This is a genomic window from Candidatus Dormiibacterota bacterium (assembly GCA_035532035.1).
In the GTDB taxonomy this organism is placed as follows: domain Bacteria; phylum Vulcanimicrobiota; class Vulcanimicrobiia; order Vulcanimicrobiales; family Vulcanimicrobiaceae; genus Tyrphobacter.
The window spans coordinates 1-57,671 of sequence record DATKRS010000016.1; the positions used below are offsets into that span (position 1 = coordinate 1).

Here is a 57,671-nt window from a genome sequence, read left to right on the forward strand (position 1 = left end):
TGGCCGACGCTGCCCAAAGTCTTCATCGACGGGACGTTCTACGGCGATACCGACGTGCTCGGACCGATGGCCGAAAGCGGCGAGCTGCACGCCTTGCTCGAGAAGAGCTTCGGCACTGCGCCGCAACCCAAAACAACGATCAACCTGCGGTAGATGGCGGCAACCACGATCGTCTCGCCGGAGACGCTTCGCGAACGCCTAGACGATCCGCAGTGGATCGTCGTCGACTGCCGCTTCAACCTCCAGGATATCGCGGCGGGGCGGCGGGCGTACGAGGCCGGCCACATTCCCGGTGCGTTCTTCGCCGATCTGGAGCACGACCTCGCCGGCGAAAAGACCGGAACGAACGGCCGCCACCCGCTTCCCGATCCCGAGCGCTTCGCGGAGTCTCTCCGCTCGCTCGGCGCGCGAGACGAGACGCAGCTCGTCGCCTATGACGAAGGCGCCGACATGTACGCCGCGCGCTTGTGGTTTCTCTGCCGCTGGATCGGCCACGATGCCGTCGCGGTTCTCGACGGCGGCATCGCGGGCTGGCGCGCGCTCGGCCTCCCGATCTCGACGCAGGCTCCACGCACACGCGCCCGCGGAACGCTTCGCGTCGTACTGCGACCCGAGCTGATCGTCGATACGCGCGCCGTGTTCGCGAACCTGCGCGAGCCGGGGATGCACGTGCTCGACGCGCGCGCTGCCGAGCGCTTTCGCGGGGACGTCGAGCCGCTCGATCGGGTAGCCGGGCATATTCCGGGAGCGCGCAATCGCTGGTTCAAGGCAAACTTCGACGAGCGCGGCCGCTTCAAGACGCCGAAACGGCTACGCGACGAGTTCGCCCCCTACGGTCCGCCCCACGAGATCGTGCACCAGTGTGGATCGGGCGTCTCTTCCGCGGTCAACGCGCTCGCGATGGAGCTCGCCGGATTGCACGACTGGCGGCTCTATCCCGGTTCGTGGAGCGAATGGTCTTCCGACCCGGAGCGCCCGATCGAAACGGGCGACGAACGCTAGTCGCTCCTCACGTTCGCTTCGGCGGCATGGGAACGGCAAATGGTTTCGCGACGGCGCCGGCCGGCGAGTTGCTCAGGCGTGCGAGGTCTTCTTCGGAAGGCTCTTGCGCAAAATCGCGACACGCATCGACGATGCAATAAAAGCCAAACGGCTCATTCCCGCGATTGACGAGCTGATGGATCTCGAGCGGTGCGACATACACGACGTCGTTTGCGCCGACGGGCGAGACGGAGTCGCCGACGATCGCGTATCCTTCGCCGCGGCGAATCACGACGTAGTGCTCGTGCTCGTGCTTCTCTAGGCGCGAGACGGCGCCCGGTTGCAGCTCGAAGTAACGCAGCTCCATGCGCGGGCCGGGTTGCGACGGATCGCCCTTGCGGCCGCCGAGGATCGTATGGCGCTCGACGCCCACGGCCGCCCCGGGCCGATAGCCCTCGACCTCGACGCCGTCCCAGCCGTCATGCGTTGCGTGGACGACGCGCCGTTGACGCAACTCTTCCATAGCCCCCTTAGGATAGCACACCGCCAGGGAGCGTCACCGCGCCCGGCGGCGACCGCCGAGGCGCACGATGATGAGAACCAGGCTCGCGGCAACCACGATGCCGAGTAGCCCTGCAACGATGGGCAGGACGAAGAGCCGCCGGCGTAGTCCGGCACACCGCACGAACGCATCTCCCGCGTGCGTCTGCGCGCACCACGGCGTGCGCCAGGTCGCGGCCGTCACTTCGGCGTGCGGCGATCCGGCGACGAGTGCGCTCGACCAGCGAGCCCTGGCGACAGGATCGTTCGCGATGCGCGCGTGCGCGGCGTGCATCGCCGCCGCATCGACGCTCCGAGCGCCGTACGCGGCGTCAAAATCGAACTCCGAACCCCACGCCGCCCGCTGCGGATCGTACGCATAGAGCGTATAATCATGCAGCGTGCCGTCGAGCGCGACGCGCAACCGCAGGAACGCGGGGTCGTTGTCGTAGATCGGGGAGATCGACGGCGCGATGACGGTCGGCGCGCCCAGGGTGCGAAAGTCGCTCCGATGCACGTGCCCGGCGATACCAAAAGCGATACGCTTGCCATAGTACGCAAGATCGCGAACGTACGCGCGCTCGTCCGTTCCCTGGAGGAATGGGACGACGAGCAGCCGGTGCGTGAAGAGCGTGCTCGCGGCGTCGACGCCTGCGGGAATGTGCGCGATCACGACCGCGTGCGTTCCCTTCGGCATCTCCGCGAGCGTGCGACCGAGCCACGCGAGCGCGGCCGCACCCGGATCTCCGGCGGTTCCACCACACGCGCGGTAGAGCACCGACCAATAGACGTCGTCCAAGACGACCGCGCGCAGCGAGCGCACCGGTAGCTGCGCCGTGTAGGGTCCACCTGCGGCAAACGCGCGCGCGAAGCCCGGTGCGGCCCCGTTGCGATCGACGAGCGGCGCCCAGATGCGCGCGAGCGCTTTGAGGTATGGCGTATTCGCAGCGGTGCGGTAATCGCCGCACGGGTCGTCGTTGTTCCCGAGTGCGATTGCGAACTGCGCGCGCGGAAACGCCGCCGCGAGGCCGGCGGCGACGCGGCGCATCGTCTCCTCTGCCGCGGCACCGGCCGACGCGTGGTGCGCACGCGCGAGCTCGGAAAAATGATGCGCGAGGAGATCGCCGGCGACGATCACCACCTCGGGATCGGGATCCGCTCGCTGCATGGCAGTCAGCGCGCTGCGCCAAAGCGCCCAGTTCGTGTCGGAGCCGTACGCGCTAGGCGCGGAGCCGCCGGCATAAGGATCGAGGTGAATATCGCTCACGACGAGCCACGCCTGATCGGCACGGGCCTGGGCCGGCACCAAGAAAAGCGCCAGCAACACGACGAAGAGGCATCGCATGCACTACTGGTTGTTCAAGAGCGAGCCTCACGCCTACGGCTTCGAGCAACTGCGCGCCGACGGCACCACGTCGTGGAGCGGCGTACGTAACTGGCAAGCGCGCGGTAACATGCAGGCGATGTCCGCGGGCGACCTCGGCTTCTTCTACCATTCTTCGATTCCGCAGCCGGCCGCCGTCGGCGTCTGCCGCGTCGTCAAAGCGGCCTATCCCGACTTCACCCAGTTCGATCCGAGCAGCGAGTATTACGATGCCACCTCGCGCCCGGAGCGCCCGAAATGGTACATGGTGGACGTCGAGTACGTCGAACCGTTGCCGCGCCCCGTGACGCTCGCGCAGATGCGCGCGGAGCCGCGTCTCGAGGGAATGATCCTCTTGCGGCGCGGGCGGCTCTCGGTTCAGCCCGTGACGCCGCGCGAGTGGGAGATCGTGCTCGAGCTCGCGCGCGCGTAAAGCGTCGCGGGCCCCGCCGAAGCGGGGCCCGCAGTATTCGTGTCGTTTCTCGCGGTTACGGTCCGCCGAACGTCTTCGTCAGCTCGACGTGCCAGACTGCCGGACCGAGCTGGTTCTCGATCGAGGCCGCTTGCTGGCCGTTCGCCAAGCCGTAGTTCACGCCCGTACCGACGTACTCGTAGTAGCCCGGCAGCGCGTTGAAGATGTTGTCGCCGGATACCTGGAGCGACAACGCGTGGTTCAACGGCACGCGCAGCGACGCGTACGTGATCCAGAACGGCGGGGCGTTGAACGAGTTGTTCTTCCCGAGGAACGTGCTGCCGAGCACGGCTCGCCACCCGCTGGGAGCCGACCAGTTGAGCTCTGCATGTCCCGTCAAGAACGGGATATTCGTGTTCGAGAAGCCGTTCGGGCTGTCGCTGCAGTTGAACGGAAATGCCAGGTTATGGTAGTGCGGTGCCTGGTACGTACCGCAATAGTAGGATCCCGCAAAACTCGCGTTGCCTTCGAACTGTCCGCCGGCGATGATGTTGAGGTTCGTGTTGTAGTTCGCCGGAACGCAGGGTGCCGTCGGATGGCCGGGCACCGGAGCGCAGTAGAAGTTCGGCGCGAGATTGTAGGCGTACGCGTGCTCGAGCGATGCGGCGAGGTCGAAGCCGAAGCCTTTGGACGGCACGTGCTTCAAACCGACCTCCACGCCTTCAAAGCGTGAGTTCGATACGTTTTGGTTCTGACTGTAGTAGATCGGAACCGGCGTGACGCCGCAGTTGGACCCCGGATAGCTCGTATTCGTGCAGGTCAACCCGCTGCCGAATACCGACGTGATGAAGTGATTGAACAGATTCGTCACGTACAGGTCGACCGACGCGACCGTGTCGCCGTCCGCGAGCCGGTAGTCGGAGCCCAAATCGTAGCCCCACGACGTCTCCGGGTGCAGGTTCGCGTTCGGGATGTTCACGGTCACCGCACCGTTGCAGCCGAAGAAGCCGCATGACGGATAGCCCAATGGTCTCGTGAGCTCGGCCAGATACTCCGGCGCGATGCTCGAACCGGCCGAGAGCCGAACGGCGAGGTTCGGATCTGGGCGCCACTCGAGTGCCGTGCGTTCGTCGAAGTGCGATTGATTCGTCGTCGTCCAAAGGACGTTGTTTCCGTACGGCGAGCACGACGCACCGGGGCCATTGAGATTCGTGATGGTTTGGCCGTACCAGCCCGACGTGAACAGGCATTCGCCCGCAAACGTGTTGTGATACGTGTTGTCGTAGAGCGAAACGATCCACTGCAGCTTCGGATTGATGTTGAGGATGTTGCGGAGCATGTACGTGTTCATGATCTGGCTCGATCCGCCCGGAACCGTGGTCGACGGCGCGCCGAGACCCGGATAAGGATCCAGCCCCGGGCACGCGAGTCCCGTGAACTGTCCGAGAGCATTCGAGCCGGGCGCACACCCCGAGAGGCTCCCGACGCCGTTCGTCTGATAGTTGGTCGACTCGGCGCTGAGCGTGAACTCGTTGCCTTCGCCGTACGGATGCGTGAACTCGAAAGAGTAGCCGTTGAGTTTATCGAGCTCGAACTGGCGGTAGTACGAGAAGAACGCCGTCGGCTCGCTCACGCCGTTGTACGTCGTGTAGTTTGACGACTCGTGGTTCACGCCGTAGTACGTGTAGTCTTGTACGACCGGAACGTACGGGCTGTCCGATCCGCCGTTGATGAGGCGGTTGACGTTGGCGTGGTAGTATCGCGCGAGAATCGTGTTGTCGCCGATCGTCGACTGGATCTCCGCCTGAACGACCGGCTCGGAGTTCACCTCGCCTTCGGTCCCACCGGTCGAACCGGGATACGGGCCTCCCGACGGTCCCCAGAAATGCGTTCCCGGTGCGAGTGGGCCCGAATACCCGTGACCGGAAGCGGGAAGGAAGACGTTCGGCTGCAGCGTGCTTGCCGTGTTGGCGTTTTGGTCGGCGTAGGATTCGGTGACGAAATAGGTCACCGTCGCACGCGTGTAGTCGGAGAGATGGTACTGGGCCTTCAACAGCTCCGCGTACTGATTGAAGTATCCATTGTACGTGTAGCAGCACGCCACGAGGCCTTGGGACGAGAACGGCGCCGTTTCAGTGTTGCCGAGATACTGGCGGCTGTCGTTGTAGTTCGCGACGTTGCCCGTCGTGCCGTTCCAACCGATGACGCCGTTCGGGCCGGGGCCGACGTTGAAGTACGTCCGCTGATTGTGCATCAAACCCGGATCGTTGACGCCGGCGACCTCGACGACGAAGCCCAAGCGGCCGTTGAGCACGGTGTCCGAGAGCCCGAAGTGATAGTACGTGCCGCCATCGCTGATGTATCCAAAGCCGTAATCGGGCGTAAACGCCAGCGTCGGGTCTTTGGTACGGAAGTTGAGCGTGCCGCCGATGGCGTAGTTCGTCTGCGGCGACATGGCGCCCGGTCCTTTGATGACGTCGACGTTCGAGAAGAGATAGCTGTTCAAGAACGTCGTCACGTAGTCGCCGTAGTCGACGACGGCCAGCGGATGGCCGTCGATGAGCGTTGCCGTCTCGTACGAAAGGCCGCCGCGAATGTTCGGAACGACGATCGAGCCCGCCGAAGCGCCGTTCGCGCTCGATGTCGGATAGCTGATCTGCAAGCCGGGGATTTGGTCGAGCGTATGGTTGACCGAGTACTGCCCCTGCTCTTCGAACTGCTGCGACGTCAGCGTGTTGACGGAGGCAGTCGACGTGTTGAAGACGCCGTGTCCGCGCACGGCGACGCGCGCGATCGTGCGCAGCGTCGTGAACGTTGCGACCGGCATGGAGACCGAGACGATCTCGGGAGCGCCCGCGACAATGGCGACATCGTTTTCGGCCGTTTGATATCCCGGCTTCTCGACCGTCAAACGGTAGATTCCCGGGACGACGTTAGCAATGGTGAACGCGCCGTTCGCGTCCGTTGTTGCCGTGTAGGTCTGCGGCCCGACGAGGGAGACCGACGCATCCGAAATGGGTGCGCCCTCCGACGAGGTTGCCGTGCCCTGGACCGAGCCTGTTGCCTGTGCCACGACGTTCGCGCCATGCAGCACCGTCGCCGCGCTTACGGGTCCGACGGTGAGCGTCGCAAACAACAACGCGGCCAGGATCCGAGTGAGAGTACTCACGTATCCTCCAGCACTAAAGTAAAGAGAGAGATGTCGAGTATGGGGCTCGACGATTAAGCGCCCGTTAGTGACGATTAAGCGCCCGTTAGGATGGGTGCGTGGTCGCTCGACCGTAATAGCCACAGTGCCCCTTCGAATGGCTCAAGAGAAAGGTTTGCCTACCCGTGCCGTCCGCCTTCGCCGCCGGGCGCTAGGCCCCTACGTTTTATGAGATTTCGCTAAGAAAATCCGCTGGGCGTCGTAGGCCGGGTGGCGTTCCCCCGGCATGAGGCGCCGGTACGTCCCGTCCGGCAGGAGCTCCCTACTCTTGACGTTGTCCCGCAGCAGCGCTCCCAGAATCCGGCGGTCGACTGTCTCGGCAATCGCCGCATCCTGTACCGGCACCGCCAGCTCGACTCGCCGGTCGAGGCTGCGCCCCATCCAATCGGCGCTCGAAAGGAAGACCTCTCGTTCGCCGCCGTTCTCGAAGACGTATATCCGCGAATGCTCGAGGAACCGCCCGACGATCGAGCAGACGCGGATGCGTTCGGAGAGCCCGGGGACGCCCGGCCGCAGCACGCACATGCCCCGTACGACGAGCTGGATGTCGACGCCGCCTTGGCTCCCGCGATAGAGGGCGCGCACGATCTCGAGATCGGTGAGGGCGTTCAACTTCGCACGAATTCCCGCCGGCCGCCCCGCGCGGGCGTGCTCGATCTCGCGCTCGATGCGCGAGAGGATCTCGCGGCGCATCGTAACCGGCGAGACGAAGAGATCGTCGAAGTCGGTGACCTTCGCGAAGCCGGTGAGCGCGTTGAAGAGCGCGACCGTATCGCTCCCAAGGCGTGGGCGGCACGTGAAGAGGCCGAGATCGGTATAGATGCGCGCGGACTTTTCGTTGTAGTTTCCGGTGCCGAAATGGATGTAGCGCCGCAGACCGTCGTCGTCCTCGCGAATCACCATCAGCGCTTTCGCATGGACTTTGAGGCCTGGGAAGCCGTACACGACGTGAACGCCCGCACGCTCCAGCCTGCGCGCCCATTCGATGTTGTTCTGTTCGTCGAAGCGTGCCTTGAGCTCGATGACGACGGCGACTTGCTTGCCGTTTTCCGCCGCTTCCAGCAGCGCGCTCACGATCGGCGAGTTCGAGCCCGACGTTCGATAGAGCGTCGCCTTGATCGCCAGCACCCGCTCGTCGCTCGCCGCCTGACGCAAGAATTGCAATACCGGATCGAACGAGTCGTAGGGATGGTGCAGCAGCACGTCACCTTCGCGAATCAACGCAAAGAGGTCGGTGACGCCGCGCAGGCGCTTGGGAATCGCAGGTAAGAACGGCGGATAGCGCAGCTCCTCGTAGCCGGGCAGGTCGATCAGCTGCCGCAGATCGCCGAGCGCCATCGGGCCCACCACTTCGTAGCAATCGACCTCGTGGAGGTCCAGCGACTTCAGCAAGAACTCACGCATGTACTCCGGCATTCCGCGCTCGATCTCGAGGCGAACGGGCTCGCCGAATCGCCGCCGCTGCAGCTCCGATTCGATCGCCGCGAGGAGATCGTCGGCCTCGTCTTCCTGCAAGTCGAGATCCGCATCTCGCGTAACGCGGAACACGTACGCATCGCGCACCGTCATGCCGGGAAAGAGCGCGCCGAGATAGCGCGCGATCACGTCTTCGAGGAGCACGAACCTGCGCGCGCCCGGCGCCGACGGCTCTACGGCGACGAACCGCGGCAGCGTCGGCGGAATCTTCACGCGCGCAAAATGCAGCGATACCCCGTCGGCAGTGTTCTCCTCGAGCTCGACTGCAAGCGAGAGCGAGAGATTGGATATGTACGGGAACGGATGCCCGCTGTCGACGGCCAGCGGCGTCAACACGGCGAAGACGCGCTCGTCGAACGTTCGCTCGACGTTCGCCAGCGCTTCCTCTTCGAGATCCGCAACGCGAACGATGCGGATGCCGCGCCGTTCGAGCGAGGGGAAGATGCGCTCGACGAGCAGACGCATCTGCTGCGATTTCGAGCGGCGCGCGCGTTCGGAGACGGCCGCCAGATGTTCGCTCGGCGTGCGGCCGTCTTCCGTTGCGCGCAGGACTTGCGCGTCGATCTGCTGCTTGATCGCCGCGACGCGAATCATGAAGAACTCGTCGAGGTTCGTTTCGTAGATCGCGATGAAGTTCAACCGCTCGAAGAGCGGGTTCCGGCGATCGAGCGCTTCCTCCAGGACACGGTCGTTGAACTCGAGCCATGAGAGCTCTTGGCTGAAGTAAGAGGCCGGATCGTCGGGAAAGCCGCCTCTGCGCGGCGGCTTCGCGGGTGCGAGCATCGGAATCGGCTATTCTACGCGAAGGCGCGCGCAGCCATCCGAGTGAAGCAGGAAAGACGATGCCGCTCCTGGCCGCGCTCCTCGTGCTCGTCGCAGGTGACTGCGCCTCCACCTTCCTCTATCACGTGCCGCAGCACGCATGGTTCTCGCTCCACCTGCGTACGCACCACGACCGGCGCCGCTCCTACTTGGACCACGCCGTCCTCTCGCTCGACCCGTGGGTGCTCCTCGACGGCCTTCTCGGGGCCGTGCCGTATCTGGCGGTCGCGGCTGTGGCGGCGCGTCTCTCGTGGGAGGGGGCGTTGGCCGGACTGGCGCTCGGGCAGGTGCACGTCTGGTGGCGCCATACGAGCCAGATCGGCTGGAAGACCCCTGCCGGGTTGGCCGTGGCACTGCGGCAGTTTTACGTCGTTCTGCCGGAAGATCACGACAAGCACCACCGTAATCCGCAGGTCGAGTTCGGCGACATCTTCCGATTCTACGACGCGCCGGCGCGCGCGCTGCTCGCCCGGCTCGTGAAGGGGAAGAGAAAGGGACCTTCGCTACGCGGCGCACACGGTGCGCCCTCGCTGTGACCAAGCGCGTCCTGTTGCTGATCTCGGATACCGGCGGCGGTCACCGCAGCGCTGCGAACGCCGTCGCGGCGGCGCTGGAGGAGATCGCATCGCCGTCCACGTTCGAATGCCGCATCGAGGACGTCGCCGCGCACTGCTCCTTCCCGCTCACGCAGCTCGGGCGCGGCTACAGCATGGCGCTGCGGTACGCGCCGCCCGTGTACGGTGCCCTCTACCATGCGACGAACGGCCGACGGCGCTATCGCGCGCTCGTACGATTCTGCGAACCGCTCTATCGAGAGCGCTTACGCGATCTCTTCATCGACTACAAGCCCGACGTCATCGTCTCGATCCATCCGCTGCTCAATCACGCCGCGTTGCGCGCCAGAGCCGACGCGCACATGGAAGACGTGCCCATCGTCACGGTGATCACCGATCTCGGCAACGTGCACGAATCGTGGCTCACGCCGCAGAGCGACGCCGTCGTGGTGCCTGCGCGCGAAGTCTACGAGCGTGCGCTCTCCCGCGCGATACCGCCGTCGCGGATCTTCGCGCTCGGTCACCCCATCCACCCGAAGTTCGACGACGTCACAGGAACGAAAGCGCGGTTGCGCGAGCAGCTCGGCTTGCCGCACGACGCCTTCGTCGTCATGCTCATGGCAGGAGGCGAGGGCGGTGGAAAGCTGCTGGCGACCGCGCTCGCGCTCGCGCGCGCTCGCCTTCCCGTGCATCTGGTGGTCGTCTGCGGTCGCAACGACATGCTGCGGCAGCGTCTCACTGAGGCCGCAGCCGACTTGCCGACGCCGATGCAGGTTCTCGGATTCACTGAGAAGGTACCCGAGTACATGCACGCCGTCGACCTGCTGGTGACCAAAGCGGGGCCGGGAACGCTCGCCGAAGCGAATGCGGCACAGCTACCGATCGTAGTGTACGACTACATCCCCGGGCAGGAGCGAGGAAACGTCGATTTCGTGCGCCGCAACGATCTCGGCACCGTCGCAATTCGCAGCGCGGCAGAGGTCGTGCGGTCCGTGCGGGCTTTGCTGCGCTCCCCCGAGCGTCTCGAGCAGATTCGGCGTAACCAAGCCGCCGTTGCGCCGCAGCGAAGCTCGCGACAGATTGCGGCACTCATCGCCGATATGGCGAACCGGGGAACTCCGCGCTTGCGAGCCGTCGCCTCGCTATAGCGTTCGCGTCGTCAGCCCGCGTCGAAAGGCCATCGTCGCCGCACCGACCTGTCCCGCGTCGTTCCCGAGCGTGGCGATGACGATCTCCGTCGTACCGCGAGGCACCATCGTCGTGAGCTCTTCCACGCGTGCGCGGACGGCGCCGAGCATGAACTCTCCCGCACTCGAGACGCCGCCGCCGAGCGCGATGCGTTGCGGGTTCACGAACGCGATGACGTTCGCGATTCCGAGCGCGAGATCGCCCGCGTAGTTCTTCCAGGCTGCAATGGCGTGGAGGTCGCCGGCTTGGGCGGCCTTTCGGATCTTCTTCGATCCAAGGTTCTCGCGCCCGACATCGAGCAGCTTGCTCCTCGGGAAGGACGGTGCGAGCGCGAATGCGTGACGGATCAGGCCGGTGCCCGATGCCTGCGCTTCGAAACAGCCGATCTTTCCGCAGCCGCACACGAAGCCGTCGCTCGGACGGATTTGGTGATGGCCGATCTCTCCGGCACCGTAGCGATTCCCGAGCAGCAGGTCGCCCCCAGCGACGATTCCGGCGCCGATTCCCGTGCCTAGCGTCAGGAGAACGAAATCCTGCGTTCCGGCTCCCGTTCCGAACGTGTACTCGCCCAGCGCCGCGCAGCGAGCGTCGTTGGCGACCAGAACGGGGACGCCCAATCGTTTGGCGAGCGTCGGACCGAGCGGTGCGTTCTCCCAGCCGAGGTTCGGGCTGTACCGCACGATGCCGGTCTGGGGCTCGACGTTCCCCGGCGATCCAATCCCGATCGGCGCAGATTTTCCCGCATCGCCCTGCGCTTTGCCGATGACCGCGACGACCGCTTCGATAACCGCCGGAAAGGAGAGATCCACCAGATCGAGCTCGTGCTGCGCCCGGATGGTACCGTCCTCATCGATAACTCCGGCGGTGGCGTGAGAGCCGCCCAAATCGACGCCTATCGCAGTTTGCATCTGCACGCTTCCTTTTTACACGGCCGGAGGCGGCACCCGCATCGCATCGCGAAGAAGCTCGCGTGGAAACGATCGATCTCATCGCCCTGCGCGATTTCGCGAAGCGCACCGGCCAGCCGACCCATCCCGAGCTTCTCGACGTGCAGCCCATGGAGCACGTCAGCAAGATCGAAATAGACGAAGAGCACGTCACGATAGAGTACAACGAGAAGACGACCCGGTACTATAACCTGAACGAAATTACGAAGCGCGAGTGGATATACAAGTACAACGACGATCGGGAGTTCGTCGCCGCAGTGGCCAACGTGATCGCGCTCGCACGCAAGCACCTCAAGGACGTGCCTGACAACATCAGCTGTCCGCCGGGCTGCGCCGAGTGCTGCAGTGGATACGAGCCGTTCGTGACCGAAGCGGACGTTTCACGCATCGCCGAACACTTGGGCAAGCCCTACGACGCGGTCATGCGGGAGTACGTCGTGCCGCGCAGATCCGCGGACGGGCACTACGTCGGCTGGCTGCGCAAGATATCCGACGACCTCGCAGACCAGTGCGTCTTCCTCATGGGCGACCGGAGCGGGCGGTATTACTGTGGCATCTATGCGGCACGCCCGGGCGATTGCCGTGAGTTCACGCCGATCGGGTGTCAAGACGTCGACGAATCGCTCTCTCACACGCGCGGCTTCAAGATCGGTCCACCGTTTCAGCCGAAGCGACGCCGTACGAGCGCAGGCCGCCGCTCGCGTTAGAGGGGTCGCGCAACGTAGCTTCGTAGCGGCGAGCATGAGCCGCCGCACGATACTCGTTGCCGTACTTCTCGCGCTTGCCGGCGCCGCGCCGACGCCAGACGCCCATTGGCGTTTCGTCGGACCATTGCGCGGAGGGCGCACCGCTGCGGTTTCCGGCGTGGCGAGCGAACCCGATGTTTTCTACATCGCTGCGGTCAACGGTGGCATTTGGCGCACCGACGACGCCGGAAGAACGTGGACGCCGATCTTCGATGCGCAGGATACGGGTTCGATCGGCGCTCTCGCCGTCGCTCCCTCGGACCCTAACGTCATCTACGCCGGAAGCGGCGAGGGACTGCAGCGCCCCGATCTCGCCGTCGGAGACGGCATCTATACCTCCGCCGACGGTGGAAAGACGTGGACGCACCGCGGGCTGCGCACTGCCGAGCAAATCTCCACGATTGCCGTCGATCCCCACAACGCGCAGCGGCTCTTCGTCGCCGCCCTCGGCCACCCATACGGACCGAACGCCGAACGCGGCGTCTACCGCTCGACGGACGGAGGCGCAACCTTCCAACGCGTGCTCTACGTCGACGAAAATACGGGAGCGTACGACGTCGTCATCGATCCGAACGACGCGAACGTCGTCTACGCGACGCTCTGGGCCGCTCGTCAGTCTCCATGGGAAACCGGCGCGGGCGATTCATTCCAGATTCCCAGCATCAGCGTCTACAAGTCGACCGACGGCGGCTCGACGTGGACGCCGTTGCGCGACGGTTTGCCGCCGCTCTCCGGTCGCAGCGAGATCGCCGTCGCGCCGAGCAACTCGAACGTCGTATACGCCTACGTGGACGTTCCGCACCATGGTGCCGCGATCTACCGCAGCGACGACGCGGGAGCGCATTTCATAAAAGTCGACGACGAGGGGCGTCTCGCGAAGCGCGGCGACGATCTCGCCTCACTCGCCGTCGATCCGCACGATCCGAACGTCGTCTATGCGACGAACACGTCGACCTATCGCTCGACCGACGGCGGGCTTCACTTCACGGCGATCAAGGGCGCGCCGGGCGGTGACGATTATCACACGATGTGGATCAATCCGGCTCTGCCGAGTCACATGATCCTCGGCGCCGATCAGGGTGCCGCGGTCTCACTCAATGGCGGGCGCACATGGAGCTCGTGGTACGACCAGCCGACCGCCGAAATGTATCACGTCGACGCGAGCAACGGCTTTCCGTACGTCGTCTGCGGCGGCCAGCAGGAGAGCGGCTCCGCGTGCGTGAGCAGCCTTGGGGCCTGGGGCGAGACGACCGTTCGCGACTGGCATCCCGTTGGAGCGGAGGAGTACGGATACGTCGTCCCCGATCCGCTCCATCTCGGCGTCTTCTTCGGTGGAAGGGTCGAGCGATTCGACGAGAGCACCGGACAGACGCAGGACGTGTCACCGCTGCCCTTGCCATCGCGCGCGCTACGCGAAGATCGTACGCAGCCGCTCGCGTTCGATCCGCTGCGCCCGCAGCGTCTCTACTTCGCACTGAACCGCGTCTTGGCGACCGAAGACGGCGGCGCGTCGTGGTATTTCGTGAGCCCGGACCTCACGCGCGAGCATCCGGGAGTGCCCGCCGTGCTGGGGCCGTTCGAGCGCGACGATCCCGCGCGCGGCACGCATCGCGGTACGGTGTACGCGCTCGCGCCGTCATACGTGCACGAAGGTACGCTGTGGGCCGGAACCGACGACGGGTACGTCTGGATCACGCGTGACGCGGGCCGGCATTGGACGAACGTCACGCCTTCCGTGCTGACGCCCTGGAGTAAAGTCTCGCAGATCGACGCGTCGCACTTCGATGACCAGACCGCGTACCTCGCCGTCAACCGCATCCGGCTCGACGACCTCCATCCATACGTCTACCGTACGCACGACGGCGGCGTTCATTGGGAGCTGGTCGTCGACGGCCTGCCCGACGAACCGGTCAACGCGGTGCGTGAGGATCCCGTGCAACGCGGTCTTCTCTACGCGGCGACGGAGGACGGGGTGGATGTCTCCTTCGACGACGGCGCACGCTGGCAATCGCTGCAGCTCAATCTCCCGCACACGTCGGTGCGCGATCTCATCGTGCACGGGAACGATCTCGTCGTCGCAACGCACGGACGGGGGTTCTGGATATTGGATGACGTCGAGCCGCTGCGCGAAATCGCTGCCGGCCGCGTAACGGGAGCGCTTCATCTTTTCACCCCGGCCGCCGCGTATCGCGTGCGCCGGGACACGAACACCGATACGCCGCTTCCTCCCGAGGAGCCGTCGGGCGAGAACCCGCCGGTCGGCGCGATCATCGACTACGCCCTCGCTTCGCCGGCGCGTCTGCTCGCAATCGAGATCCTCGACGGCAGCGGCCGCGTCGTTCGGCGATACGCGAGCGACGCTGGATCACCGTCGCCGATTCCCGACCTCGACAAGCCCAGAGCATGGGAGGCGCCGTTCGAGCGGCCGTCCGCGCAAGCCGGGCTCCACCGCTTCGTTTGGGACTTGCGGGAGGCCCCGCCGAACCTTCCGCCGTCGGACCAGGACCTTCCGATCTCAGCCGTTTGGGGGCGTACGCCGCGCGTTCCGCAAGGCGCCCTGCTGCCGCCGGGCCGGTACGTCGTCCGCATCGATGCCGACGGGCGCGTGGCGTCGGCTCCCTTGACCGTCCTCATGGACCCGCGCGTGCGTATCGCGAAGACGGCGCTGCTGCTGCAGTATCGCCTGGCACACGACCTCACGACGCTGATCGGCCGCATCGCTCCTCAACGGGGATCGGGGGAGCTCGTCTACGCGCTCGCGTCGCTGCTTCAAACGGTGGACGGGAGTGACAGCGCGCCCACCGCCCAAGCGCGTGCCGCATACGAAACGCTGCGCGCGGAGGTCGAGCGCCGCCTCGGAAAGCATTGAGAGTATACTCTCAAGGGACCCGCTATGGGGCCTATGTCTTCAAAGGAGATTCTATCGATGATGGGACGACTCTTTAGCGCGACGGCAACGGCCGCCGCCGCCACGATCGCGCTCTACGGCATCGCCGGCGCTACGTCCACCATGGGCACGATGCACGCCGCGTCAGCGGCGACGGTGCATCTGACCGCGCAGCATCACAGCGGTCAAGCCGGTACTGCGGTACTGACGCAAAAAGGAAGCAACGTCGTCGTAAGGCTCACGATGAGCGGCCTTCCGGCGGGAGTTGCAGAGCCGGCGCACATCCATCCCGGCACGTGCGCGAAGCTGAATCCGGCTCCGAGGTACCCCTTGACCAACGCCACGAACGGCACGACCACCACCACGATCCACAACGTGCGCCTCGCGAGCCTGCTCGGTGGCAAGTATGCGATCAACGTCCACAACGCACACACCCTGAGCATCTACGTCGCCTGCGGCGACATCAAATAAGCTCCGCGTAACGAGCGGCGTCGACGTTACCGCCGCTGAGGATTACTCCGATGCGCTTGCCGCGCAGCTCGAGCCTCTGCTCCAGCAGTGCGGCAAGTGCCGCGGCTCCGCTCGGCTCGAGAACGAGCTTGAGCCTTTCGAACGCGAACCGCATGGCTGCACGCATCGCCGAGTCCGAGACCGTGACGATCTGCGCCCCGTGCTCGCGCGCGATGCCGAAGGTCAGCGGGCTCGGCGCCTCTGTCTGCAGCCCATCGGCAATCGTCCGCGGCACGTCGATACGGACGATCTCCCCGCGCTCGAGGGAGCGGCGAAAGTCGTCGCCCGTCTCCGGCTCGACGCCGTAGATGCCGATCCGCGGATCGATGCCGTGCGCGGCGATCGCCGTTCCGCTCAGCAAGCCGCCACCTCCGACGGGAACGACGAAGGCCTCTACGGCTCCCACGTCTTCCAGCAACTCGAGGGCAGCCGTGCCCGCGCCGGCGACGATACGCTCGTCGTCGAACGGAGGCACGAGGGTCGCGCCGCGCTCGCGAGCGACGGCGGCGGCGATCTCTTCACGATGCGAGCGATCGCGCTCGTATTCGATCACCTCGGCGCCGTAGCCGCGCGTCGCTGCGAGTTTCGAGGCCGGCGCGTCTCGCGGCATGACGATCGTGGCCGGCACGCCGAGCAGCCGCGCTGCGAGCGCGACGCCCTGCGCGTGATTTCCGCTCGAGAACGCGACGACGCCGCCTTTGCGTTCCGATGGCGTCAGCTGTGCGATACGGTTGTAGGCACCGCGAAACTTGAACGCCCCCATGCGCTGGACGTTCTCGCACTTCAAAAAAACGCTCGCCCCGGTTCGCTCGTCGAGCGTACGCGACGTCACGACCGGCGTCCGGTGTGCGACGCCGGCGATCCGGACGGCCGCCGCGCGAACGTCGGCGATGCCGATCACGCGGATTTACCGAATGCTGCGAAGGTGACGTTCGGATTCCATTCCCGCGCGAGACGCAGGCTCCACTCGCTCTCAAAGAGCGCGACCGCCTTCCCGTCGCCGTCTCGCACGAGCCGCGCGTTCGACGGCACCTGCATGTTCCCCAGCGCGCGCTCGTCGGAGACGACGTGCATCGCCAGCGTGTAGGGCAGCGACGAGACGAAGGTGCGCACGCCGTACTCCGCCTCCAGCCGATACTTTGCGACCTCGAGCTGCAGCTCGCCCACGACGCCGAGGACGGGCTCGAACGCGCCCGGTTGCCATGGATCGAAAACCTGCACCGCACCCTCCTCGCTCAACTGCGCGATACCCTTCGCGAACGCCTTGTAGGTCGCGCTGTCGACGCTGCGGATCGCCGCAAAATGCTCTGGTGCGAATGCCGGAATCTTGGGAAACTCGACTCCTTGCCCGCAAGCAGCATCGCACAGCGTGTCGCCGATCGCAAAGACGCCGGGGTTGGCGAGTCCGACGACGTCGCCCGCGTACGCCGTCTCAAGAGACTCACGCGTGTCTGCAAAGAGGCGCATCGCTCGCGACAGACGCACCGCCGCTCCACTGCGCGCGTTGCGCACGGTGAGATCGCGCGCGAAGCGGCCGGAGCAGATACGCACGAACGCAACGCGGTCGCGGTGACGCGGATCCATGTTTGCTTGAATCTTGAAGACGAATCCCGTAAAGCGCTCGTCGTCGGGACGCACGGTCCCACCGCCGCGGAGCAGCTGTGGCCCGGGCGCGGGGGCCATGCGCACGAAATCGTCGAGGAAGAGCGCGACGCCGAAGTTCGTCACCGCGCTGCCGAAGAACACCGGCGTGACCTCACCGCGCAGCATCGCCTCCGGAACGAACGCCGCACCCGCACCCTCGAGAAGTTCTAGCCCGTCCCGAAACTGCGCGTAGGTGCTCTCGTCGACGAGTGCGCGAAGACGGTCATCTCGTGCATCGGTTACCTCGACGGCGGCACGCGTCGCTCCGTGCGCGCTGCGCTCGAAGAGGTGCACGCGGCGCGATGCACGATCGTACACGCCGCGGAATTGTTCTCCGCTGCCGAGCGGCCAGTTCACGGGATACGCATGGATGCCGAGCACGCGTTCCAGTTCGTCCAGCAACTCCAGCGGATCGCGGCTCGGCCGGTCGAGCTTGTTCATGAACGTGAAGAGCGGAATCCCACGCTCGCGGCAAATTGCGAAGAGCTTTTTCGTCTGCGGCTCGACGCCTTTGGCCGCGTCGATGAGCATCACCGCCGAGTCGGCGGCGAGCAGCGTGCGGTACGTATCCTCTCCGAAGTCCTGGTGCCCCGGGGTGTCGAGCAAGTTGATAACGCAGCCGGCATAGGGAAACTGGAGAACCGTCGAGGTGATCGAGATGCCGCGCTCGCGCTCGAGCGCCATCCAGTCGCTGGTCACCTCGCGCTGGCGCTTGCGTGCGGAGACTTGGCCCGCCACGTGTATCGCGCCGCCGTAGAGCAGCAGCTTCTCCGTGAGCGTCGTCTTGCCGGCATCGGGATGGGAAATGATCGCGAACGTACGCCGGCGCGCTACCTCCGCGGCGAGCGGGGTATCCGTCACGACGCCGCCCGCGCGGTACGATACACGCGCAAGACCGCAGCGCACGAGCCCGCCGTGCAGCCGGCCCGCAGCGTGGCGATCCCGCCCGGAATGAGATAAAAGCGCACGTGCGGCGGAATGCGAAGGCGATCATGGCCGCGTCGCACGTACGCTTCGTCGTCGACGACGGTGATCGCGCAGTCGCCGTAGCGCAGCACTGCCGGCGCCGCGACCGCGCGCGCCGTGAACGGCAGATGCGATGTCAACGCCTCCCGCCGCCCTTTCCACTCCGCGATTTGAATCATACACTCGGGAAGCGCCGAGAGCGCCCACGCCGCATCCCCGCGCAGCCCCTGACGAATGCGATGACCCGGCGCAAGCGACGCTGCCGGCTTGGGCGGTACGTAGCCTTTGCCCGAACCGACGACGATGCGCAAGCGATATTCGTGGTAGGCCGTCGCTGCGACCAAGGTCCCCACGACGAGCACAGTAGCGATGACGAAGTAACGCAGCACGCGATGCCTATACTACCGTAAGACGCGCCGCTCCGCACGAATAGTCGGCCATTCCGTAATAGACGTCGAAGGTACGCTCGCCGAGATCGGGCCGTAGATCGATCCCCGTCGGAAATACAACGTTGTCGACGATGCCGTGCCGCTCCGCCTCGTGCTCGGGCGAGAGCACAGGCCGCGGCGAGCGGTAGAGCACGTGATGCGGCCGCTCGCGATCGTGCACGACGATGCCGGCAGAATAGCGGAATTTCGGATGCGTGCCGTCCGAGCCGATGACGTCGACCGCGTGAAAGAGCGACATCCATCCTTCAGCGATCGGCACCGGAGGGGTTCCGGCGCCGATGCGCAGCGACCCCCACTGCTCGTCGGGCGGCAGAACGAGCGCGCTCTCCACGACGTGCAACAGCGCCGCGCGATCCGCGAGCACCGCGTCGAGCGCAACGTAGGCGATGCGAATCGACTCGCGATCGATGAACGGCATCTTCTCGATCAACGGTATCGCTGCGACGCCGTCGACCGTGGAGATGTGGAGCATGGGGCGATGGTAGAATGCGATCGACGGTACGCCCGCGGGAGAGACCACGGGCTCCGGAAAGAACGCCGCGTCCTTGTCGTCGCCGGCCGCAGCACCGGGATGTTCGAAAGAGACCAGTCCGAGTCGTTCCCACGTACGAGCGTCGCTCGAGCGCGCGACGGCGACGCGCGGTCCATCGGGTCCGAATGCCGTATAGGCCATGAGGTACTCGCCGAGTACCGGCACGAACGTGACACGCGCGTCCTCGCATCCGTAACCCGGCCGCTCGCGCAGCTCGTACGGCGCGTGCGGCTCGAGCGCGTATCCCAAGCGCTCTACCTCGCGGCCTCCGTTTTGGTCGCGCAGCGCGACGAGCTCGATGCGCGAGACGTTACCCCGTTGCACGGCACGCGGATACAACAGCGCGGTGCCGTCACGCGCCCGCGTGAACGCAGGATTCAAAACGCCTTCGGCCTCCTCCGGCCGTCCGTCGGGCTCGAGCACGACGCCGAGGCGCTCCGCGCGAGCATCGAGTGAGACGGGCGGCGGCGTCGAGAGTCCTCTTGCGTGCATCGTCAGGGAAGCACCGTCTGCGTGATCGGCGCGTCAGCCGGCGTCACAACTTCGACGCGGATGCCGCGCCGGTAGACCGTGTTGGGAACGATCCAGAGCGTGAACGTACGATACGGCGCCGTCGGCTCGCCTCCGTTCGCGGGCGCCTCCTCGAAGGCAACGACGCGAACGCGCGTTTCGTTGGCCCCGATGGATTCGACGATCTGGCGATAGCCCGTCCGATCGTGCGGTCCCATCAAGAGTACGACGCCGAACTCACCGCGAAAGCGTACGGGCTCATGGATGCCCAGGCGCGCCAGCGAATCGCTGTCGCGGACGATCGCGATCTGGTTTGCGCCCAAGACCGTGGTCGTCCCGACCGCGTACGTTTTGACGCGGACCTCGCGACAGCCCATGAGGAGGAGGAGGGTGAATAAAGCCCACCAGCGTTTCACGTCCCGCCCGCCTTCGTTTGAAACGGCGGCGCACCTTGCGCGCCGCCAGGCACTTCGCTCCTCGTCCGGCGCTTCGCGCCGCACACTCCGCTGCGCGCCCCCACCAAAGCGTTGCGATGGGACCCCGTTCTGAAACGGCGGCGAACCTTGCGCGCCGCCAGGCACTTCGCTCCTCGTCCGGCGCTTCGCGCCGCACACTCCGCTGCGCGCCCCCACCAAAGCGTTGCGATGGGACCCCGTTCTGAAACGGCGGCGCACCTTGCGCGCCGCCAGGCACTTCGCTCCTCGTCCGGCGCTTCGCGCCGCACACTCCGCTGCGCGCAGCCAGGCACGCTTGGTGAGGCGACCACGGTCGTTGCCGCTCCCGTGATTACGGTATAGGCTGGATAGTCTGTGAAGAGTCTGAGGCGCCTCGCGCTCGCGGCAGATCTCGTTGCGTTTGCGGTCGTCATACTGGGAAGCTGGACGCGGATCAACGCGGCCGGAATGACCTGCCCCGATTGGCCGATGTGCCGGGGCGAGCTCTTCCCAAACATGTCCGGCGGCACGCTCTGGGAATGGACCCATCGCCTCCTCGCCTTCTCGCTGGCACCGCTGATCGCAGCCGTCTGCGTCGTCGCTTGGCGATCGCGAGTACGTTCCTCTCCCGCAGCCGTTGCGAGCGGCGTCGTTGCCGCACTCTTCCTCATTCAAGTTGCGCTCGGAGCTGCGACGGTGCGCCTCGACAACACGCCGCTCTCGGTCGTCCTACACTGGGGAACGGCGATGGCCGTTATCGCGGCACTGACCGCCGTCGCAATCTTTGCCCATCTGCCCGAACCGGGAGCTGCGCGCGGTACTCCACCCTCCCCGCGCATCGTTCTGGTAATGCTCGGCATCACGGCGGTCGTCGCCTTCATTACGATGTGCATCGGGGCGTACGTCAGCTCCAGTGGAGCGGGCCTCGCCTGCCTCTCGCTCCCGGGATGTGCGGGGAACGTCGTCGTATATACCCCCGGCCAGGTCGTCCAGATGCTGCATCGCGTCGCAGCGGCGGCAACGCTTCTCTGCGCGAGTATCGCGTTTGCGTTGACATGGACGAGAGGGGTCGCCTCGTACGTGCGGCTGGCCGCAGGCGCGGGAATACTGCTCGTTTTCATCCAGGTGATCTTGGGACTGCTCAACGTCGCTCTCCGGCTTCCGACCGATCTTCGCGAAGTGCACGCCGCAAACGCTGCGTTGCTCTTTCTTGCCTTCGTGGCCGCAACCGCTTTCGCCGCAATCGATTCTTACGCACCTTCCCTGCCTGCGTACGAGAGGCCGCATTGACGCCAGCGCTCGCCGTAGCGCGCGATTACTACGCGCTCTCGAAGCCGAAAATCATCGTGCTTCTGCTCATCACGACAGCGGCGGCAATGGTGATGGCGGCGCGCGGCATGCCGCCGCTTGCCGTTGCGCTCTGGACGCTCGTCGCCGGAGCGCTCGCAGCGGGCTCCGCCGGCGCGCTGAACTGCGTCTACGATGCCGACATCGACGCCCTGATGACGCGCACGAGCCGCCGTCCGATCCCCATGGGGCGTATCTCGCCGCGTGCCGGGACCATCTTCGCACTCGTCTGCGGCGTCGTATCGTTCGCGATCTTCTATTGGCTCGTCAACCCGTTGGCCGCGTGGCTCTCTCTCGCGGGTAACTTCTACTACGTCGTCGTCTACACCATGTGGCTCAAGCGGCTCACGCCCCTCAACATCGTGATCGGCGGCGCGGCGGGTGCCGTTCCGCCGCTCGTCGGGTGGGCCGCCGTCACGCACGCCGTCGGTGGACCGGCGCTGGGACTCTTTGCGCTCATCTTCCTGTGGACGCCGCCGCATTTTTGGTCGCTCGCGTTGATGACGGAGACGGATTACGCGAAGGCGCGCATCCCGATGCTTCCCAACGTCAGCGGCGAAGAGCGTACCAAGCGCGAGATCATCTATTACTCGTTGTTGCTCGTCGCCGTATCGCTTTCGCTCTACCCGTTGCACGTCATGGGGGCACTCTACCTCGCCGGAGCCGCGGTTCTCGGCGGCGTCTTCGTCTTGGAGGCGCTGCGCACGTGGCGCGGATCAACGCAAGCTGCCCGCTCCCTCTTTCGCTTCTCACTCGTCTACCTCGCGCTGATGTGCGTGGTTATGGTTGTCGACCGTATCATTGCGTGACCGATCGTCGTTTCCGCTTCTCGTAACGCTCGGGCTTGGCGTCTTCGCGGGCGCGCTGGATCTCGGCGTACTCTCGCCGGCGCTGCCGGCGCTCGCGCGCGCCTTTGGCGTCGTAACCGGCGATCTCTCGTGGATCTTTACGATCTACCTGCTCGTGAACGTCGTGGCCATCACCATTGCGGGAGCTCTCGCCGATCGCTACGGCCGCCGGCGTATCTACATGCTGTCGATGCTCACCTTCGCCGCCGGGAGCGCCGTCACGATACTCGCTCCAACGTACGAGTATTTCTTGCTGGGCCGCGCGATCCAAGCGCTGGGCGCGGGCGGTCTCTTCCCGGTCGCGACGGCCGCCATCGGCGACGTCGTGCCTCCGTCGCGACGCGGCGCCGCGCTCGGCGCGGTCGCTGCAACGTGGGGCGTCGCCGCAGTGATCGGCCCGGTTTTCGGTGGAGCGGTCGCGCACTTCTTCTCCTGGCAATGGATCTTCGCTGCAAACTTTCCGCTCGCAGCGATTGTGCTCGTGCTCGCGCGACGGTACGTTCCGGCGCTCGCACCGCAGTCGCGCGGTCCGCTCGACGTGCTCGGCCTCTTTCTCCTCTCGTGGGGGTTGCTCTGCGTCGTCGACGGTATCGTCAGCATGCGTCCGATCATCGCGGCGATCGGCGTCGTCCTGCTGGGCGGCTTTCTCGTCCAGGAGCGTAGGGTCGAGAACCCCATCGTCCCCATCTCGCTCCTGCGCACGCCGCAATTGGCAAAAACATACGTGCTCGAGCTCACGATCGGCGTGCTCGAGGGCTCGCTATTCTTCATCCCCACGATCGTCGTCGCAGTCCAGCACGTGAGCGTGGCGACCGCGGGACTCGTTGCGGCGCTCGGAGCCGCAACGTTCGTCGTCGTCATCCCCGTTTCGGGGCGCGCGCTCGATCGCATCGGCTCGCGCGACGTGTTGATTGCAGGCGCGGTGCTCACCGAGATGGGCCTCGCGATCTTTGCGCTCGGCTTCGACTCGATGCCGCTCACGCTGCTCTCGATGGTCGTCGCGGGGGCGGGTTTCGGCGCGCTTCTCGGCGCTCCGACGCGCTATGTCGTTACCAACGAGACCGGCCCCAGCAGGCGCGGCATCGCGGTCTCGCTGCTCAGCCAGTGTCTCATTATCGGGCAGATACTGGGGAGCGCGATGGTGGGCAGTATCATCGGTGCCATCCGCAACGATGTCGAGGCGTACCGGGTTGCCTATCTCGCTTTCTGCGCCGTCGCGCTTGCGGCGCTCGCGATCTCCTCGACGCTGCGCTCGCGAATCGGGGAACGCAGCGCCCCGCTGGAGGAAGCCGCCCCCTAAGAGCGTCGAACTCCGGAGATCATGAACCAATCGCCGCCGCTGCAGGGCGGCAATCTCTTCACCGGCGACCGCGTGCTCGTCGAATCGCTCGCCGCATTCGCACCGGCGATGCCGCGAGAGGAGCTCGAGCTTATCGGCGCGCTCGCCGGCGATCCCGAGACGATTGCGCTCGGCTTCGATGCAAATGCGTATCCGCCCGAGCTGCACACGCACGATGCAAACGGAAATCGCATTGACGAAGTCCGCTTCCACCCGTCGTGGCACCGGCTCCTGGCATACGCAACGTCGTTCGGATTGAGCGCGGCCGCTTGGCACGACGTCCAACCGCTCGCACATCTGCGGCGCGCGGCGGCATTTTACGTTTGGTCGCAGGTCGAATCGGGGCACGGGTGTCCCATATCGATGAGCTACGCGGCGGTCGCGACGTTACGGGTCCAGCCAGACCTGGCAAGCGTTTGGGAGCCGCGCCTATCGCAACGCGGGTACGAGCCGGCGCTCCTTCCGGTCGAGCACAAGCGCGCGGCGCTCTGTGGCATGGGCATGACCGAGAAGCAAGGCGGGTCGGACGTGCGCGCAAATACGACGCGAGCCGTTGCGGAGTCGGTCGGCGGACCGGGGCGGCCGTATCGGCTCACCGGCCATAAGTGGTTTTGCTCCGCACCGATGAGCGACGGCTTCCTGGTGCTCGCTCAAGCGCCCGGCGGCCTCTCGTGTTTTCTCGTGCCGCGCGTGCTCGCCGACGGGCGGCGCAACACGTTTCTGATTCAACGGCTCAAAGAGAAGCTCGGCAACCGTAGCAATGCGTCGGCCGAAGTGGAGTTCGAGCGAACGCAGGGACACTTGGTCGGCGAGGAAGGGCGCGGGCTCGCAGCGATCGTCGAAATGGTGAACTACACCCGGCTCGATTGCATGCTCGGCTCTGCAGCACTCGTGCGCCAAGCGCTGGCGCAGGCGCTGCACCACGCGAGATACCGGCGAGCGTTCGGCAAGCCGCTGCTCGAACATCCGCTGATGCGCAACGTCTTGGCAGACATCGCGCTCGAGTCCGAGGCGGCGACGTGGCTGTGCATGCGTTTGGCTCGTGCCGTCGACGACGGCGACGCGGAGCTGCGGCGCATCGGCACGGCGGTTGGAAAGTACTGGATCTGCAAGCGGACGCCCGTGCTGGTCGGCGAGGCCTTGGAGTGCCTTGGCGGCAACGGGTACGTCGAGAGCTCGATCCTTCCTCGCCTCTATCGCGAAGCGCCGCTGAACTCGATTTGGGAAGGCGCCGGCAACATCAACGCGCTCGATGTCGTGCGGATCCTGCGCAAACAGCCGGCCGCATTCGAGGCGCTGCACGCGCAGTGGGCGGCGGCGCGCGAGGAGCCGCGCGTCGCCGGCGCGGTGCGCGCCTTCGAAGCCTCGCTTCGAGACGAAGAGGCGCGCGAGTCGCAGGCGCGCACGATCGCCGAGCAGGCGGCGCTGATCTGGCAGGCATCGCTCCTGCTCGCGCACGCGCCGCACGACGTCGCCGACGCATTCGTACGCTCGCGTTTGTGCAGTGAAGGGGGACGCGCCCTCGGAACGCTACCGCCGGAATGCCGTCTCGGCGCGATCTTGGACCGCGCCGCGCCGCAGCCCGCAGAAGTCGTCGCATAGCGATGACGATCCTAGGGAGCCTCGACCCTCGCGCGCGATTGCTCGTGCATCGTCCGTGGACGCCGCGCGAGCGGCGCATCGTTTGGTGCGGGCTCATGGGCCGCCTCGCGATCGCCGTGGAGCCGTTGCTCGGCTTCGTCTTCTTTGCGCTCTTTACGTGGGGAATCGTCTGGCGCGCGCATCACGTACGCAGCGATGCGTCGCTCATCGTCGTCGCGCCGGTCTTCGCGCTCGGCGCCTTCGCTTTTCTCGGGTATCTCGTCGCGGTGCTCGTGGCGCCGGTCGTCGCGTACGCGCAGACGCACAAGCCCATCTACATCGTCGACGGATACGTTCGCTACCGCCCTCCCGATGAGGATTCCGCTCCAGGGGAATGCGGCTACGTCGCCGCGCTCTTCGAAGACCAGAGCGTGGCCTGCGAATGGCGCGCGCTCGGCAAGAAAACCTATCCTGCGCGCACGTTGGCGGCGATGGTCGAGTTTTCGACATTCGCCGGAATCCATACGATCGACGGGCGGGCGACGGGCTTGCTGCCGGACGGCGATCTGCCGCTGCTCGCCATCGGCATCGCGCCACGCCACTGACGATCATCCTTCGGCTGCACAGCGTGCGCTCAGGACTACTTTAGGGGTTCGCGCAGCGTCGTAACCGACGGCCACATGTGGCCGTAGCCCGAGAGTAAGATGACTCCCGCGGCGATCGAGAAGATCATGATAAGCCCGACCCCGACTGCAATGATGAGGCTACGCGGCACACCCTTACTCTGCGGCACGCGTCCGAAATCCGGGTGGAACTCGTATTCGTCTGCGATGAGTGCGAACTCGTCGTGGATGTTCTCGTCGCTCATCTCAGCCTCACGCCTTTCCGATTACGCCGAGGCCGGTGAGCGCCGCCAGGACGCCGCCGAGAGCCAACAGCCCGAGCATCAGCTTGAAGACCTGATTGTCCAAGCCGGGCGTCTTCCAATCGTTACGCAACGCGATCGAGGCTACGACGAACACGACGACCCCGCCGGCGACGGCCAGGACATGCTCTATCTGAACGAGATGCATTCGCCGGCTCCTATATCAGGTAGAAGATCGAAAAGAGTACGACCCAAATCACGTCGACGAAATGCCAGTACAGCGTTCCGGCGGTGAGGCCGAAGTACTTGTTCTTGTCGTAGACGCCGTGAACGGACTGCAGCAGCAACACGATGAGATAGCAGACGCCGCAGAAGACGTGGAAGCCGTGCATTCCCGTCAACGTGAAGAACGACGCGCCGAAGATCCCGCTTCCGGCCCACGAGACGTGATCCTGGACGTACAGCGTCGTGTACTCGATGCCTTGGCCGCACAAGAACAGGATGCCGAGCAGGATCGTCCACAGCATCAACGACGAGTAGCGCAGGAAGTTGCCACGCTTGAAGTTCTCGAGCGCGTAGTGCATCGTCGCACCCGAACCGAACAGAATGGCGGAGTTCACCGCGGCGAGCGAAATCGACGGCCGCGTGATCCCCGGTGGCGGCCATCCTTGACCGCTGTTGCGCAAGTACAGATAGGCGAAGATGAACGACGAGAACAGGACGACGTCGCTGACGAGAAAGAGGAGAAATCCCTGCAGCCGCAGCTCCCGCGTTTCCGCGTAGAGCTGGTCGACCTCGCCGCCGCCCGGAATCGAAACGACAGCCATCTGCTAGCTGTTCCTCCAGCGCATTGCTGCCGGCGCACGACGTTGCGCAGCCATCAATGTGCTCCTACTGTGACCGGCTCGTCCGTCAGCTCGTCCTCGAGATGCGTGTACGGCAACGGCTCCGTGAAATCGTAGGGCAGGCCGAAGACGCTTGGGATATGTTTGAAGTTGTAGTACGGCGGCGGTGACGGGATCTGCCACTCGAGCGTGCGCGCGCCCCACGGGTTGTGTCCGGCTCTCTTCCCGTTACGTATGCTGTAGAGCATGTTGACGAAGAAGATCAGGATCGCCGCGGTCATGATGAACGAGAAGAGCGACTCGAGTTGGTTCACGCCTTGAAACTGCGGGTCGTACGATGCGACGCGGCGCGGCATACCCTCCGCGCCGAGCCAGTGCATCGGCAGGAACGTTCCCAAGAAGCCGATCACGAAGAGCGCGAAGTGCATGCGGCCCCAAAACTCGCTCAAGTAACGGCCGGTCATCTTCGGGAACCAGTAGTACATGCCGGAGAAGATGCCCATGAGGCTTCCTCCAACGAGCACGAAGTGCAGATGCGCCGGGATGAAGTACGTCCCGTGCACGTGCAGATCGAAAGGAATGGCCGCCAAGAAGACGCCACTGATGCCGCCGAAGGTGAAGAGCACGAGGAATCCGAGTGCGAAGAGCATCGAGGTCGTCAGGTGAATTTTCCCGCCCCACATCGTCGCGAGCCACGAGAATATCTTTACGCCGGTCGGCACCGCGATGACGAAGGTGAGCACCATGAACGGTAGCTGCATGTACGGCGCGATGCCCGACGTGAACATGTGGTGCGCCCAGACCATGAACCCGGCGAGCGCAATTGCCGCCGACGAGAACGCGATCAACCGGTAGCCGAAGATCGGCTTGCGCGAGAAGACCGAGATCACTTCCGACATAATGCCGAACGCCGGGAGGATCATGATGTAGACGGCAGGGTGCGAGTAGAACCAGAACATGTGCTGCCAGAGAACCGGCGATCCGCCCTTCGTCGGATCGTAGAAGGGGACGCCGAACTGACGCTCCATGAAGAGCGCCGCGAGCGCGGCTGCGAGCGCCGTCGTCGCGATCATCAGCAGCGGTGCGGTGGCGAACTGCCCCCAGCAGAAGAGCGGCATGCGCGTGAAAGTCATTCCAGGCGCGCGCATTTTGAGCATGGTGACGAGGAAGTTGATGCCGGTGAGCGTGGAGCTGACGCCGACGAGAAAGATCGCCGCGCACCACATCGAGGTTCCCGCCCCTCCCTGCAGCGACATCGGCGGATACTCGGTCCAACCCGCGACCGGCGCGCCCATCAAGAACGACGAGAACAGCATCAAGCCGGAGATCGGGAAGATCCAGAAGCTGATCATGTTCAGCCAGGGAAACGCGACGTCGCGCGCGCCTAACTGTAGCGGCATCACGAAGTTGCCGAAGCCGCCCGTCAGCATAGGGATGATCACGAGCCACACCATCGCGGAGCCGTGAATCGAGTAGACCTCGTCGTACGTGTTGGCCGTCACGAAGCCGCCGTTTGCGTGCATCAACTGGATGCGGATGATCTCGGCGAGACATCCCGCAAGCACGAAGAAGACGAACGCCGTGATGATGTACTGGATGCCGATGATCTTGTGGTCGAGCGAAAAGATGTACTTTCGCACGAAACCTTGCGGCTCGGGATGAATGTGTTCGGCGATTCCACCGTGTTCTGCGATGACGGACATACCTTAGTGCTCCGGTTTTACTTCAACGTGTTGAGATACGCGACGAGGTTGGCGATGTCTTTGTTCGACAGCCCGTTTTGGGCCTGGTTCGGCATGTGCCCCATGCTGCCCGTGAATCCGTTCTGAAGGATCTTCGCGACGTCGGCCGGCGTCGCCTCATCGCCGTCGACGAGGTTCGGATGCGACGCATCGTGGAGAACGCCCCTCAAACCCGGTCCCACGATGCGCTGTTCGAACGGGCCCAGCGCGTGGCAGGCGCTGCATTTCTGCGAGAAGAGCGCGCGACCGGCCGCCACGTTACCGCCTGCGAGCGCGATCGTACCGGACGTCACCGTCGGCGGCGCGTTGCTGACGTGCGCGTTGCGCTGCTGCCAGTCATGGTACCACGCCAAGTATGCAGGCATGGGCTGCACGACCATCGTCTGCTTCTCCATCGTCGAGTGCCCGGTTCCGCAGAACTCCGTGCAGATGATCTGGTACCGCCCCACGCGGGTCGGCGTGAATCGGATCGTGTTGATCATGCCCGGAATCATGTCGGCTTTGAGACGCATGTCGGGAACCCAAAACGAGTGGATCACGTCGTCCGACGTCAGGTTGAGCGTCACCGGCATGTTGACCGGAAGGTGCATCGCGTCCGTCACTTCGCCGTTGACGTTGGGGTAGCGGAACGTGAAGTACCACTGCCGCCCGATCGATTCGACGACCAAGCCATTCGTCGGCTGAACCTGGAGCACGTACCAAATCTTGATACTCAGGATCGACAACACGATGACGAAGAGCGTCGGCACGACGGTCCATGCGATCTCCAGCTTCGTGTTGTCGTGAACGTGCACGCCGAGCGCGTCGGGCGGATCGCCGCGCCGCCGGCGATAGGCGATCGCGAAATATATCACGTATCCCACGACGAACGTGTAGAGCACCGCGGCGGCCGACGCCATGAAGCGGAAAAGCCAGTCCACTTGGTCGCCCGGATGGCCGCCTTCCGGCGGCAGCCACGGCTGCACCGAGGGCATCAGCCAGAAGTAGAGCGCTCCGGCGATCGAGATGACGGCGAGAATCGCCGTGGTTACCCAGAAGCCGCGCCCCGGCTTATTCGTCTCCACGCCAAAACGGCTTCGCGCAGACTCTCGCCGACCCTTCGCGCGCGGTGCGAAGCGCAGCAACGAACGCGCGCGTGCGTTCGAAGATCGTTTCAGCATCGCGTGCCGTGCCCGCGATCGCAGTTCCGACCACGACGGCGTCGGCGCCCGATTCCAGTGCCGCGCACGCACTCTCGGGATCGGCAATGCCTCCTTCGCAGACCGTGAATGCGTCAAAGGTCGCAAGCTCGCCGACGAGCTGCAGTGCGGGAAGCGCTGCGCCGCGCGTCGTTTCCGTATAGCCGCACAGCGTCGTGGCGAGAACCTCCGCTCCGGCGTCGCGCGCGTCGCGACCGTCTTCGCCGAGCGCGCAATCCGCCATGGCGAGCGCTCCCGCGCGACGGATATGGTCCACGATGGCAGCGGTTGTGCTTCCGTCCGGTCGAGGCCGGCGAGTCGCATCGAAGGCCACGATCTCGGCTCCGGCTGCGAGAACCTCCCGGACGTCCCCCAGCGTCGGCGTGATATATGGAAGAAAGCCGTCGTACTCGCGCTTGAGGATGCCGATGACCGGCACGTCGACGCGCGCGCGAACTGCCTGCAGGTGCGCCGCGGACTCGATGCGCACGCCCGCCGCGCCCGCCTCCACGGCCGCGGCTGCCATTGCGGCGACGTTCTCTGGGCGCGCGAGCGGCGACCCTCGGGGAAACTGCACCGATACGATCAGCTTGCCGCGCAAGCGCGCGAGGACGCTTGACCCGAGCGGAGGCGACTGGCTCACGTCAGCTCCTTACACGGCATGCCGGCTTCACGAAAAGCCAGCAACACGGCACCAAGCACCGGCGGATACGCCGGCTCGATGATCTCGACTCCCGGCGCGACCGTACGCAACCTGTCGTAGAGACCGTCGCGGAACGCACGATCGCGCAGCAGACCGCCGGCGAAGGCCGCGCGCGGGGGCGAACGCCAGTGCCGGCGCCGGTCGAGCGAGCGCGCCGCGAGAGCGGCCAAGTGCGCCTGCGCGCCGGAGACGGTGTCGCGCACGCAGGCATCTCGGACGGCCTCACCCTCGCCCGCGGACGACAGCTCAAGCACGACTTGCGCGAAGGACGCAAGCCGGTCCCGATCGATGGATCCGTGGTAGAAAGCCGCCAGGAGCTCTCGGAGTGACGCGACGCCGAAGTATCGCTTCGCTTCCGACTCGACGACGCAGCCGGCGTTCTCCGACATCGCCGAGGCAATCGCCGTCCTCGCGATCCAGAACGCGCTTCCCTCGTCTCCGAAAACGTATCCCAACCCTCCGAACAGCTCCGTGCAGCCGTCGTCGTCGACGACGTAGCCGACGGACCCCGTTCCGGCGATGACGACGACGCCCGAGCCCCCGGCGAACGCACCGGCGTGCGCGATGAACGGATCGTGGACGAGCGAGAACGAGGCGGTGGGAAGCGACGGCGAAACGCCATAGACGCGCCCTTCAAAGCCACTCACGCCGGCGACGATCGCCTCGAAACGAGCTTCCGCAGACACCCCTGCCGCATGGCGCGCCGCTTCCACGGCCTTTGCTAGAGCGTCCCGCATCCGTGTCGACTCGGGGCCTGCGCCGATCTCGTCGGCCGGGCCCGCATCTCCGTAGCCGAGCACGCGCCCGCGTTCGTCCGCGACCGCTGCCTGCGTCCCGGTCTGACCTCCGTCGATTCCCGCGACATATTTCACGGGACGAGCGCGCGAGCGAAGGCATCGGCGGCGCACTCGCGTTCGGCGCGCGGCCGCATGCGCGCGACGGCGCCGATCGCCTCGAGATGGTGATAGAGCTCGTGCGCCACGGCTCTAACGAAAAACCGCCGCCGCGCCGAACCGTGCAGGGCGTCCATGCGCCGAGCGTTGACGCGGATCGTCGGACCGCGCCCGTCGTACTCTGCATTGAGCCCGCGCTCCGCCCACGCTCCGAGATCCACGATCTCGATGCGCAATCCATAGTGGCGGCGTGCCGCCCGCACGACGGTCACAGAACCACGCCGTCCCGCTCGAGTTGCGCGCGCAGCTCGAGCGTGTCGATCGCACTCGGTGCGACGTCGCGCTCGCATGCGAGCGCCGCCGCCGTGCCGGCAGCCTGACCGAGCGTCATGACGGTCGGCGTAAGCCGCGTCGACGCGAGCGCCTCGTGCGTCGTCGAGATGCAGCGTCCCGCAACCAGCAGGCCTTCACAGCCGACCGGCACGAGACATCGATAGGGAATCCCGTAACTCGTTCCCGGTGCCAGATGCTGCGTCGTCGTGCCACGCCCCGAAGGATTGTGAATGTCGATGGGATACGCACTCCGCGCGACCGCATCGTCGAAGTGACGTGCCTGCAGCACGTCGTCGCGCGTCAGCGTATAGCGCCCGACGATGCGGCGCGACTCGCGTATGCCGATCTGCGTTCCGGTAGCGGCGATGCGTGCGTTCTCGAAGCCTGGAACCCGCGCGCGAAAGAAGGCGGCGAGCTGCATGACCTGCCGGCGCGCTTCGACCTCCGCACGCGTCAAATCGTCCGGGTCGAGCGGATCGATCTCGAGGACGCGCGTCATGTTGACGGTAACTTCGTCGGGATACGGCGAGACGAAGAACGACACGAGCTCACGCGGTACGTCGACCAGGCCGTCCTTCTGTGCGCGCGCCCAGAGATCGTGGAGCCCTGCGACCGCCGTCACCGTCGAGGCAGTGCGTTCGTGCGCCTTGAGCGACGTGCGCATTTGATCAGGATGCGTTCGAAGATACGCCGCGGTTTTCGCGAGATCGACGTGGCTCATCCGAAACATCAGCGACGCCGGCTGCACCCGCCCGCGTTCGTCACCCTTTTGCGTCGGCACGCCTGCAGACGCTGCGACGTAGGCATCGGCCGTGGCGTCGATGACGACGCGCGCGCGGTAGACGCGCTTTCCGCCGACCGTATCGAAGACCGCTCCCACGACGGTGTCGCTCTCGACCAACGCGCTCGTGAACCACGCGTGCAGGAGAAGACGCACGCGCGCTTCCGTGGTCATCTCGAAGAGGAGTGCCTTGTGAACTTCGGGATCGAAGGGCGTGATCGTCGGAACGTAATCCGAGCTATCCGGGATGTGTCCGGGCGAGGCGCCGAGCGCGATCAAGCGCGACACGATCTCTTGCGCTATCCCCCCGACGACACGCTCCGCGCCCGAGTGGAAGGTCATCCATGGGCCGACCATCGCCGCGGTTGCCGTGCCGCCGAGGAACCCGTACCGCTCGGCGAGCAGGGTCTTCGCTCCGTGGCGAGCAGCTGCGATTGCCGCCGCACAGCCGGCGTTTCCGCCGCCCACGACGAGCACGTCGACCTCGCGCATTATCACCGCGATTCGCCGGGTTGCTTGGCAGGCCATTCCCGTCGCGGCGCCCGAATGATGCGAAAGCGATGATCACGTTTTCCAGGTCGGCGCAATACTACGACGCGCTCCTCACGGCCGCGGGAAAGGACTACGCGCGCGAGAGCGCCGTGATCTGCGAGCTCGTCGAGCGCTACAAGCGCTCTGCGGGACGCAGGCTCCTCGACGTGGCGTGCGGGACGGGGCGTCATCTGGAGTCTCTGCGGGAGCGCTTCGAGTGCGAAGGGCTGGACATCGACCGCGGCATGCTCGCGTTGGCCGCGGAGCGTTCCCCGGACGTATCGTTCCATCTCGCCGACATGATCGGCTTCAATCTCGGCACGCGCTTCGACGTCATCGTCTGCCTCTTCGGATCGATCGCCTACCTGCCCACGATGCAACGCTTCGAACAAGCGATTGCGAACTTCGCGCGTCATCTCACGCCGGGAGGGATCGCCATCGTCGAACCGTGGCTGCGGCCGGACGAGTGGGAGGACGGGCACGTCAGCGCTCGCTTTGCCGATCTTCCCGATATGAAGATCGCGCGCATGCACGTCGCGCGCCGCGACGATTTCGTCGCAATCCTCAACTTTCATTACATGGTGGGCCACAGAGACGGAATTCGCAGCTTCGAGGAGACGCACCGTCTTCTCTTGCTGAGCGACGAGCAGTACCGGGCGGCGTTCCTACGCGCGGGCTTCGAGCTGCACCACGGTACGCAGGTACTCGCCGGCAGAGATTTGTTCGTGGGCGTCCACTCGGCCTGAGATCCATCGCCGGACCGAAGTCCTATCTCTGGCGCAACGTGCGAGGCCAATTCAGCGGGGCGCGCAGCGCAGTTGAGGTGGCGAAGCGGCCGAAGCGCAGCGTAGCGCCAGGCCGAGCGCAACGTGCGAGGCCCTTTTACAGAGGGAATCGGCCGCCGGAGGCATAGCCTGGCGGTATGTCGTCACTCTACCTCGGGATTCTGTACGGTCTCGTCGCCGTTGGCTTCGTATTCATCGTCCTCTTCATCATGCGCGGACGCGTGAAACCGCTGGAGCGGATCTTAGCCGAAGGCAGCGACTCGGAACACGGCCTCAAGCGTTCGCTCGGGCCCTGGGCCCTGACCGCGATGGGGATCGGCGCGATCATCGGCACCGGCATCTTCGTTCTCACGGGCGTAGCCTCGGCCACGCGGGCCGGTCCGTCGATCACGTTCTCGTTCGTCGTGGCCGGCGTCGTCAGCGCGCTCGCGGCACTCTGCTACGCCGAGGTCTCCAGCAAGATTCCGATCTCGGGCAGCGCGTACACCTACACGTACGCGACGCTCGGTGAGTTTCTCGCGTGGATCATCGGTTGGGATCTCGTACTCGAATATGCGCTCGGCGCGGCCACGGTCAGTATTGGGTGGTCGGGCTACTTCGCGAACATCATGCACCAGTGGGGAATCCCGATTTCGCCGCTGTGGGCGAACGGCCCACATTGGGGGCTTGCGGGTCAGGCCGGCGTTTCCGGATATGCGAATCTTCCCGCGGCGGCAATCATCCTCGTCATCACCGCGCTGCTCGCGAAGGGCACGCGCGAATCCGGCACGGTGAACGCCATCATCGTGGCGGTCAAAGTGGCCATCGTGCTCTTCTTCATCGTGATCGGAGTCGGGCACATCAACCCCGCGAACTATCATCTGCCACCCGGTGGGCTAGCAGGCATGGGGGGGTATTTCCCGTTCGGCTGGACTGGGATGCTCGGCGGCGCGGCATTCATCTTCTTCGCGTACATCGGATTCGACGCCGTTTCGACGACCGCCGAGGAGGCGAAGAATCCCGGCAAAGACCTGCCCTTCGGCATCATCGTGAGCCTCGCGATTTGCACGATTCTCTATATCATCGTCGTCGCGATCCTCAACGGTATGGTGCCGTTCTATAAACTCAACGTCGCCTTCCCGGTCGCCTTTGCGATGAACTACGTCGGCCTCGGCTGGGCGGGCGTCATCATCTCGCTCGGGGCGATCGCCGGTCTCACGACGGTATTGCTCGTCATGATGTTCGGTCAGAGTCGAATTTTTTACGCGATGTCCCGCGACGGTTTGATTCCGCCATCGTTCACGCGCATTCATCCAACATGGCGCACACCGATCTTCTCGACGGTTTTCTTCGGCATCTGCATCGCGGCGATCGCAGCCTTCACCCCAATCAACATCGTGGGTTCGCTCACGAACATGGGCACGCTCTCCGCGTTCATCCTCGTTTCGCTCGCGGTCCCGGTTCTGCGCAGGCGACACCCCGATCTGAAGGGCGCGTTCACGCTCCCGTTCGGGCCCTATCTGATCCCGGTTCTTTCCGCGGTGACTGCGCTCGGCCTGATCTATTACCTCAAGGTCGGTAACCCGGTAGCGTGGGGATTCTTCCCAATCGTCTGGTTGTGGTTCCTCATCTGGCTTATCGCAGGGCTTCTCTTCTACTTTGTGTACGGCCGGCACAAGAGCACGGTCGCACTCTCCGAAGCGCAAGGGCTCGCAGTCCGGCAACCGCCCGTAAACTAGTACTAGGCGGCACGCGGCACGGCGAGAATCGCGACGAGGTCATCGGCTTTACGACCGGTGACCTCTTCACGTGCGAGCGCGATCGCCTGATCGGCGCTCGCAAGGCCGCTGAAATCGGCAATGCGCGCGCCGTGCAGGAGGTAGAGCTCCGGAAGCGCGCGACCGACGTCGCCGAAGCTCGTAGCATCCTCGATTGACGAGCGCAGCTCCGTTTCGAGATCGCTGCAACGGGTACGCGTGAGACGCGCGCCGCGCAACGAGAGACGAATGACGCCGCGCTCGTCGAGCACGCGAAGGTCGCGTCCGCTGCCGTACCCGGTCAGCGCGGGCGTGAGCTCGACCCGCGCGAGCGTGTCGGCCCGCGCGCGCAACGACGCGGCGGCCGCCGCGCGCACGTCGTTCTCACTTACCGCTTCGAGCGCAACCCCCTCGACGAGCGCCGTCGCTCCGGAGGCAGTTGCGCGAACGCGATTGCGCTGCGCGTCGATCTCGACGCTCACCTCCACGCGATCCGGCGCCGCTCCGGCTGCAATGACGCGATCGCTCGCCTCGCGGCGAAGCTGCGCGATCTCTTCAGGTGTGGGCTCCACGATCGTACGTTCCACCGAGTCGCGCACGAGCGCCAACGCCACGCCGATCGGCGACAGGACCTCGGCGTCCTTCGCGATGCGATGCGGCAGCTTCATCTGCTCGGCGACGAACGGCACGAGTGCCGCCGCGCCTCCTCCGCCGCCGACGAGCACGACGATGGCGGGGTCGAGCCCGTAGTCGAGCACAAGCGCTTCGACGCACGCGCGCAGCTTGCGCCCGGCGATCTCCAGCGTTCTGCGCGCGAGCGCGTCCGCGCTACTTCCAAGCTCGCGAGCGAGCAACGCGAAGCCGAGCCGAGCCGCCTCGGCGTTCCCGCGTGCGAACGCGTGCTCGGGAACGTACCCGAGCACGTTGGCGGCGCATGTCGGCGTCAGCGCGATTCGCCCGCCGTCGTTTGCAACGAGCACTACGTAATCGGGTGGATCGCCCGGCGTCGGCGCGAGCCGCGATACCCGCGCTCCCTCGAGTCGCTGCGGCGATACGAAGCTTGCGTACGCACACTCTGCGATGTGCGCGGAACGAGGTCCGACGTCGGTGATACCGTGCGCGTCGACGCGCAGCATGCTGCCGCCGGCAACGCCAATCGTGCGCACGTCGAGCGTTCGAAGCATCATGCGCCTGCCACCGATGCGCGCGGCACGCATCTGCGGGCGCCCGGCGCGTATGGCCGAGCAGTCGGCGCTCGTTCCCCCGACCTCGATGAAGATGCCGTCGCTCACCTGCTCGTAGAGCAGCGCTCCCGCCACGCCGGCGGCCGGGCCCGAGAGCAGCGTGTGAATGGGCCGCCGTTCGATCTCGCGCACGTCCATCACCCCGCCGTCGCTACGCATGACCATCAGCGGCGCGCGAATGTCGGCTTTGCACACGGCCTGCGCCGTCGTGCGCGCCGTCTCCACCATGCGCGGAAGAATCGCCGCATTGAGCGCCGCCGTACGCGTGCGCGCTCGAAGACCGTACGTCGAGCTGACGTCGTGACCGCTCGTCGCGAAGGTACCCCGCGTTCGCGCGTACTCAGCGGCGCGCTCTTCGGCGTCAGGGCGATCGACGCCGAAGGCCCGCGTCACGGCGATCGCCTCGACGCCTTGTGCGACGAGCGCGTCGACCGCAGCGCGCGCCGAGGCGTCGTCGCCCGCGCGAGCAAAGGCGATCCCCGGCGCGAAACGCACGCCCGGCGTCAGATCGAACGGTGGAATCTGCATCTGCGCGCGCGCAACCACGTTGAGCCGGTCGAGCAAGCCGACGATGCCGACGCGAGCGACGTCGCCTTCGAGCAGGGCGTTCGTCGCCTGCGTCGTGGAGTGCGCGATGAATGCCACGTCGCCCGACGCGATCTGGGCGCGTTCCAGCAGCCGCTCGATGCCCGCGACGATTCCTGCGGCAACGCCCTCGGCTGCGTGGTGCGTCGTCGGAACCTTGACGCTCGCAACGAGTCCGCGCGTCCCAGCGTCGATCGCTACGACGTCGGTAAAGGTTCCACCGACGTCCACTCCGACGCGAAGTTTTCGCGGCGGTTTACTGGACTGCATCGGCGGAAAACCCGGTAAAAGGCGTCCCGAGCTGCACTTCCAGCGTCGCGCCGTTGCGAACGATCTCGAAGCTGTGCGGTTTGCCGTCGTATGCCCGTAACTGTGTTTGGTAGGTTCCGTACTCCCACCACGCCTCACCGTCGAGCTTCTCGATCACGTCACCGGTACGCAAGCCGGCAGCGTACGCAGGGCCGCCCGCACGCACGTATGCGCGCATGTTGCCGTCGTCGCTCTTGAAGAGGCTGTAGAAATACGTCGCTGGATCGCCCGGCGCGAACGCCACGCCGCGAGCGAAAAGGTTCGTCGAGCGCGCGGAGGCGCGGGCCGCCCACGCGAGGAGCCGTTGTGCGCCTTGCCGCGCCAGGAGACGGGCCTCGGCGTCGCTCGGCTGCGCAACGATCTCGTGATCGTGCCACTCTCCGACGATCCACCCGCCGCAGTCCTCAAGCACCAGACCGACGTCGAGGTCGGTGCCTTCGATCAGCGCAAACCTGCTCGTCTCGGTGCGAACGTAGGCGGCGTACGGTTTGCGCACGCAGTCACCGGCATTCGGATCGCCCGTGAAGCGAAAAGGGCGTAATGCCGCATCGGCGCGTAGCATGGACACGACCGCATCGGCCGCGGCGCGTCCGGGCGGCGTTGCGTCGTCACCAACCGCGACGCGATATGCGGCGCTGCGCGGTGCCTCCATTCCGGGAAATGCGCTCTGCGCGAGCACGGGCGGCACGAGCGAGGAAAAGACGCGAACGCCCAGCAGCGGCTGCGTCGCCACGACGACGGCGATCGTCGCCGCTACGGCGACCGCGACCTGTACCGGCAACGTTCGCTTCGTGATCGTCATGATCGGCACGCCGGTGAAGTTCGCGACCCAAACGTTCTGCGTGTTCGTCGGGTCGCACACGTTCTGCACCTGGACGACGGCCATGACGGCAGCGACGAGAACGAGGGGCGGCACCGCGTGCGACGCCAAGAGCACGGTGAAGATCGCAATTCCTACCCCGAACGGGTTGAGCGGTCCGCGGTACAGCACGAGGGGGCTCAGCAGCCCGAAGACGGCGACGTAGGCGATCGGATTGCGGATCCAGTCGCTCGCAACCAAGGGGTGGAGAGCTGCTGCAAACTGCGGTTCCTTCGTCGCCACGAGCAGCATGCCGATGCCCATGAAGAGAACGACCGCCGGTGCGACGTCTTCGACCCCGCGAATTGCCGCGGCGACGAGCGTCGAAACCGCTGCGCGCGGTCGCGTCACGAGAACGCCGTACAGTGCCGAGATCGCGAATGCCGGCGTGGCGTCGACGTGCAGCACGTAATATAGCACGATCGGCAGCATCGGCGTCACCAGCGACCACCACGGAACGCCGCGATCCTTTTCGGCTCGCGAGCCTTGTTGTGGGTCGGCAGAGCGCGTCGCCCACCCCGCATAGGCGCGTTCCCGGGCGAACGCGACGATCGCGTACCCGATCAGCGCCAACGCATCGATCGCGGCAAGCACCAACGCGTAGGTGACGAGCTGCTGCTCGGTAACGCCGAAGAACGTCGTGTAGAACGTCCAGTTTGCGATGTTGAAGATGAAGCCGAGTGCAAACGCCATCAGGAAAAGCGTCGCAGCCGTCGCACGCGGTACGCCGGTCGTCATCATGATCGGCAGCACGATCGAACCGACCATGATAATGGCACCGAGCCCGTTCAGCGACGTGAAGAGTACGGCCACGACCGCGCATAGGACGAGTGCGAAGGCGAAGGGACTCTCCCCTCCGTACTCGGCGGCGAGGTTGACGAGCGCTCGCGCGATCCCGGTGTCGAGCGTGACGCGACCGAGCAAGGCGCCGAAGATGACGGCGACGTAGGCTTTCGAGAGCGCGCTTGCGCCGTCAACGACGATGCCGCCGAGCGCAGCCGCCGGAACTCCCGCGCTGACGGCCATCGCGATTGCCATGAGCGGCACGGCGACGATCGCCGGCATTTTGCGCGCGTACATCAGTGCGGCAAAAACCGCAAAGACGACGAGAACGAGCGCCGCGCTCAGGGTTGCGTTCCGCCGCGAGGCAGTGCGATGACGTCGTCCAGCGGCGGGAGCGGCTGGTGCTGGAGAAAATTCTCACGCGTCACGCGCGCGAGCGCGTCGGCTCGCTCGATCGCGCGCCCGGCTGCAAGGTGATAGCGCTCGAGATTGCTCGCGAGGTGCGATGGTCTGCTCTCGTAGCGCCACGCTCGCTCGTAAAGCGGCGCCAGCTCTTCGAAGTCGTCGCGTAGCTCCCACATCCAATACGTGCTCCAGAGCAGGCTGCGAAACGATGGCGAGGCGTAGTCGTCTCGAACCTCGCGGCCGATCTGGTACTCGCGGGCGAGAACGTCGTACCGCCGAGCCGCCAGAAACATCACCGCAGCGGCGTTTGCGTGCAATGGAGGCCGATGCAGGAGCAGGTGCGTCTCGGCCCGCTCGACCTCGAGACGCACGGCGCGCAGATCGACGTGCGACAAACGATCCTGGAGAAATCGGTCGAACGGGTCGCCCCAGAAGAGCGCGTCGCTCGGGCCCGCATGCGCCGCGTTCAAGCGCGTGAGCGCGTCGCCGAGCTCGGCGACGTCGTCGCCGTATCGTGGGTCGTCGATGCCGAAGAACGCTGCGGGAAAATCGCGCCGGAACCGGGCAGGATCACTGTCGCGCCGCTCCCACGCGGCGCTCGCCGCGTACAGCACGGGATACCACGTCGCTTCGTAGAGCGTCTCGCCGTCATCGTGCCAAACGGTCTGGAAGAGGCCGAGCACGTGCGCGGCTTTCCCCTCGTCGATAAAACGGCGCTCGTTCGCGATCGCCGTCGCGATGTCCGGATAGATCTCGTTCCAGTTGCTCGCCCCCGGAGCCACCATCTGTGCGAAGCCACCGCTCGCGATCAGGCGGATGTACTTTTCGAACGAGGGCTCGGCATCATAATGCCAGTTTACGATGACCGCCTTGCGCTCGATCATGCGCATGATCGACGGATCGTTCTCGATGCCGTCGTCCCAGAGCATGACGCGCGCTCCCGAGGGCGCGATGAGCCTCGCCATCGCGTTGACGTGATCCGCATAAACTCGTGACCGGCCGCCGTGCGTCGCGACGAACGCCGCCGTCGTGCCTTGGCCGAGCGTCGCGGTTTCGTCGGAGCCGATGTGAAAGAACGGCGGATGGGGAACGGCAGCAAGCTCCTGGCGGATGATGCGTGCGAGATACGCCGACGCTCGAGCCGACGCCGGAGAGAGCAAGAAGCCGTGCGGAAACTCCGCCGCACCGGCGTACCGTTCGATCTTCAGAGTGTTGTGCATGTGCGCGAAGGTCTGCTGCTCGGGGATCAGCGCCACGTGAAAGATGCGAGCGTAGCGCGCGAGCGCGCGTAGCTGCGCGGGGGTAATGCCGTCGAGCGGCGCCGGCAGCGGATCCGTTGGAGAGACGAAAACGTGCTCCATGTACGGCGAGTAGCCGTTCATCTTGAAGGCGGCGATCGTGCGAATGCGTTCCTCGAAGTAGCGCATCGTCGGCAGAGGCCCCCGCGAGACGTCGTCCGAGAGCACGCGCCAGCGTAACGCCGGGCGATCATCGATCCGCACGCACGGCACGCGCCAACCGCGAGCGGCACGCTCGGGCAACTGCGCGAGCGTCATCGCCGCATAAAACGCGCCGTCGCTTCCGGAGCTCCAGATGATCGCACCGCTGCGGCCGACCCACAGACGATACGCTTGCGCAGGCAGAGCCGCGTCGTGGCGAACCACGATGTCGGGCTCGCGCGCAACATGAAGCGTGCCTGCGCCGAGTGCGCTCCAGCGCTCGTCGATCTCGCGGCGCGCCCCGGCGTCGAAGCTCGCCGCGATGGCGTGCGGGGGCGGTGCGCTGCACGACGGCACGACGGATACCGACGATGGGCGTGGAAGCAGGTGGAGCGCGACGGCAAACGAGCCGAAGAGAAGCGCGCCGATCACGGCGCCGGAGCTCGTGCGCCCTCGAGCATCGCGCGATCTCGTTCGTCGAGCGCGCTTTGCACCTGGTTCAGCAACGCCTCCGCCTCCGCCGGCTCGATGCTCGCCGTGCGGTCGGCGAGTTCGACGAGAGCCGCATCGGCGCGCGTCACCCGTGCGACCGCCGCATCGTCTTTGGGCTCGCCCTCAAAACCGTGAAATGCCGCTTGATTTGCAAACTGCGTTCTCAAGATCAGCGCGTCGAGTTGCGACCGCGCGGCTTCGGAGAGCGCGATGCGCTGTTGCATGGCCGTCAAAGCCTCACCGGCATACGCTCGCACGAGTTCGTCGGTGTGCCGCCGGTCGTCGCTGCTTGCGTAACCGGGGAGCGCGGCAATTCGAGACCGCAGCACGCGTAGCGTATCGTCCATCCCTCTGGCTACGACGAGCGGTTGCTCGGGAACCTTCCGCCGCCCCGGGGGCCCGCGCGAGCCGGCGCGAAGCTGCGTCATCGTGAAGCCTTCCCTGCCTCCCTACGCGCGGCGACCGGTGTGGCCGGCGTACCTCGTGGCGGCTGTGTGTTTTGCGCTGGCAATCGTGTCGACGTTGAACAATCTCTCGCTCACCTCGCAACTCCGCCAGGTGCAAGCGCAGATCGAGCGATCCAGTCAGCGCTCGACGATGCTCGCGCGAACGCTTGCCGTCGAGCGCACCGCGCTTGCCGACCTGGAGAGTCCGCAAGCGCAGCGATACGGATCCGCGAACGGGCAGATCGTCGCGAGCAACGATCGCCTCTACCTCCTGCTGCGCAACCTTCCCATGCCGCCGCACGGGAGAGTCTATCAGGCGTGGACGCAGCAGCGAGGCGCGCGCGCGATGACGCCCTCCGTGAGATTCATCCCCGATCCTCACGGCATTACGGTGGTCGCGCTCGACCAAGCCGACGCAACGCATACGAGCGTGGTCGCGGTCAGCGTCGAGCCTGACTCCGGAAGCAAGGCGCCGACGAGCGCGCTCGTTCTCGACGTCACGCTTGGAGAGTGAGGAGCCGCACGTGGTGACCTGCGCGCAACGGCTCTCGGCCGCAACCGTTTCGCAAGCCGTGGCCTATCTCGACCGCTCGCCGTACGAAAACGTCTTTCTCACCTACATCGCGCTCGAGGGCGGGCCGCTGCAGCGCGACGTTCGCATCGTCTGGGACGGAGACGACCGCGTCTGCGGCGTCGGCTTCTTCGGGCGTCATGTGGTTCTTGCAGGCGAAGACGCCGCGCTGCCGGCACTCGCCGAGGCTGCGGCCGGATTGAACGAGAATGCCGTCGTTGGACCGCAGCGGACCGTGAACGCGTATTGGCAGCTCATTCGCAGCCGGCACGCACCCGCGCGACTCGTGCGCGAGCGCCAACCCGTGATGGCCGTCGACGCGCAGTCGCTGCGCGGCGCGAACGGCGCAGTCTCCATACGGCGCGCGCGCGAAAGCGAATGGGCCGTCATAGCCGAGAACTCGGCAGCGATGATCTCCGGCGAGATCGAGGCGGACGCGCGACTCGAGATGCCGCAGTTCGGCGCGGGAATCAGGCATATGATTCGCCTCGGCCTGTGGTGGGTCGGCGAATGCCGCGAGGGGCTCTGCTTCTTCTGCAACGTCGGCGCATGGAGCCCGCAGACCGCGCAGCTTCAAGGAATCTGGACGCCGCCGCGATTTCGCCGACGCGGCATCGCGACCGCCGCGCTCGGAGCGATCTGCCGCACGTTGCTCTGCATGGTTCCCTCGCTCTCGCTGTACGTCAACGACTTCAACGCGCCGGCAATCGCGCTCTATCGCGGCATCGGCTTTCGCGAGGTCGGCGCGCTGCAGACCATGTTCTTCTGACCGCCGCTGCGCGTTCAGCAGCCGGCATTGAGGAGATCGGCAAGCCGGCTCGCATTGCGCGCCGTGATGCCGTAGATGGAAAGCTGCGGATTCGTACCGAGGCTCGTCGGAAAGACGCTGCCGTCGAAGACGTAGAGATTGCTCATCTGGTGGTGCCGGCCGAACGGATCGACGACGCCCGCCGCGGGATCGCCGCTCATGCCGCAGCCGCCCATGACGTGGGCGCTCACGACGCGCGTGCGCAGAATCTCCATCGGGAGCGCGTCGATCGCGTCGCGCGCCTCGCGCAACGATCCGTATTGACGTGCCGATTCGTGCAGCGGGAAAACGGTGCGCGCGCCTGCGGCGAACTGGATCTCTGCCATGGCGTGCAGCGCGCGGCGCGCGCCCTCCCAAAGGTATGCCGTGATCGGGTAGTCGAGCACGGGGCTGCCGTCCCCGCGCAGGGAGACGCTTCCGCCGGGACTTTCGGGATGAAAGCCATCGCGTAAGAGCGCGATCTGGACCTGCGTGTGGCGCATCTGCGCCGTCATGCCGGCATGCACGGTGCCGAAGCCCGGCAGCGTGGTCGCCATCAATACCGGATGGACCGGCGGCACCTCGAGCTTGAAGCCGATCGGCCCGTCCAGCGGCATCTGCAGATAGTGATCACTGTACACCGACTGCGGCGCGCCGGCGAAGGCGTCGACCGTCTCGGGCATGTCGGCTGCCGAAACGAGCGTCGGATGCAGGAAAGTGCGCTTGCCGAGCACGCGGTTGGGGTCGGGCACGCCGCTACGCAGGAGCAGCGCCGGCGAGCCGATCGCACCCGCGGCGCAAACGAACGTGTGCGCCGTCACGCGAACCCGATGGGCTCCTGGACGAAGGCCGCTCGCGTCGAGCGCGCTGCATTCGAGCATCGTGACGACGCCTCCGGCATGCGCGAACCGATCGGCGCGTACGCGAGAGATCAGCGTCGCTCCGCGCTCGAGCGCAGCGGGTATCGTGGTGACGAGCATCGACTGCTTCGCATCGACCGGGCAGCCCAGGCCGCAGTATCCGAGGTTACGACACGCCTTTACGTTGCGCGGGACGACACCCGTGGCGACCCCGACGGCTGCGGCACCGCGACGGAGAACGGCGTTGTTTTCGTTCGGCGGCAACGCCCACGGAGCGATCGAGAGACGCTGCTCCATGCGGGCGAACCATGGCGCGAGGGTCTCGGGCGTATACTGCTGCAAGCCGTACGCGCTGCGCCAATACGCAAGCGTCGTCGCCGGGGTTCTGAAGCTCGCCGTCCAGTTCACGGTCGTCGAGCCCCCGACGCTACGGCCTTGAAGGATCGTGATGCCCTTGTCTTTCGTTCGGCGGCCGGCGGACTCTTGATAGAGCTGCGGGTACGCCTCGCGCTCGAGCATGTGGAAGTCCCGCGACGTACGCAGCGGGCCTTCCTCGAGCATGACGACGCGCAGGCCCTGCGCGCTGAGAACGTCCGCCGCCGTTGCGCCGCCGGCTCCGGTACCGACGATCGCGACGTCGGCTTCCAGAGTGAGATCGCGATCGAGCCGCGACGCGTCCACGATGTGCCAGCCACGCGCCGCCGCGCTCGCAAAGGGGTTCGCGCTCATCGCACGACCTTCGGCGGACCCGGGTACCCGATGCGCGCCCAGGCGTCGTCGTTGCCGTACCACCCCGCCATGACGAGCTGGTGCAGCGCGTCGTAGCCGCTGCGCAGCAGTTGGAACCCGCTGAATCGCCAGCGCGTGAGAAAGCCGGCGATCTGCGCCGGCGTCGCGTCGTTCCACGGCGGAAGCCCCGCGATCAAGCGTCGCGTCGGCGCAAAGGTCAAGAGCGAGAAGAGCTGCTGCACCTCTGCTTGCACGTGCGGCGGCAGACCGCCGACCGCGATTGCGAATCCGCTTGCAGCTTCCGCCAAGGCGCGTGCGCGCTGCGGATCGCTTGCCGGAATCGCGCCGTCGAGCATGACGCCGGCAATCTTGAGAACGACGTTGCGCTGTGCTTCGTCGATCGCTCCGGTACGGCGCGCACAATCCGCGAGCGTCAACAGAGCGACGCCCGCGGCACCGGTCTTCAAGAGCTCCCGGCGCGTCAGGGACATGAGGGCGAAGGGGTTGGCGCTTCGAGGGCTCGGCCCTTCGTTTCGGGCAGGGCGAGAACGGCTGCCACGGCGACGAGATACGCGGCCACTGCCGTCTCGATCATCGCCGTCGCAACGGGAACGCGTTCCGCCAGCACCCCCACGAGATATGGCGCTGCGCCCGCGACGCCGCGGCCGGCATTGTAGCAAAAGCCCTGCGCCGCCGCGCGGACGTCGCTCGGAAAGAGCTCGCTCAGGAACGGTCCGAAGCCGCTGAAGATTCCCGAGGCAAAGTACCCGAGCGCGAAGCCCGCGGGTACGAGCTCCCAGTTTGCGGTTACGACGGCCAGGTAGAACGGAACCATCAGCGCGGAGCACACCGAGAAGAGCACGAACGTCGCGCGACGGCCGATTGCATCGTTGATGAAGCCCGCGGTGACATAGCCGGCGAGCGACCCGGCGATGAGCGCATAGACGTAGCTGCCGGTCGCAAGCGAAGGAAGCTTTCGCTGTATGGAAAGGTAGGACGGCATCCACGTGAAGAGCGCGTAGTAGCCGCTCTGCGCCCCGGCTGCGAGCAGCGTTGCGAGGAGCGTCGTGCGCGCGAGGCGCCGCGAGAACATTCCGGTTATGGTGACATGCAATGGCGGCCGCACGACGCGATACGCGGGCGGGTCCGCCACCGCTCGCCGCACATAGAGCACGGCAAACGCCGGAAGTATTCCCAGAACGAAGAGCGCACGCCAGCCGTACGCCGCCGGCACGGCGAGGGCCACGGCTTGAAAGGCGACGTTGGCTGCGAGCCATCCAAGCGCCCACGCGCTCTGCATGAAGCCCAAGCTGCGGCCGCGACGCGATGGAGCGCTCCACTCGGCGGCGAGCACGGCGCCAACGGCCCATTCGCCGCCGAATCCAAAACCTTCGAGCGTGCGTAAGGCCGCGAGCTGCGTGTAGTTCTGCGCCGCTGCGCACAGCGCGGTGAAGACCGCATACCACGCGATCGATATCACGAGCGCGCGCTTGCGACCGATGCGATCGGCAAGGACGCCCATCACGATGCCGCCGGCCGCGCTCGCGACGAGCATCTGCGTCGCGAGCAATCCACCCGCGGCCTTCGTCAGTGAGAACGCGGTCATGATGCCCGGCAGCGCGTAGACGTAGAGATAGAAATCGAAGCCGTCGAGGCCCCATCCGAGTCCCGCCGCCCAGAGGGCGCGCCGTGCGGCGGGAGAGGGAGCCGACGCTGCGGCCGTCAACGTCCTCGACTGCATGCCTCGCACGCTTCGGTACCGCGTCGTCGATGTCTTCACCGACACTCCACTCGAAGGAAATCCGCTCGCGGTCTTTTATGAGGGGCACGATCTCGACGCGGCCCTCATGCAGCGCATCGCGCGCGAGCTCAATCTCTCCGAGACGGCATTTCTCCTACCGCCTACCCGCAAGGACTGCGCGCTGCGCGTGCGGATCTTCACGCCGGCGCGCGAGCTGCGTTTTGCGGGCCACCCGACGATCGGCTCGGCGTACGTCGCCCGCGATCACGGCATCGTCGCGCGCACGGCGCGCTCCTTTGCCATCGAAGAGGGCGCCGGACCGATCTCCGTGCGCGTCGAGACCGAGCTCCTATGGCTCTCCACGCCGCCGATCGAGCGCGTCGGCGAGTGCGATCGCGCCGCGTGCGCGCGCACGCTCGATCTACGCGAGTGGGACCTGCTCCCGGACGTGCCGCCGCAGGTGTATAGCGCTGGGAACCCGATGCTCTACGTCGCGGTGAGCGATCGCGATACGGTCGACCGAGCGAGCGTCGATCCGGCGTCGCTCGTCGCGCTCGAAGACGAGATCGGCGAATCGATCGGCGTCTTCGTCTTCACGCCCACGCGGGCCGGCGCGTACTCGCGCATGTTTGCGCCGGAGCTCGGCGTCGTCGAGGACCCGGCGACGGGAAGCGCGACAGGTCCGCTCGCAGCATACATGATAGCGCACGGTTTGTGCGCAACGGCCGACGGAACGGCGTTCGTCAGCGAGCAAGGCACGAAGATGGGAAGGCGCAGCTTGCTGCAGGTCCTCGTTCGCGGCGAGCGCGGGAGCGACGGCATCGACGTCGGCGGGCGCGTCGCTCCGATCATCGATGCGACGATGACCCTGCCGTAGCGTACGGCAGCAGCAGCTTCTCGGGGGTGATCGGCAAATCGCGCACTCGAACTCCCGTCGCGTGGTAGACGGCGTTGGAGATCGCCGCCGCGGAGCCGGTCGCGCCGAGCTCCCCGACGCCTTTCACGCCGATCGGATTGACGTGCCGGTCTTCCTCTTCGACGATGATCGCGTCCATCGAGCCGATGTCCGCGTTCGCCGGTACGAGATACTCGGCTAGGCTCGCGTTCGCGATCCGCCCCGTGCTCGCGTCGAAGCGCGTCTCTTCGTGCAGCGCCATCCCGATTCCGAAGACCATCCCGCCAAGATACTGGCTGCGCGTCGTCTTACGATTCAGGATGCGGCCTGCAGCGAAGACGCCGATCATCGCACGCACGCGTACTTCTCCGAGATCGGGATCGACCTCGACGCGCGCGAACTGCGCGCCGAACGCGTGCGTCGAGTACTTCCCTTCCCAAGAGGCTCTGGCATCGGCGCGGGCTTCGAGCGGCGTCTTCTCGCCGCTGCGAAGGCGGTCGCGCAGTACCGACGCGGCCTCATAGACCGCCGAGCCGACGCTCGCCGCGGTCCACGACCCGGCCGAAAGCGGCGCGGGCGGCAGATCGGTGTCGCCGAGCTCCATCCGCACGCGCTCGAGCGGGACGTCCAAGAGCGTCGCCGCGAGCTGCGCGTACACCGTGTAGCTGCCGGTGCCGAGATCCTGCGTCCCGCTGCGCACGACGACGCTTCCGTCGGCTTCCATGCGCACGACCGCCGAGGCCGAGACGCGATTGGCGGGATAGGTCGCCGTCGCCATGCCCATTCCAAGGAGCAGCCGGCCGCGCTGCATCGAACGCGGCCGCGCATCGCGCTCGATCCATCCGATCTTCTCGGCCCCGAGCGCGTAGCATTCGCGCAAGTGCTTGCTGCTGAACTCCTTGCCCTCGGCGGGATCGGTTTCAGCGTAGTTGCGCAGCCGCAGTTCGATGGGATCGATGCCGGTTGCATAGGCGAGCTCGTCCATCGCCGATTCGAGCGCAAAGCTTCCCGTCGCCTCGCCGGGAGCGCGCATGTAGGTCGGCGTGGCGGCGTTCACGCGGGCGAGCGTGTGCGTCGTTCGCACGTTCGGCACCGCGTAGAGCATCTTCGTCACGAGCGCGCTCGATTCGACGAACTCGTCGAAGACCGACGTCTGGGAAAGCACGTCGTGCGTAATAGCGTTAAGCCTCCCGTCGCCATCGGCGCCGAGCGCGATCGTTTGAATCGTTCGCGGGCGATAGCCGACCGAACCGAACATCTGGGGTCGCGTCAGCACGAGCTTGACGGGACGGCCGACGACTCGTGCCGCCATCGCCGCGAGCGCGACGTGCGACCAGACGCCGCCTTTGCATCCGAAGCCTCCGCCCAAGAACGCCGAGACGACGCGTACGTTCTCGACGGGAATCTCGAAGACTGCTGCAAGACGCTTGCGCACGTTGGTAATGCCCTGCGTGGCGTCATGCACCGTCAGCCGGTCTCCCTTCCAGCTCGCAATCGTCGCGTGCGTTTCCATGGGGTTATGGTGCTCGACCGGCGTCGAATAGACGTGGCGTACCTGTATTGCCGCGGCGCAAAGCGCAGCCTCCGGATCCCCACGCGTCACGGCCGCAGGGTCGCCGAAGATCTCCTCGGGCGCGTAGCGGTCAGCAGAACGTTCGATGCTCGTCACCGGAGCCTCGGCCTCATATGCGACCTGCACGAGTGAGGCGGCGTGGAGCGCGCAGTCGAGCGTCTCGCCGACGACGAGCGCAATCGGCTCGCGATCGTAGCGAACGCGATCGTCCTGGAGGAGCGAGAGCGCGAATGCATTGTCATCGCCTTGCGCGCGAACGCGCGGCGCGTTCTCGTAGCTGAGAACGGCGAGAACGCCCGGGAGGCGGCGCGCTCGTGCTGCGTCGACGACCGCGATCCGTCCTTTCGCTATTCGGCTCGTCACCATGGCCGCATACGCCGCGTCCTTCGGAGTAAGGTCGGCAGTGTAGCGCGCGGCCCCGGTCACTTTCACGCGGCCGTCGGCGCGATCGGCCGGAGCGCCGACGAGCGGAAGATTCACGCGGTTCGCTCTGCGGCGGCGCGCACCGCAGCCACGATGTTCACGTATGCCCCGCAACGGCAGAGGTTGCCGCTCATCTGCTCACGGATCGCGGCATCGTCGAGCGCGTGGCCCTCTTGCAGCAGGGCGATTGCCGAAAGGATCTGCCCCGGCGTGCAGTAACCGCACTGAAACGCGTCGTGCTCCAAGAACGCCGCCTGCACCGGATGCAACGATTCGCCTCGCGCCACGCCCTCGATCGTCGTAACGGAGTCTCCGGCATGCATGACGGCAAGGCTCAGGCAGGACAGTACGCGCCGTCCGTTCAGCAGCACCGTGCACGCACCGCACGTCCCCTGGTCGCAGCCCTTCTTCGTTCCGGTTAGGTCGAGATGTTCGCGTAAAGCATCGAGCAGCGTGACGCGCGGCTCGACGAAGAGCTGGCGCGACTCGCCGTTGACGTCGAGCGCGATGCGCGTTCGCGTATCACTCATCGCGCAGATTCCATCCTGAGATCCGGCTGCTAGGCGTCTAGAGCCCCAGCGGGTATGCTTCCTCACCGTGCAGGTGCATGTCCAACCCGCCCTCCTCGACGTCCTGCCCGACGGTCGTCACCGTGATGCGGCTGATGAGCCAGAGCATCCCGTAGGTGAACGCGAACGCCCAGATGCTGCAGACGAGCGCGGAAACCACTTGCTTGACGAAGAACGCGCCGCCGCCGAGGAGCAAGCCGTCGGCGCCGTTCGGATTCCAGGCCTTCGAGGCGAAGATCCCGAGCAGCGTGATGCCGAGGAATCCGCCCACCCCGTGCACGCCCCATACGTCGAGTGCGTCATCGAGGCGGATCCGGTTCTTGAGCGCGACGGCGTAGTAGCAAATCGCACCGGCGAGCAGGCCGAAGATGACGGCGGTCGTCGGCGAAACGTATCCGGCAGCAGGAGTGATCGTGGCGAGGCCGGCGACCGCGCCGGTGAGCAATCCGACGAACTTCGGCTGGCGTCCGTGCGCCCACTCGATGAACAGCCACGTGATTGCGGCGAAGGACGCGGCAACGTCGGTATTCAGGAACGCCGCGGCCGTCACGGCGTCGACGCGCAGCTCCGAACCGGCGTTGAAGCCGTACCAGCCGAACCAGAGCAACCCCGTGCCGAGCGCGATGAGCGGCACGTTGTGCGGTTTGTTTTCGACGACGTGGCGGCGCCCCACGAAGATGACCGATGCCAGCGCCGCGAAACCGGCCGACGCGTGCACGACGAGACCACCCGCGAAGTCGAGTGCACCCCACTTCGCAAGCGCGCCGTCCGGGCTCCAAAGCATGTGCACGAACGGGAAGTACACGAAGATCAGCCATGCCGTCAGGAAGAGAAAGTATGCTTTGAACGTCACGCGGTTCGCGAACGCTCCCGTGATCAGCGCGGGCGTGATGATCGCAAACATCATTTGATAGGCCACGTGCACGATGAGAGGGATGCCGGCAGTGTTGCCGGTGAACATCGTGTGCAGCGTGATCCCGTGGAGGAACGCATACGTCAGCGGGTTGCCGATGATCCCGTGCCAATCCGGTCCGAAGCACAGTGAGTACCCAAAGGCATACCAGATGACGGTCGTCCAGCCCAGGGACATGAAGCTCTGGATCATGATGGTGAGCACGTTCTTGCGCCCCACCAAGCCCCCGTAAAAGAACGCGAGCCCCGGCGTCATGAGCATGACGAGGCTCGCGCAAATGAGCATGAATGCGGTGTTGCCGACGTTGACCGAAGCGTTCATGGCGCCAGCTTAGCCGCCGAGCGAATGGATGCCTTGCCCTGGCGGGCCGCCCAGGACGGGACTCCTTAGTCCCCTTCGTTGGCGGCCCGCTGGTAATCGCGCGTGAGACGGTCGAGCATGCGGGGCAGCCACGGGTCGCCGGGATACTTGCGTTCCCAGTCCCGAATCGCGTCTCGCAGATCGTCGAGGGCATGGCGCGTGCCGGGCTCGAGCATTTCGTCGTCCGACCTGTGATCGAAGACGTCGAGGCGATTGCGAATCTCGAGCACGCTCTCTTTTTGACGGCCGAAGTATTCGTCGGCCGGAGCCATTCGGGAGAGCGCGACGTCCGAGCGGCCGTGCGCCGAGGCGACGACGGCCGGCGGTACGCACGCGAACGCGGTGAGTATTGCAGCAGCAACGATGGTACGCATACGGTAAAATCCTCCGTACAGCGTGTCATCGACCGCGCCGTCGCATGCTTACAATGCCTTTACGGCTGCCTCCCCAGCACGCAATCGAGACGCGGTACGCGCGGCGTTTGGTCGGGCCCTTATCCCACGGCGTTTTCCCGGCGTTTCGGGCGTGGCGCATGCGCGCGCTGCTTTACCCAAGCTTTACGCAACGCCCCGCAATGCCGTAGCCTCGTGCGACCCTACGTTTGCAGGGCATCACGAGCCGATGGGCAAGCAAGCGCGGTGCGCACTCGCTCGGATCTTCGCAACGTCGCAATCATTGCACACGTCGATCACGGAAAGACCACGCTCGTCGATGCGATGCTGAGGCAGAGCGGCGTCTTTCGCGAGGGGCAAGCGGTGGAGACGCGCGTCCTCGACTCAAACCCGCTCGAACGCGAGCGCGGCATCACGATCCTCGCAAAGAACACCGCGATTCGCCACGGCGGCGTGAAGTTCAACATCGTCGACACCCCGGGTCACGCCGACTTCGGCGGGGAGGTCGAGCGCGTACTGCAGATGGTGCAAGGCGTGCTCCTGCTGGTCGACGCGGCGGAGAGTGTGATGCCGCAAACCCGATTCGTACTGCGCAAGGCCCTGGAGCTCGACTTGCGGGCGATCGTCGTGATCAACAAAATCGATCGCAGGGACGCACGTCCCGTGGAAGTCGTCAACGACGTCTTCGATCTCTTCATCGAGCTCGGCGCAGCCGACGTGCAGGCCGACTTTGCCGTCATCTACACCAATGCGAAGGCCGGAATCGCAAAGCGCTCGCTCGACGATGAAGGCAGCGATCTCGAACCCCTCTTCGAGGCCATCCTCGCTCGCGTACCCGAGGCGCCGGCGGAAGACGGCTCCTTTCAGCTGCTCATCTCCGCGATCGACCACAATCAGTACGTCGGCCGCATCGGCGTGGGACGCATCTTCCGCGGCTTCTCGCGCGTCAACATGCCGATTGCCAAGGTCGCGCGCGACGGAGCCGTCACGACCGGCCTGCGCCTCACGAAGCTGCTGACGTTTCAAGGCCTCGAGCGTCTAGAGGTCGACGAAGCATCGGCGGGCGACATCGTCTGCATCTCCGGCATCGAGGATCTCAACATCGGCGACACGATCGCCGATGGCGACGCACCCGAAGGCCTGCACGCCGTCGCCGTCGACGAGCCGACCGTATCGATGTTCTTCAGCGTCAACACCTCGCCGTTTGCGGGGCGTGAAGGCAAGTTTCTCACGTCGCGACAGATTCGCGAGCGTCTCGTTCGCGAGCTGGAATCGAACGTCGCCCTGCGCGTACTGGATACGCCCTCGCCCGACACCTTCGAGGTGCGCGGACGCGGAGAGCTGCACTTGGCAATCTTGATCGAGACGATGCGCCGCGAAGGGTACGAGCTTGCCGTCTCCAAGCCGCAGGTGATCGTCAGCGAGCGCAATGGCGCGCGCTACGAGCCCGTCGAGTACGTCGTCATCGACGTTCCCGAGAGCTTCGCCGGCGCGGCTATCGAAGCGCTCGGCCGGCGCAAAGCCACGATGTCGAACCTCATTCCGATTGCGGAGTCGCGGCGGCTCGAGTACACGATGCCGACGCGCGCCATCTTCGGGCTGCGGGGCGAGCTGCTCACGCTCACCCGCGGCACCGCCGTGATGTCGCACACGTACTACGACCACCAGCCGTGGCAGGGCGAGTTGCCGGCTCGCGCGGTGGGCGCGCTCGTCGCAAGCGACACCGGCCGGGCAACCGGCTATGCCTTGATGGGCGTCGAGCAACGGGGCCGCTTCTTCGTCGGACCCGGGATAGACATCTACGAAGGCATGATCGTCGGCCGCGCCAACGATTCGTTCGACGTCGCGCTAAACGTCGTCCGCGAGAAGAAGCTCACCAACATGCGCGCTGCGGGATCCGACGAGAACGTCAAGCTGGCGCCGCCCGAGGAGCTCTCGCTCGAACGCGCTATCGAGTTCATCGAAGACGACGAGCTCGTCGAGGTAACGCCGAAATCGATTCGCCTGCGCAAGCGCATCCTGAGCGAGAGCGAGCGTCTCAAGGCAAGGCGTAGAGAGGCCTCCGCACTGACGCGCTAGCGTAACTCCCGCTCCAGGAATCGCGCGGTCGCCGTGTCGGCACGCAGCCACGAGGCGTAGCGCAGGAAGCCGTGGATCTCGTTCGGGATGACCATTTGCTCGTAGTGCACGTGCGTCCGGCGCAGGCGCTCGACCAGATCGACCATCTGGTGAAACTCCACGTTGCGGTCGTCGTCACCCTGGATCAGGAGCACCGGCGATCGCCACGTCGAGATCGCCGAGTCGGGTGACGAGAGCCATGCGAGGCGCATCAGCGCCCGCGTGTCGTACTGCTCGTAACGCTTAGGCTGCGTGAATCCCCACACCGGATTGGCGATGTCGAACGACCAGTCGTGAACGCCGTGAAAGTCAACCCCAGCCTTGAAGATGTCGGAGTTACGGGCGAGAGCGAGTGCGGTCAAATACCCTCCGTACGATCCGCCCCATATACCGATACGCGCCGGGTCCACGCGCGAGTCGCGCTGTAAGAAGCGCGCGCCGGCGACGACGTCTTGATACTCGGAGGCGCCGGTCGGCCCCCAACGCGCCGGAAAGTTGAAATCGTGTCCGTATCCGACGCCGAGCCGATAGTTGACGGAGAGCACGACGAAGCCGCGGCTTGCGAGGTATTGGTTCACGGCGTAGCCGTTCGAGTAGTAATCCATGTAATGCCACGTCAGCAGCATCTGCCGCGGCGGACCTCCGTGCACGAAGATCACGCCGGGGTGCTTCCCGCCACCGAGCGGCTCGAAGATCTGCCCGTGGATGAGCCATCCGTCTGCCGCGCGGAAGGCAACCTCGCGCGGCGTCACGAGCTGTAAAGTCGGAAAGTCGCTCGCGAGCTGATCCGCATCGAGCGTGCGGCGCGTTCCGCCGGAGAGCACGCTCACGAGCGGCGGCTGTTGCGCCGTCGTACGATTGAACGCCACGCCGTCTGCGAGCGCGACCGGTCCGGTCTCGCTGCTCGCACCGGCGGTGAGCTCGGCAACCCGTCCGGTGCCTACGTCGACGCGGAAGAGATGGCGGCGGTCGTCGTCACCGGGCGTCGATCCGGTATTCGCGGTGTAGACGACGGATTGCCGGTCGGGTGTGACCGAGGTCTCTTCGACCATGTACGCGCCCGGCGTCAGCAACCGCACGGCGCCGCCGTTGGCCGAGACCGCGTAGAGATGCGGCCAGTTGTCGCGTTCGCTGTTGAAGATCAAGCGGTCGTGCGCAGTCCATGCGACGAAGGGGCCGCCACCGGTTATCGGCAGCGAATCGCGTTTCCCCTCGCCGCTTGCCCAGACGCGGTGCGCCTGCCCGGAGCGCGCGTCGGCAACGAGAATCTGCCACGGCATGGGATTCCACTCGAGGGGATTACGCGGCGGACCGCCGTCGCCGTGGAGACGAATGAACGCGATGCGACGCCCGCCCGGAGACCAGCGCGGATTGAAATCTTGCGACGTCGTCGGGGCGACGTACTCGATCGGCTTGCCGGCGCTGCGGTAGAGCGCGATGAAGCTGTGATCCGTGCGCGCCGAGACGAAGGCGAGCGCCGAACCGTCCGGCGACCACTGAAGATCGGAGTCTTGGCCGCGATCGAAGAACAAGCGCTTCGCGGCACTCGCGCCGTCGATCGGCGCCTCCATGACCGCTCCGCCGTTCGTGAAGGCAACGCGCGTTGCGTCGGGAGAGATCGCCGGCGTATCGCCGTCGCCGATAGCCACCGGCGCTCCGCCGCGCGTCGCAACCGACCACACCTGCATCTGCGGCTGCACGGGACTCGAATCCGGACCGGGCTGCAAAGGCTCGGGCCAGTTCGCGTCGTGGTCGCCTCCCCGTACGTAGACGACGTGCGAATCGTCGTTCGAGATCGAAACATTGCTTATCTCTTGGCCGTCATCTCCGTTGGATGCGAAGAGCTCCTTCGGCGCAAACGCCGGCGCGCGCGCGAACCACAGGCTTCGAACGCCGCGCGTGTCGAGGACGTACGCGATCGCGCGTCCCGACGCGTCGCGTACGATCGTGTCGGGAAATGGATACGCCAGTACTTGCGCCATGGTGAAAGACGACGGCGCCGCCAAGGCGGAGCTCGCACAGAGCAGTGAGAAGACGGCAAGAATCGATGCAAGTCTCATGGTTTGAAGCTTCTCGCGCGCGGCGCGCGAGTCCGCTCGTCGTTTCTGCCGTTCTATTGGCAGCCCTAACGCTCGGACGCGCTCAGGCAGCCGTCACGGCGACGTTTTCGTTTCCCGTCGCCCGCGCGCCGCACGCACTCGCGCTCGATCCGGCGCTGCGCGACCCCGCGTGGAACGCCGGCCGGGTTCCGAATGGCGGTGCGTGGGAGAACATAACGACGCGCTCTCCCGCGAACGAGCGCACCCAGGCGTACGTGCTCTACGACGATCGGTATCTCTACGTTGCATTCCGCGTCGAGCAGCGCGGAACGCCGATTACCGCCACGCAGACGGTCAACGACGTCGGCTTCGGCATCGACGATTTCGTCGGGATCGGCGTCGATCCGAGCGGTGCCGGGAGCGAGGACTACTACTTCGAGACGACGCCGCTGGCAACGCGGTACCAGCAGGCGAACGAGAACGTGCGCTTCCGGCCGCGCTGGCGGTCGGCGGCCGCACGCACGCCGGGGGGATGGAACGCCGTCATGATCGTCCCGCTCGACGTTCTACACGTTCCCCACGCCGGCACACAGACGTGGCGGTTTCAGTTCGTGCGATCGATCGCGGCGAAAGGCGAGCATTACGCGTGGGCTTACAACGGCATCATGCAGGACTTTCCGGCGGGTCAGTGGCCCGCCTTCGTCGACGCGCGCTTCTGGGCCGCGGGCACGCTGCACGTTGTCGCGAGTGCGGCCTCGCGCCCACAGCCACGCGCGGACGCGTACCTGCTCGAGAGCGTTGGGCGCGATCGAAACCTCTTCGAGCAGCCGGATCAACTGTTCTTACCACAGAGCGTCCGCCACTACGGTATCGACGTCAGCGTGCCGCTGACGTCGACGATCGACTTCGTCGGGACGCTCAATCCCGATTTTTCGAACGTCGAAGTCGACCAAGAGACCATCGCGCCGCAGGAGTTCCGCCGCCAGCTCGTCGAGTACCGCCCGTTCTTCGCCCAAGGCGCGGTATTCGTCAATGCGGCCTCCGGAATGCGCACGACGACCGGCTCGTTCTCGACCGGGCAGAACGTCATCTTCTACTCACCCAGCGTCGGCGCGTTCGATCGCGGCGGGAAGGTCGAGGGTTCGTTCGGCGATCAGAGCTTCGGCATCATGAGCTTCCGCGGTTTCGACGCTACCACCGGCAGCACGTTCGACGACGAGGCGTTCGGGTACGAGCACGCGCTCCAAGACAACTCGTTCCTCTACTGGACCGATGGCGTGCTCGCGCATCACTCGCTGGCGGGCGACGACTCCACCGTCGAGGGCGGCGTGGAGACGCGCAATCTCAAAACCGGCCTCATCACTTTCGCCGATTACTCGTTCGAGAGCGGCACCTGGGTCCCGAATGGACGCGCGACGATGTTCGAGACATTCGCAGACGTCCACAAACCGAACTACGAAGTC

50 protein-coding genes (1 of these 50 running past the window's edge) are annotated in these 57,671 nt (G+C 65.8%); 19 read left to right on the top strand and 31 right to left on the bottom strand.

Annotated elements, in window-relative coordinates; translation table 11 throughout:
• Positions 1 to 153: 153 nt before the first annotated feature.
• Complete coding sequence (locus tag VMV82_05265) at positions 154 to 1,002, top strand: sulfurtransferase (GenBank protein HUY40958.1); 849 nt, start codon at positions 154 to 156, stop codon at positions 1,000 to 1,002.
• A 7-nt stretch (positions 1,003 to 1,009) separates the two neighbouring features.
• On the opposite strand, the gene VMV82_05270 is transcribed toward VMV82_05265, so the two are convergent.
• A complete protein-coding gene (locus VMV82_05270; protein HUY40959.1) occupies positions 1,010 to 1,504 on the bottom strand; it encodes a cupin domain-containing protein in 495 nt (164 codons plus the stop codon).
• Positions 1,505 to 1,537: 33 nt separating this feature from the next.
• Complete coding sequence (locus tag VMV82_05275; protein ID HUY40960.1) at positions 1,538 to 2,848, bottom strand: metallophosphoesterase; 1,311 nt, start codon at positions 2,846 to 2,848, stop codon at positions 1,538 to 1,540.
• Positions 2,849 to 2,864: 16 nt separating this feature from the next.
• On the opposite strand from VMV82_05275, the gene VMV82_05280 reads away from it, so the two are divergent.
• Positions 2,865 to 3,317, top strand: coding sequence for an EVE domain-containing protein (locus VMV82_05280; GenBank protein ID HUY40961.1), 453 nt, complete (start codon positions 2,865 to 2,867; stop codon positions 3,315 to 3,317).
• 55 nt (positions 3,318 to 3,372) lie between these two features.
• Here VMV82_05280 and VMV82_05285 read toward each other — a convergent pair whose 3' ends face one another.
• Both VMV82_05285 and ppk1 read right to left on the bottom strand, forming a co-directional pair.
• On the bottom strand, positions 3,373 to 6,465 hold the full coding sequence (locus tag VMV82_05285; protein ID HUY40962.1) for a TonB-dependent receptor: 3,093 nt from the start codon (positions 6,463 to 6,465) through the stop codon (positions 3,373 to 3,375).
• 198 nt (positions 6,466 to 6,663) lie between these two features.
• The gene (gene ppk1 / locus VMV82_05290; protein ID HUY40963.1) at positions 6,664 to 8,763 is read right to left on the bottom strand and encodes a polyphosphate kinase 1; all 2,100 of its coding nucleotides are present in this window, start codon (positions 8,761 to 8,763) and stop codon (positions 6,664 to 6,666) included.
• A gap of 59 nt (positions 8,764 to 8,822) precedes the next feature.
• On the opposite strand from ppk1, the gene VMV82_05295 reads away from it, so the two are divergent.
• Positions 8,823 to 9,338: a sterol desaturase family protein gene (locus VMV82_05295; protein HUY40964.1), complete on the top strand. Its 516-nt coding sequence runs from the start codon at positions 8,823 to 8,825 to the stop codon at positions 9,336 to 9,338.
• Positions 9,335 to 10,504, top strand: coding sequence for a glycosyltransferase (locus VMV82_05300; protein HUY40965.1), 1,170 nt, complete (start codon positions 9,335 to 9,337; stop codon positions 10,502 to 10,504). Before VMV82_05295 ends, VMV82_05300 begins: the two co-directional genes overlap by 4 nt.
• Here VMV82_05300 and VMV82_05305 read toward each other — a convergent pair.
• The gene (locus tag VMV82_05305) at positions 10,499 to 11,452 is read right to left on the bottom strand and encodes an ROK family protein (protein HUY40966.1); all 954 of its coding nucleotides are present in this window, start codon (positions 11,450 to 11,452) and stop codon (positions 10,499 to 10,501) included. The genes VMV82_05300 and VMV82_05305 overlap by 6 nt on opposite strands.
• Positions 11,453 to 11,514: 62 nt before the next feature.
• Between VMV82_05305 and VMV82_05310 the strand changes: the two genes are divergently transcribed.
• The 3 genes from VMV82_05310 to VMV82_05320 are packed head-to-tail and all read left to right on the top strand — an operon-like array spanning position 11,515 to position 15,595.
• Positions 11,515 to 12,198: a YkgJ family cysteine cluster protein gene (locus VMV82_05310; GenBank protein HUY40967.1), complete on the top strand. Its 684-nt coding sequence runs from the start codon at positions 11,515 to 11,517 to the stop codon at positions 12,196 to 12,198.
• Positions 12,199 to 12,232: 34 nt separating this feature from the next.
• Entirely contained in the window at positions 12,233 to 15,106 is a 2,874-nt protein-coding gene (locus VMV82_05315; protein ID HUY40968.1) for a glycoside hydrolase, read from the top strand.
• A gap of 57 nt (positions 15,107 to 15,163) precedes the next feature.
• The gene (locus VMV82_05320; GenBank protein ID HUY40969.1) at positions 15,164 to 15,595 is read left to right on the top strand and encodes a CHRD domain-containing protein; all 432 of its coding nucleotides are present in this window, start codon (positions 15,164 to 15,166) and stop codon (positions 15,593 to 15,595) included.
• Here the strand turns inward: VMV82_05320 and VMV82_05325 are convergent.
• From VMV82_05325 to VMV82_05345, 5 genes are read right to left on the bottom strand one after another with little or no spacing between them, the layout of a single operon-like run.
• Positions 15,588 to 16,535, bottom strand: coding sequence for a threo-3-hydroxy-L-aspartate ammonia-lyase (locus tag VMV82_05325; GenBank protein ID HUY40970.1), 948 nt, complete (start codon positions 16,533 to 16,535; stop codon positions 15,588 to 15,590). The genes VMV82_05320 and VMV82_05325 overlap by 8 nt on opposite strands.
• Positions 16,532 to 18,139 carry a peptide chain release factor 3 gene (locus VMV82_05330; GenBank protein ID HUY40971.1) on the bottom strand — a complete coding sequence of 536 codons (1,608 nt, stop codon included), beginning with the start codon at positions 18,137 to 18,139 and terminating at the stop codon, positions 16,532 to 16,534. The genes VMV82_05325 and VMV82_05330 overlap by 4 nt, the downstream gene beginning before the upstream one ends.
• The gene (locus VMV82_05335; protein ID HUY40972.1) at positions 18,136 to 18,633 is read right to left on the bottom strand and encodes a hypothetical protein; all 498 of its coding nucleotides are present in this window, start codon (positions 18,631 to 18,633) and stop codon (positions 18,136 to 18,138) included. The genes VMV82_05330 and VMV82_05335 overlap by 4 nt, the downstream gene beginning before the upstream one ends.
• Before the next feature lie 7 nt (positions 18,634 to 18,640).
• Positions 18,641 to 19,717, bottom strand: coding sequence for a glycosidase (locus tag VMV82_05340; protein ID HUY40973.1), 1,077 nt, complete (start codon positions 19,715 to 19,717; stop codon positions 18,641 to 18,643).
• 2 nt (positions 19,718 to 19,719) lie between these two features.
• Positions 19,720 to 20,151 (bottom strand): hypothetical protein, encoded by a 432-nt coding sequence (locus tag VMV82_05345; GenBank protein HUY40974.1) that lies wholly within the window; start codon positions 20,149 to 20,151, stop codon positions 19,720 to 19,722.
• A gap of 393 nt (positions 20,152 to 20,544) precedes the next feature.
• Between VMV82_05345 and VMV82_05350 the strand changes: the two genes are divergently transcribed.
• From VMV82_05350 to VMV82_05370, 5 genes are read left to right on the top strand one after another with little or no spacing between them, the layout of a single operon-like run.
• Positions 20,545 to 21,459: a COX15/CtaA family protein gene (locus tag VMV82_05350; protein HUY40975.1), complete on the top strand. Its 915-nt coding sequence runs from the start codon at positions 20,545 to 20,547 to the stop codon at positions 21,457 to 21,459.
• Positions 21,456 to 22,325 (top strand): heme o synthase, encoded by an 870-nt coding sequence (locus VMV82_05355; protein HUY40976.1) that lies wholly within the window; start codon positions 21,456 to 21,458, stop codon positions 22,323 to 22,325. The genes VMV82_05350 and VMV82_05355 overlap by 4 nt, the downstream gene beginning before the upstream one ends.
• On the top strand, positions 22,318 to 23,664 hold the full coding sequence (locus VMV82_05360; protein HUY40977.1) for an MFS transporter: 1,347 nt from the start codon (positions 22,318 to 22,320) through the stop codon (positions 23,662 to 23,664). The genes VMV82_05355 and VMV82_05360 overlap by 8 nt, the downstream gene beginning before the upstream one ends.
• 21 nt (positions 23,665 to 23,685) lie before the next feature.
• A complete protein-coding gene (locus VMV82_05365; GenBank protein ID HUY40978.1) occupies positions 23,686 to 25,305 on the top strand; it encodes an acyl-CoA dehydrogenase family protein in 1,620 nt (539 codons plus the stop codon).
• A gap of 2 nt (positions 25,306 to 25,307) precedes the next feature.
• Positions 25,308 to 25,889, top strand: a complete 582-nt coding sequence (locus tag VMV82_05370; protein ID HUY40979.1) for a hypothetical protein — start codon at positions 25,308 to 25,310, stop codon at positions 25,887 to 25,889.
• A gap of 35 nt (positions 25,890 to 25,924) precedes the next feature.
• On the opposite strand, the gene VMV82_05375 is transcribed toward VMV82_05370, so the two are convergent.
• From VMV82_05375 to VMV82_05415, 9 genes are read right to left on the bottom strand one after another with little or no spacing between them, the layout of a single operon-like run.
• On the bottom strand, positions 25,925 to 26,152 hold the full coding sequence (locus VMV82_05375) for a hypothetical protein (protein ID HUY40980.1): 228 nt from the start codon (positions 26,150 to 26,152) through the stop codon (positions 25,925 to 25,927).
• Positions 26,153 to 26,159: 7 nt separating this feature from the next.
• Positions 26,160 to 26,357 (bottom strand): hypothetical protein, encoded by a 198-nt coding sequence (locus VMV82_05380; GenBank protein HUY40981.1) that lies wholly within the window; start codon positions 26,355 to 26,357, stop codon positions 26,160 to 26,162.
• Between the two features lie 10 nt (positions 26,358 to 26,367).
• Positions 26,368 to 26,976 carry a heme-copper oxidase subunit III gene (locus VMV82_05385; GenBank protein HUY40982.1) on the bottom strand — a complete coding sequence of 203 codons (609 nt, stop codon included), beginning with the start codon at positions 26,974 to 26,976 and terminating at the stop codon, positions 26,368 to 26,370.
• A 53-nt stretch (positions 26,977 to 27,029) separates the two neighbouring features.
• On the bottom strand, positions 27,030 to 28,697 hold the full coding sequence (locus VMV82_05390) for a cbb3-type cytochrome c oxidase subunit I (GenBank protein ID HUY40983.1): 1,668 nt from the start codon (positions 28,695 to 28,697) through the stop codon (positions 27,030 to 27,032).
• Positions 28,698 to 28,714: 17 nt separating this feature from the next.
• Positions 28,715 to 29,800, bottom strand: coding sequence for a cytochrome c oxidase subunit II (coxB, locus tag VMV82_05395; GenBank protein HUY40984.1), 1,086 nt, complete (start codon positions 29,798 to 29,800; stop codon positions 28,715 to 28,717).
• Positions 29,787 to 30,557, bottom strand: a complete 771-nt coding sequence (locus VMV82_05400; GenBank protein HUY40985.1) for a putative N-acetylmannosamine-6-phosphate 2-epimerase — start codon at positions 30,555 to 30,557, stop codon at positions 29,787 to 29,789. The genes coxB and VMV82_05400 overlap by 14 nt, the downstream gene beginning before the upstream one ends.
• Positions 30,554 to 31,489 carry a BadF/BadG/BcrA/BcrD ATPase family protein gene (locus VMV82_05405; GenBank protein HUY40986.1) on the bottom strand — a complete coding sequence of 312 codons (936 nt, stop codon included), beginning with the start codon at positions 31,487 to 31,489 and terminating at the stop codon, positions 30,554 to 30,556. The genes VMV82_05400 and VMV82_05405 overlap by 4 nt, the downstream gene beginning before the upstream one ends.
• The gene (locus tag VMV82_05410) at positions 31,486 to 31,782 is read right to left on the bottom strand and encodes a hypothetical protein (GenBank protein HUY40987.1); all 297 of its coding nucleotides are present in this window, start codon (positions 31,780 to 31,782) and stop codon (positions 31,486 to 31,488) included. The genes VMV82_05405 and VMV82_05410 overlap by 4 nt, the downstream gene beginning before the upstream one ends.
• A complete protein-coding gene (locus VMV82_05415) occupies positions 31,779 to 33,116 on the bottom strand; it encodes an FAD-dependent oxidoreductase (protein HUY40988.1) in 1,338 nt (445 codons plus the stop codon). The genes VMV82_05410 and VMV82_05415 overlap by 4 nt, the downstream gene beginning before the upstream one ends.
• A 68-nt stretch (positions 33,117 to 33,184) precedes the next feature.
• Between VMV82_05415 and VMV82_05420 the strand changes: the two genes are divergently transcribed.
• Both VMV82_05420 and VMV82_05425 read left to right on the top strand, forming a co-directional pair.
• Positions 33,185 to 33,901 carry a class I SAM-dependent methyltransferase gene (locus tag VMV82_05420; GenBank protein ID HUY40989.1) on the top strand — a complete coding sequence of 239 codons (717 nt, stop codon included), beginning with the start codon at positions 33,185 to 33,187 and terminating at the stop codon, positions 33,899 to 33,901.
• A 176-nt stretch (positions 33,902 to 34,077) separates the two neighbouring features.
• The gene (locus VMV82_05425) at positions 34,078 to 35,658 is read left to right on the top strand and encodes an amino acid permease (protein HUY40990.1); all 1,581 of its coding nucleotides are present in this window, start codon (positions 34,078 to 34,080) and stop codon (positions 35,656 to 35,658) included.
• Positions 35,659 to 35,660: 2 nt separating this feature from the next.
• On the opposite strand, the gene VMV82_05430 is transcribed toward VMV82_05425, so the two are convergent.
• From VMV82_05430 to VMV82_05445, 4 genes are read right to left on the bottom strand one after another with little or no spacing between them, the layout of a single operon-like run.
• On the bottom strand, positions 35,661 to 37,736 hold the full coding sequence (locus VMV82_05430) for a hydantoinase/oxoprolinase family protein (GenBank protein ID HUY40991.1): 2,076 nt from the start codon (positions 37,734 to 37,736) through the stop codon (positions 35,661 to 35,663).
• A gap of 25 nt (positions 37,737 to 37,761) precedes the next feature.
• Positions 37,762 to 39,753, bottom strand: a complete 1,992-nt coding sequence (locus VMV82_05435) for a hypothetical protein (GenBank protein HUY40992.1) — start codon at positions 39,751 to 39,753, stop codon at positions 37,762 to 37,764.
• A gap of 44 nt (positions 39,754 to 39,797) precedes the next feature.
• The gene (locus VMV82_05440; protein HUY40993.1) at positions 39,798 to 41,732 is read right to left on the bottom strand and encodes a glycoside hydrolase family 20 zincin-like fold domain-containing protein; all 1,935 of its coding nucleotides are present in this window, start codon (positions 41,730 to 41,732) and stop codon (positions 39,798 to 39,800) included.
• Positions 41,729 to 42,220 (bottom strand): hypothetical protein, encoded by a 492-nt coding sequence (locus tag VMV82_05445; protein HUY40994.1) that lies wholly within the window; start codon positions 42,218 to 42,220, stop codon positions 41,729 to 41,731. Before VMV82_05445 ends, VMV82_05440 begins: the two co-directional genes overlap by 4 nt.
• A gap of 1 nt (position 42,221) precedes the next feature.
• Between VMV82_05445 and VMV82_05450 the strand changes: the two genes are divergently transcribed.
• Complete coding sequence (locus VMV82_05450; protein ID HUY40995.1) at positions 42,222 to 42,752, top strand: anti-sigma factor; 531 nt, start codon at positions 42,222 to 42,224, stop codon at positions 42,750 to 42,752.
• Positions 42,742 to 43,578 (top strand): GNAT family N-acetyltransferase, encoded by an 837-nt coding sequence (locus VMV82_05455; GenBank protein ID HUY40996.1) that lies wholly within the window; start codon positions 42,742 to 42,744, stop codon positions 43,576 to 43,578. The genes VMV82_05450 and VMV82_05455 overlap by 11 nt, the downstream gene beginning before the upstream one ends.
• 14 nt (positions 43,579 to 43,592) lie before the next feature.
• On the opposite strand, the gene VMV82_05460 is transcribed toward VMV82_05455, so the two are convergent.
• From VMV82_05460 to VMV82_05470, 3 genes are read right to left on the bottom strand one after another with little or no spacing between them, the layout of a single operon-like run.
• Positions 43,593 to 45,185 (bottom strand): GMC family oxidoreductase, encoded by a 1,593-nt coding sequence (locus VMV82_05460; GenBank protein HUY40997.1) that lies wholly within the window; start codon positions 45,183 to 45,185, stop codon positions 43,593 to 43,595.
• A complete protein-coding gene (locus VMV82_05465; GenBank protein ID HUY40998.1) occupies positions 45,182 to 45,676 on the bottom strand; it encodes a hypothetical protein in 495 nt (164 codons plus the stop codon). The genes VMV82_05460 and VMV82_05465 overlap by 4 nt, the downstream gene beginning before the upstream one ends.
• Positions 45,667 to 46,926 (bottom strand): MFS transporter, encoded by a 1,260-nt coding sequence (locus VMV82_05470; protein HUY40999.1) that lies wholly within the window; start codon positions 46,924 to 46,926, stop codon positions 45,667 to 45,669. Before VMV82_05470 ends, VMV82_05465 begins: the two co-directional genes overlap by 10 nt.
• On the opposite strand from VMV82_05470, the gene VMV82_05475 reads away from it, so the two are divergent.
• On the top strand, positions 46,925 to 47,803 hold the full coding sequence (locus VMV82_05475; protein ID HUY41000.1) for a PhzF family phenazine biosynthesis protein: 879 nt from the start codon (positions 46,925 to 46,927) through the stop codon (positions 47,801 to 47,803). The two genes, VMV82_05470 and VMV82_05475, sit on opposite strands and share 2 nt — an antisense overlap.
• Here VMV82_05475 and VMV82_05480 read toward each other — a convergent pair.
• The 4 genes from VMV82_05480 to VMV82_05495 all read right to left on the bottom strand — a co-directional run bounded on the left by VMV82_05480 (position 47,775) and on the right by VMV82_05495 (position 52,033).
• Positions 47,775 to 49,874: a xanthine dehydrogenase family protein molybdopterin-binding subunit gene (locus tag VMV82_05480; GenBank protein ID HUY41001.1), complete on the bottom strand. Its 2,100-nt coding sequence runs from the start codon at positions 49,872 to 49,874 to the stop codon at positions 47,775 to 47,777. The genes VMV82_05475 and VMV82_05480 overlap by 29 nt on opposite strands.
• On the bottom strand, positions 49,871 to 50,347 hold the full coding sequence (locus VMV82_05485) for a (2Fe-2S)-binding protein (protein HUY41002.1): 477 nt from the start codon (positions 50,345 to 50,347) through the stop codon (positions 49,871 to 49,873). The genes VMV82_05480 and VMV82_05485 overlap by 4 nt, the downstream gene beginning before the upstream one ends.
• 37 nt (positions 50,348 to 50,384) lie before the next feature.
• Positions 50,385 to 51,620, bottom strand: a complete 1,236-nt coding sequence (locus VMV82_05490) for an ammonium transporter (GenBank protein ID HUY41003.1) — start codon at positions 51,618 to 51,620, stop codon at positions 50,385 to 50,387.
• 65 nt (positions 51,621 to 51,685) lie between these two features.
• Entirely contained in the window at positions 51,686 to 52,033 is a 348-nt protein-coding gene (locus VMV82_05495) for a hypothetical protein (protein ID HUY41004.1), read from the bottom strand.
• Positions 52,034 to 52,297: 264 nt separating this feature from the next.
• Here VMV82_05495 and typA point away from each other — a divergent pair, with 264 nt between their 5' ends.
• A complete protein-coding gene (gene typA, locus VMV82_05500; GenBank protein ID HUY41005.1) occupies positions 52,298 to 54,130 on the top strand; it encodes a translational GTPase TypA in 1,833 nt (610 codons plus the stop codon).
• Here typA and VMV82_05505 read toward each other — a convergent pair.
• Positions 54,127 to 56,229, bottom strand: a complete 2,103-nt coding sequence (locus tag VMV82_05505) for a prolyl oligopeptidase family serine peptidase (protein ID HUY41006.1) — start codon at positions 56,227 to 56,229, stop codon at positions 54,127 to 54,129. The genes typA and VMV82_05505 overlap by 4 nt on opposite strands.
• A gap of 56 nt (positions 56,230 to 56,285) precedes the next feature.
• Here VMV82_05505 and VMV82_05510 point away from each other — a divergent pair, with 56 nt between their 5' ends.
• A protein-coding gene (locus VMV82_05510) for a hypothetical protein (protein HUY41007.1) crosses the window boundary here: on the top strand, positions 56,286 to 57,671 show its 5' portion. It continues 822 nt past the right edge of the window; the window shows 1,386 of its 2,208 coding nt (coding positions 1-1,386); the start codon lies at positions 56,286 to 56,288; its stop codon lies beyond the right edge, outside the window.

What these genes read in the sequence shown, in the direction of transcription:
- VMV82_05380 (HUY40981.1), bottom strand. Translation starts at nt 26,357, where the DNA reads ATGCATCTCGTTCAGATAGAGCATGTCCTGGCCGTCGCCGGCGGGGTC.
- VMV82_05485 (HUY41002.1), bottom strand. Translation starts at nt 50,347, where the DNA reads ATGAGTGATACGCGAACGCGCATCGCGCTCGACGTCAACGGCGAGTCG.
- VMV82_05470 (HUY40999.1), bottom strand. Translation starts at nt 46,926, where the DNA reads ATGCAGTCGAGGACGTTGACGGCCGCAGCGTCGGCTCCCTCTCCCGCC.
- VMV82_05390 (HUY40983.1), bottom strand. Translation starts at nt 28,697, where the DNA reads ATGTCCGTCATCGCAGAACACGGTGGAATCGCCGAACACATTCATCCC.
- VMV82_05445 (HUY40994.1), bottom strand. Translation starts at nt 42,220, where the DNA reads ATGACGCAGCTTCGCGCCGGCTCGCGCGGGCCCCCGGGGCGGCGGAAG.
- VMV82_05420 (HUY40989.1), top strand. Translation starts at nt 33,185, where the DNA reads ATGATCACGTTTTCCAGGTCGGCGCAATACTACGACGCGCTCCTCACG.
- VMV82_05270 (HUY40959.1), bottom strand. Translation starts at nt 1,504, where the DNA reads ATGGAAGAGTTGCGTCAACGGCGCGTCGTCCACGCAACGCATGACGGC.
- VMV82_05505 (HUY41006.1), bottom strand. Translation starts at nt 56,229, where the DNA reads ATGAGACTTGCATCGATTCTTGCCGTCTTCTCACTGCTCTGTGCGAGC.
- VMV82_05365 (HUY40978.1), top strand. Translation starts at nt 23,686, where the DNA reads ATGAACCAATCGCCGCCGCTGCAGGGCGGCAATCTCTTCACCGGCGAC.
- VMV82_05385 (HUY40982.1), bottom strand. Translation starts at nt 26,976, where the DNA reads ATGGCTGTCGTTTCGATTCCGGGCGGCGGCGAGGTCGACCAGCTCTAC.
- VMV82_05495 (HUY41004.1), bottom strand. Translation starts at nt 52,033, where the DNA reads ATGCGTACCATCGTTGCTGCTGCAATACTCACCGCGTTCGCGTGCGTA.
- VMV82_05305 (HUY40966.1), bottom strand. Translation starts at nt 11,452, where the DNA reads ATGCAAACTGCGATAGGCGTCGATTTGGGCGGCTCTCACGCCACCGCC.
- VMV82_05315 (HUY40968.1), top strand. Translation starts at nt 12,233, where the DNA reads ATGAGCCGCCGCACGATACTCGTTGCCGTACTTCTCGCGCTTGCCGGC.
- VMV82_05295 (HUY40964.1), top strand. Translation starts at nt 8,823, where the DNA reads ATGCCGCTCCTGGCCGCGCTCCTCGTGCTCGTCGCAGGTGACTGCGCC.
- VMV82_05280 (HUY40961.1), top strand. Translation starts at nt 2,865, where the DNA reads ATGCACTACTGGTTGTTCAAGAGCGAGCCTCACGCCTACGGCTTCGAG.
- VMV82_05460 (HUY40997.1), bottom strand. Translation starts at nt 45,185, where the DNA reads ATGAGCGCGAACCCCTTTGCGAGCGCGGCGGCGCGTGGCTGGCACATC.
- VMV82_05370 (HUY40979.1), top strand. Translation starts at nt 25,308, where the DNA reads ATGACGATCCTAGGGAGCCTCGACCCTCGCGCGCGATTGCTCGTGCAT.
- VMV82_05475 (HUY41000.1), top strand. Translation starts at nt 46,925, where the DNA reads ATGCCTCGCACGCTTCGGTACCGCGTCGTCGATGTCTTCACCGACACT.
- VMV82_05375 (HUY40980.1), bottom strand. Translation starts at nt 26,152, where the DNA reads ATGAGCGACGAGAACATCCACGACGAGTTCGCACTCATCGCAGACGAA.
- VMV82_05265 (HUY40958.1), top strand. Translation starts at nt 154, where the DNA reads ATGGCGGCAACCACGATCGTCTCGCCGGAGACGCTTCGCGAACGCCTA.
- VMV82_05415 (HUY40988.1), bottom strand. Translation starts at nt 33,116, where the DNA reads ATGCGCGAGGTCGACGTGCTCGTCGTGGGCGGCGGAAACGCCGGCTGT.
- VMV82_05435 (HUY40992.1), bottom strand. Translation starts at nt 39,753, where the DNA reads ATGTACGCGCGCAAAATGCCGGCGATCGTCGCCGTGCCGCTCATGGCA.
- VMV82_05465 (HUY40998.1), bottom strand. Translation starts at nt 45,676, where the DNA reads ATGTCCCTGACGCGCCGGGAGCTCTTGAAGACCGGTGCCGCGGGCGTC.
- ppk1 (HUY40963.1), bottom strand. Translation starts at nt 8,763, where the DNA reads ATGCTCGCACCCGCGAAGCCGCCGCGCAGAGGCGGCTTTCCCGACGAT.
- VMV82_05320 (HUY40969.1), top strand. Translation starts at nt 15,164, where the DNA reads ATGATGGGACGACTCTTTAGCGCGACGGCAACGGCCGCCGCCGCCACG.
- VMV82_05490 (HUY41003.1), bottom strand. Translation starts at nt 51,620, where the DNA reads ATGAACGCTTCGGTCAACGTCGGCAACACCGCATTCATGCTCATTTGC.
- VMV82_05340 (HUY40973.1), bottom strand. Translation starts at nt 19,717, where the DNA reads ATGCACGCAAGAGGACTCTCGACGCCGCCGCCCGTCTCACTCGATGCT.
- VMV82_05425 (HUY40990.1), top strand. Translation starts at nt 34,078, where the DNA reads ATGTCGTCACTCTACCTCGGGATTCTGTACGGTCTCGTCGCCGTTGGC.